Origin of the sequence: Streptomyces sp. UG1 (assembly GCF_049974585.1) — a bacterium.
GTDB lineage: Bacteria > Actinomycetota > Actinomycetes > Streptomycetales > Streptomycetaceae > Streptomyces.
In genome coordinates, this window is record NZ_JBNGGG010000066.1 from 1 (window position 1) to 40,661 (window position 40,661).

Below are 40,661 nucleotides of genomic sequence, written 5' to 3' on the forward strand. Positions count from 1 at the left end.
TACCGAGCCATCGCCAGCCTCGTCTCCGAGCACGGCCGCCTGAAAACAAGCCACGAGCAGGCCAAAGACGCCTCACCGGCAATCACGCACCAACTCGTAAAACAGTGAGGGAGGGGAACCATGACTTGCGCTGTTCATGCTGCAACTCGCCGCCGGCGAGGGTGCCGTGACCGGGCCCGCGCCGTCGGGCGTATGGCCGACGGCGAGATCATGGTGGAACGCTCCGGCCAGGACGGAGTGGAGTCAGCCTGACGGGGATCTTCCTGCTGCGGATGACCGATGGCTCCGGGATGATCCTCACCGCGGCCCGTGCGACCGACGGTGTGCCCCTCGAGACGCTCGCTGGTCGCCTGGGCGGACCGGCCGAAAACCGCTCGACGCGGCCGCAGAACGGTGTCTACGATCCCCGGCGCGGCATCGCGTGTCGGTCACCGGCCGGGTGAGGCATGGAGGCGTCGCGGAGATGCCCACGGAGGCATTGACCCGTGCCAGTCGAGTTCAACCACACCATCGTGCTCACCCGTGACCGGGAGAAGTCCGCTCATTTCCTCGCCCACGTCCTGGACCTTGAGGTCGGGAAGCCGGCCGGGATGTTCCTGCCGGTGACGACCGCCAACGGCGTCACGCTGGACTTCGCAACCGTCGACATCGACATCCCCATGCAGCACTACGCGTTCCTCGTGTCCGAGGACGAGTTCGACCACGCCCTCGCCCGCCTCGTGGCGGCCGAGGTCCCCATCCAGGCCGACCCGCACGGCAAGCACCCGGGCCGGATCAACCGCAACGACGGCGGGCGGGGCGTGTACTTTCTCGATCCGGCCGGTCACGGCCTGGAAGTCATCACCCGACCGTACGGCAGCGACCCGGACTCGCCGCTGAACGGCGTCACCGAAGAGGTGCCCGGAGCCGTAGGCGGCTGACCGTCACACGGGCCGGATGGCATCGAGGGGTGCGGACCGCGATGGACCGCGCCCCTCCTCTCGTCCCGTCGTCTCGTCCTGTCGTCCTGCGACCGCCGGTGTGGCTCAGGCGCCGGTGCGGGCGTCGGCCTGCAGGCGGCGGCGGAGCGTGGCGGCGAAGTCCTCGGCCATCTCCAGCCGGGCCCGCAGGGTCTCGCAGCGGGCGTCGGCCACCTTCCGGTAGGAGTCGAGCCGCTCCCGCAACCGCTCGCGCTCCGCACCGGCGGGCGGGTCGTCGGTGGCGGCGAGGCGGTCGGTGACATCCAGCAGGTCGCGCATCTCCTCCAGGGAGAAGTCCAGCGGCTTCATCCGGCGGATCACCATCAGGCGCTCGACGTCGGAGTCCGTGTACAGCCGGAAGCCGCCCTTGCTGCGGGCCGAGGGGATCACCAGGCCCACTTCCTCGTAGTGCCGGATGGTGCGCAGAGACAAACCGGTCCGCTCGGCCACCTCGCCGATCTGCATCTGCCGCTGATCCGTCATCGCCCCATGATCCCCTTCGTTGTTTCCTTCGATTTTCGAATCTGTAAAGCAACCCAGCTTACGTGAGATGAATCACAGGATCTTGGCGGGTGCTTACCTGCGTTTCACAAGCGGCAAGTCGCACTCTGCCCTCACGTCAGGGTAGAGTCTCTACGTGTTCACCGCCGCCGTCGAGGCTGACGGCACAGTGAACGCCATGGCGCGGGCCCCGACCGGGCCCCGATGGCATCCGAAGACTTCCGGGCCATGATGCCCGACCGGCAGCCGGACGGCTGTCACACAGATCGGCTGGGCCCCGCTGATGTGGCCGGGCCGCCGAGGGATTCCGCCTCCTGCGTGCGCGGAGTCGTGTACGACGCGCGTGTGTGTCCCCGCCGGTGACACGTGCGCCTGAACAGAAACGGTTGCATGTCCTCACTGCTGCCCGCAGCCCCGAAGTTCCGGCTGTCCAAGCCGGACTGGCTGGACTCCCCGAAGGTCTTCCGCACCGAGGTGCTGGCCGGGCTGGTCGTCGCCCTGGCCCTGATCCCCGAGGCGATCTCCTTCTCGATCATCGCCGGGGTCGACCCGGCGGTCGGCCTGTTCGCCTCGTTCACCATGGCCGTCGTCATCTCGGTCGTGGGCGGCCGCAAGGCCATGATCTCCGCCGCGACCGGCGCGGTTGCCCTGGTCATCGCCCCGCTCAACCGGGAACACGGCCTCGGCTACCTCGTCGCGGCCGTCATCCTCGCCGGCGTCTTCCAGGTGATCCTGGGCGCCCTCGGCGTGGCCAAGCTGATGCGGTTCGTGCCGCGCAGCGTCATGGTCGGCTTCGTCAACGCGCTCGCCATCCTCATCTTCATGGCGCAGGTGCCGGAGCTGATGGATGTGCCGTGGATGGTCTACCCGCTGGTCGTGGGCGGGCTGGCCCTGATGGTCTTCTTCCCGAAGGTCACCACCGTGATCCCGGCGCCGCTGGTCTCCATCATCATCCTGACCGTCATCACCGTCGCGGCCGGGATCGCGGTGCCGACCGTCGGCGACAAGGGCGAACTGCCGTCCTCGCTGCCGGTGCCGGGCCTGCCGGACGTGCCGTTCACGCTGGACACCCTGACGACGATCGCGCCCTACGCGTTCGCCATGGCGCTGGTCGGCCTGATGGAGTCGCTGATGACGGCCAAGCTGGTCGACGACATCACCGACACCCACTCGGGCAAGACCCGCGAGTCCATCGGCCAGGGCATCGCCAACATCGTCACCGGCTTCTTCGGCGGCATGGGCGGCTGCGCCATGATCGGTCAGACGATGATCAACGTACGGGTCTCCGGCGCCCGTACCCGCCTGTCGACGTTCCTGGCCGGTTCCTTCCTGATGGTGCTGTGCATCGCCTTCGGCCCGGTCGTCTCCGACATCCCCATGGCCGCGCTGGTCGCCGTCATGGTCATGGTGTCCTTCGCGACCTTCGACTGGCACTCCATCGCCCCGAGGACGATCAAGCGGATGCCGCTCGGTGAGATGTCCGTCATGGTCGTCACGGTCGCCTGCGTCGTCGCCACCCACAACCTGGCCATCGGCGTCGTCGTCGGCTGCATCACCGCGATGGTGGTCTTCGCCAAGCGCGTCGCGCACATGGTCAACGTCTCCGGCGTCGTCGACCCCGACGGCAACCAGGTCGTCTACGCGGTCACCGGCGAGCTGTTCTTCGCCTCCTCCAACGACCTCGTCTACCAGTTCAACTACAAGGACGATCCGGACGACGTCGTCATCGACCTGTCCGACGCCCACATCTGGGACGCCTCCTCCGTCGCCGCGCTCGACGCGGTCGAGACCAAGTACGCCCAGCGCGGCAAGAAGGTCACCATCATCGGCCTGAACAAGCCGAGCGCCGACATGCACGAGCGCCTCGCCGGCCAGTTGACCGGCAGCCACTGACCGGACCGGCCGCCCTTCCCGACCACGGACGTAGGCGGGGGAGGGCGGCTGTCGGACCACAGGGTGGGTAGCCGCCGATGGGGCCGGTGCCCCGATGGCTGACCGACTCGCTCTTGTGTCGCAACGCGCAGCCCGCCGCTCCCGCCCAGCGGGCCCTGCGCTCGTTCGTTCACGCCGCGTGAGCGGGAGGTCCTCTTCCTGGTGGCGGCAGGGGTGTCGGACGCCGCGTGCAGGAAGCGGCGTCGGAGGCCGGCTCGGCCCCCGGGGGCACGCTCTGACCACCCGCGCTGCTCTTCTGACGTCCCGACACGCGGCGATGGAGATCGGATGCGGCTGACCGGGTGTTCTTTGTGAGGGGCCGGGGTGCGGTGCGTGGCAGGGCGGGAGCCTGTCGGGAGGTGATGGTCGAAGGCAGCGGCGGATGGGAGCACGTATGTCAGCACCGGCTCAGTCCGATCCGCTGCCGAAGGCGCTGACCGTCGTAACCGCCGTCACCGGGATCGTCGACGCGGTGGCCTTCCTGGGGCTCGGGCAGGTCTTCACCGCCTTCATGACGGGCAACATCCTCTTCCTCGGTTTCGCGGTCGCCGGCGGCGAAGGGCTGACACCCATGGGTTCCCTCACGGCACTCGCCGGGTTCGTAGGGGGCGTGGTCGCCGGCAGCCGCCTCGGCGCCGCCACGGCCGCTCGCCTCCGGCGATGGCTGCTGACCTCCGCCGTGATCGCGTCCGCCCTCCTGGTGGCCGCCGCGCTGGCGGCGATCGGCCTGCGGTCCGTCACGGGCCACCTGGTAGCGAGGCATTACGTCGTGATCGCGCTGACCGCGCTGGCGATAGGCGTGCGCAGCGCGACGATGTGGCGGCTGGGGGCGGTTCTGAACACCACCCTCGTCACCGGCACCCTCGTCACGTGGATCAGGCACTCGGCGGTGGGCGGCGGTACGCCCGATGCCGCCCAGCCCTATCGCGTCGCCGGCCTGGTGGCGGTGTTCACCGGGGCGGTCCTCGGCACGCTGCTGCTGAAGGTGAGCCTGACCGCGGCGCTGCTGGTCGCAGCGGCGGGAGTACTGGCCGCCATAGGGGCCTACGTGGCCCATCCGGCGTCCCGACGCGCGCCGGGCGCGTGAACCAGGGGGCACGGGACGCCGCACGCGTTTGCGCAACCGCAGCGAATCCCTGCGCCGCCCTGGCTGACGGAATGTGGCCGAAATGCGGCGGTCGGGTCCCGCGGCCATGAACTGTCGGCCACAGGTGTCACCGTGGCTTCTGGCGGCGTCGACGTCGTACACGATGAGTCGGTGACCCTGCGGCCGGGCGAGGTATCCGTGCTGGTCGGGCCGAACGGCAGTGGGAAGTCGAGACTGCTGCGGACGCCCGCGCGCCTGCAACGGCCCAAGACCGCGACGCTCGCCATCAGCGGCAGCGACGGCCCGGCCCTGACCTCTCGCGGGTTCTCGCTCCGGGAGCCCTGCTGGCACAGGGCCGCCCCACGTCGAGCTGTGATCAGCCCGACGCCCGACGCCCGACGCTCGCGCGCGGGGTCACTGATGTGGAGCGTGCTCGCCGTCCAGGCGTACGCACGCGGCCTGGCGGTGGATAACTGCGGCTGCTGCTTCGGCGTGTACCTCACCCAGCGGCTCGGCTGGTTCGTCCTGGTGCAGGACGCGCGGGCCCTGCTCTACGCCGCCGTACTGCTGCGCGGCGCCCTGCGGCGGACCACCACCCGCCGATCGCTCGCGGCCCATGACGGTCACGCCGAACAAGCGGGACTGGGAGGAGGGGTTCGGTTCGCCGGGTTCACCGAGGTGCGGGACGGCTGCCCGAGCGGCTGTGGGCTCTGCCCCCGGAGTACAAGCAGTAAGCCTGTCTGGGCATCATCGAGGTCAACACGGGCTGCAACCTGGACTGCCCGATCTGCTTCGCCGTCTCGGGCCACCAGCCCGACGGCTTCGATGAGCGTACCCATCGCGAGATCCGCGGCCCGGACCTGCGCACCCTCAAGCAGCGGGCACTGGACTGCGCCGCGGCCGGACTGACGGTGCCGCCGCCTACCGGCGGGTGGCACCAGACTCACCGTTGAGTAGACAACCGCGACGCCCGCTGGACATGTACCAAGCGGGGTACGCGAAGTTCGCCGACTCGGTCCGTCAGAGCGAGTGCTTCAGCGAACCAGAACAGTTGCGATTCGACTGGGAACGGTCCCACACGCGCGACCAGTGGCTGGAACTGCTTCCCACCACCGGCGGCCTCACCCAGCTCTCCCTCGACAAGACGGCCGACATCCTTGACGCGGTCGGAGCCGCCATCGACTCGATGGGCGGTCGCTTCACGATGCTCTACACCACCCCGGCGACGACCGCCGTACGCGCCGGCACCTCCTGACTCATCCGAAATGGGCGTAGCTCCGCAAGATCTCGACCCAACCGCACCGACTCAGAACATGTCGGTGAACTCGGTGTGGGTCCTGGTCAGGGGCTGTGCTTTTCACCAGGGCCAGGTTAGGGCTTGCCGGGAAACAAGTGGTGGCTTCCAGCTGTGGGACTCGTTGTTCTGGTGTGGGGAGACCGGAGGGGATCAGGCCGTCCTGGCTGCGAAGCTCCAGGTGTTGTTGCCGCATCTGGATGAGCGTCAGCGTCGGCTGGCCATAGGGGCGGAAGCGCTGTCGCGGGGGGCATGGTGGGATCAGGCTCGTCGCAGCCGCGGTCGGGGGTCGGGAGGGCACGGTGTCGCGCGGAGCGGCTGAGCTGGCCTCTGGTCAGGCTCTGTTGGGGCGGGTCTGTCGTCCTGGTGGTGGCCGGAAAAAGGCTGTGGACCTTGATCCTGGGCTGCGGCCGGCGCTACTTGCGTTGGTCGAGCCCGACGAGCGGGGCGACCCGATGTCGCCGCTGCGGTGGACGACGAAGCCGACCCGGAAGCTGGCAGCGGAGCTGACCCGGCAGGGCCGCCGGGTCTCCGCCGACACGGTCGCCGGCCTGCTGCGGGAGGAAGGCGTCAGCCTGCAGGCCAACGCCAAGACCATCGAGGGTACTCAGCACCCCGACAGGGACGCCCAGTTCCGCTACCTCAATGAGCAGGAGCGAGACCACAGGGACGCGGGCGACCCGGTGATCAGCGTGGACAGCAAGAAGAAGGAGTTGATCGGCGACTACAAGAACGCCGGGCACGAATGGCGGCCCGCAGGGCAGCCGTGCCTGCCAACTTGCTCATTACAAGGCGATGCGCTCATGGCCGACGGACGCCCACTTCCTGACCGGCCCGGATCTCTTCGGGAGCAGCGCAAAGTGGTGGGGGCCAGGCGCATCGTCTGTGTCTGCTTCTGGATGCGTATGGGCGTGGGTTTGACGGCCGCTTTCCCCGGTTCAACGAGGTGTGGTGACGTGCGGGATGGTCGGGGAGGGCGGGTGAGGCGTCGGACCATGGGGGTGATGCCGAGGAAGGAGCGGACCAGTCGACGAGGGTTCCACCGTGGGTGGAGTCCACCCAGGCGGCGGTGAGTACGGGATGCGTCAGGCGGCGGCGGAACAACTGGTCGCGGGCGGGGACACGGTCATGCGGCGAGGCCTTGGTGACCATGACGGCCGGTGGCACGCCACGCATGTCCACGGCCGTGAGCCGCTTCCTCCCATTGATCGACTTCCCGCCGCCGAAGCCCGGGAGTCCTGGCTCACCGTCTCGGCTTCCTTGACGGACTGGGAGTCCAGGATCACCGCGAGCGGGCAGACAGCAGGCCGGGGCGGGCAGCAGCGGTTTGAGGACGGCCCATTCGGCGTCGGTCATGTCGGTGGGGTAGCGCCCGCTCGCGGACGGTCGGCGGCCGTTTGTCGTTCGCGCAGGTCATCAGCGTTCCACGCGGGTGAGGACTTCGAGCGTGGCTTTGACCCCGCCGAGCTGCTCCAGGAGCAGGCGGGCTCACTCGTCCTTCGGAGTGCATTTGGTGTGCGGGGCGACGATCCCGGTGATGCAGTTCGTGATCCGGTGCAACTCGGCTTCGAAGATCGCGCGTTCGTAGGCGATTTCCTTGACCGCGATGCTCCGCAGGACTCAAGTCCCGTCCATATCTGCGCAGGAGTGCCCTTGATGCCCCGCCGCCGTTTCATGACTACTGGGGGAGGGGCGTCATGGGTATGCCACGGACCCAGGCGAAACGGCGCGGTCGCCGTCGCGTTCGGGCCCGCGGCACAGGGAGGGGTGCGGCAGGATCAGTCCGCGGAATCCTCTGGACGTCCGCAGAAGTCGCAGGACGGCGCTGCGGGCTTCGGCTCAAGCTCGTACACGGGAGGCCTCGGAGGGACCACTCAAGCCGGTCCTCGTATACGGCAACACCGCACTGCAACCAGCTCGTCATGGAACCTAACAGATCGCTGGTTCTGACACACTTCTGAGTGCGCTGTGGGTGCCGTGCTCGCTCCTACACCGGGCCGACTGGGAGGTACGCAGGATATGGCAGGGCAACGTGACCGCTGGGCGGAGCTGACGGGTGGACGGGCCGGAGAGGAGTACGCCCGCAGGTTCGCGCGACTCGCTGAATCAGGTCACGATGTCCACGGCGAGGCCGCCTTCTGTGCCGCGCTGTTGAAGCCCGCCGCCCGGATACTCGATGCCGGCTGCGGCACCGGGAGAGTCGCGATCCGGCTCGCCGAGCTGGGGCACCACTGCGCGGGCGTGGATGTCGACCGCTCCATGCTCGCCGTCGCCCGCCGTGACGCCCCCGCACTGGCATGGCTCCACGGTGACCTGGCCCGCCTGGACAGCCTCGCTCTGGAACCCGGCTTCGACCTGGCGCTCGCCGCCGGAAATGTCATCCCCCTGCTGGCTTCCGGCACCGAACCGGCCGTTGTCCGACAACTCGCCGCTGTTCTGCGCCCCGGCGGTCTGCTGGTCACCGGCATGGGACTGGACGCGGAACACTTGCCGCTGCCGGAACCGACGGTGACGCTGGAGGATTTCGACCACTGGTGCACGCAGGCCGGACTGACCCTGCGGCAACGCTTCGCCACGTGGGGCGGTGACCCGTACCACCAAGGCGGCGGCTATGCCGTCAGTGTGCACTCTCGCCCCATCACCTGAATCCGAGCCCCACCCGGGGGGACCTTCCGCCGACTGCTCCCCAGCCTCCGCCCACGGACATTCGCCACCCGGCCCGCTCGCAGTCATCCACATCGAGGGGGACTGGGAGGAACTGTCGAATGGTCTGCGCCCGTGCTGACATACAAGCCCGCTAGGTGGTGGGGCAGCCGTCGGAGAGCGAGCGGGGCAGTGGCGGCTCTCTGACCACAGGCATCTCACGGACGCGCTGCCCGCAGCAGGCAGCCACCTCGTCCTCTCGCACACCATCACGCGGCCGGGTTGCCGGACATGCCGGATGTCGACGCCGTGGTGGCCTTCTGGAACGAGCACGGCACACGCCGAAACCGACCCAGCGCACCCCGTCCGCCATCGCCCGTTTCTTCGACGGCCTGGAGCTCCTCGAGCCGGGCGTGGACTCCTGCAATCGCTGGCGTCCGGACGACGACGCCGCCGATCTGCCCGCCGAGGTAGCCATGTTCGGCAGCGTGGGACACAAGGCCTGATCACCGCCGAGCGCGACTCGATCGCGGCCGTGATCATGGCGGCGCACCCGCACAACGTGGACACGGTCCTCGTGGCGGGGAAGGCCATGAAGGTCACGGGCCGCCGGCTGGTCCACGCCGATCTCCGCCGTACCGTCCGGGCCCTGCGCGCCATCGCGGCCGCGATCAGTGACTGAGTGACGGTGACGATGGGCGAGGGTCCGGTGCTGCTGTCGCTCACCGTCCTTGATGGAGGCCGTTGTCCCTGTGTATCCCGCTCCGACTGGATCGAGACTTCCCTGTGTATTACGTGACAAGGTCGGGTTGACCGGGGCCAAGAAGGGGCTGCGACCACGGTGCTTGTGTGGCCTGCACGGTGCTGGTGGAACCGGCTGCATCCAGTACAACAGGCCTTCGCCGACCACGACGGTTTCCAGTCGGCTTCTGAACAACGGCCACCTGTCCCGATGCCATCGCGGGAGGCACCGATCCGAGCACCCTGGCCCGCGACGGCATCACCAGCCCGTCACGGCTGATGGACCTCGGCGGGCTCGGGTTCGACCGGGTGCAGTGGGCGCCCGACCTTCGGCGGCAGTCTGCTGCAACGGGTGCGCTGCCCCTGCTTCCGGCAACCGGAGTTCCCCTACGCCGCACTCCTCGTCGCCGAGCACGCGGCCGGACTGGTGCGCATCGACTACGAATCCCGCCGCCCGGTTCCCGACCTCGACCCTCAAGTCGCCTTGTGCCACCGCATTCGGCAACCCGACATCGCCTGCTCTGCCGTCAGCCCCGCCCCGGGGCGCCCGCGCGCAGGCCGTCCATGATCAGGTCCAGGAGCCGGGCGGTCTGGGCGTGCCAGTCGCCGTGGACGTCGATCTGCCAGATACCGGCGATGGCCAGGATGAAGTCGTCGGCGGTCACGCCGGGGCGGATGGTGCCTGCCTCGTGGTTGGCCTCGAGCAGCGCTTCGATCGCCCCGACCACCAGCGCGTACCCCGGCTGCGCGGAGGCGGTCGACGTGCCGATGGTCTGGCGCATCGCCTCGGCGAGTCCCACCTTGGCGACGGCGAAGCGGGCCAGCCTGTCCATCCACTCGCGCAGGGCCTGGTCGGGTGCCTTGGTCTCGAGCAGCTCGGTCGCACCCTCGGTGAGGTGCTGCACCTCACGCCGGTGCGCCTCCAGGACGAGCGACTCACGGTTGGGGAAGTTGCGGTAGAACGTGCCCTGCCCCACCCCCGCCTTCTTCGCGATCACACTCAGCGGTACGTCCGCCGAACGCGACAGCTCGACCAGCGCCACCTCCAGAATGCGCTCCCGGTTGCGCTGCGCGTCCGAGCGCTGAGGCCCGCCGTTCCTCAAGACTCCACTCCCTCTCCTCCTGGGTTCACACACCCTGAGCCCTCTAGCCTCTTGCTAATCGGACTGTTGTCCGGTACTCCCATACTAGCCGCCTGCGGTCCGCTCGGGAGAGCTGCAGCGCCGGATGCAACCCAGACCAATGGCCGCTGCCAGCGGTCGCACCCAGCTGCGTACGGGTGGAGCATCCGGGTGCACACATGTCTCCGGCATGCGGCAGTCGTATACCGCCACCTGCATGTCCGGCACCATCTCGTTCTGTCAGCGGAGATGCTGTGCTGGCGGGTTCCCAGCTTGTCGCAGGCCTCGCGAATGCTGTTGGCCACGCTGGCGGTCTGCGCGGATCAGGGTGCGTCGGGCGGAGGCGGACGGCAGTCCGGTCGGCGATGGGGCGTGTTGGGTGGCGCCGCAGGCGGCAGGTGCTGACAGCTCGTTAGCAAGTCGAGGCTGGTCACGCCGGTCGGCGCTGCCCGTCTGACTCCACCACCATCCGTATGAAGGAGCACGACATCATGCCTCACATGCCCGGCCGACCGGACCTCGGCCACGACCGTGTGGACACCATTGACTCGCTCGACGGCGGCAGCGCTCCAGGAACGTGGAACGGTTCTCGGTCTTCTTGATGCGCCCGTAGAGCTGGTCCTTGGTGAGGTCATAGGCAGCGAACAGGTGGCGGACTTCGTGGGGTGGGGGGGCTGGTGTAGGTCGCCCGGCGCCTCGGCCTGGGCTCGGGGTGGGGGTTGGGAGCCTTGCGTCCGCCACCGCGTCCGGCCCACTGCCGGTCGGGGTGGACTGGAGGTTGAGTGGCCCGAACTGGCCCAGGCAGAAGACGACTTCGGGTTCGCCGTCCTCGGGTATTACCTCGCCATCGGCGATCGCGTAGAGATGCTCGACGCGGGCCTTCTTGGCCGCGCGGTCCGGGGCGCGGGAGATCTTGCAGGTCTTCACGAGTTGCTTCCCGGACGCGGTCCGCGCTGGTGAACGTCACCTCGGAGATCTTCGCCACCGGCATGCTGTGTGCGGACAGCAGTACCATCTGGGCCCGCCGCCAGGCCACCGCCGACCCCGCGACCCCGCGGATTTCCGCAGGCAGCCGCTGTACGCGTCGTCATCGAGCTCACGAACCCGCACTCGCTCTGCCCCCCGCACACTTGGACCGACGCGCGCCACCGAGTGATCCGAACGACGTGCCGCAGGGCTGCTGATGTGGCAGTAGGCCTTGCGCCCGCTCGGGCGCCGTGACGCGGCGGGCCTCCGTTCAGCCGCTCGACTCGCCCACTCGCGGGCGACGCGCGCGCCGCGTCTGATGTGCACGGGTGGCGGGAGCGGCAGCATTCCGAGCGCAGGGTGGGAAGACCTGCGCCGAGCGAAGGGAAGGCCATGCCGTCGATTGCCGTCAACGGAACGGACATCTACTACGATTTGTGCGGCACCGGCCCGTCGGTACTGTTCATCGCCGGTGCAGGCGGCGATGCCGGCTGCTTCGACCGGGTCGCGGGCTTGCTCGCAATGAATTCACCGTGCTCAGCTACGACCGGCGGGGCAACTCGCGCAGCCCGCGTCCCACCGGGTGGCAAACGACCTCGGTGGCCGAGCAGGCGGACGACGCGGCCGCCCTGCTCACCGCACTGCGGCTCGCTCCCGCCGCCGTGTACGGCAACAGCTACGGGGCCATCGTCGCCCTGGACCTGCTCGTACGCCACCCCGCCGTCGTCCGTAGCGCGGTACTGCACGAACCCCCACTGCCATCCGTGGTGAAGAACCCGGGGGAGGCGCAGGCCGTCGTGCAGGCGGTCGTCGAAGCAGGGATGGCCGCCGGAGGCCCTGAGGCAGCCGTCGAACACTTCATGCGGTTTGCCGCCGGTGACGTGAACTGGGAGCAGATGGAGCCGCGGCTACGCCAGAGGATGCTCGCGAACGGCGAGACGCTCTTCGGCGTCGAGATGGGGAAGTTCGAGGCGTACCGCCCAGACGACGTGGAACTCGCCGGCATCACCGCGCCCGCCCGAGCCCTGATCAGCCAGGACTCACCGGACTTCTTTCACGAGGTCGCCACCTGGCTCGCCGCCCAGCTCGGGACTGAGGTGCTGCGGACCCCGGGCACGCACCTACCGCAGCTCGATCATCCTGAGGAACTCGTTCGCACCATCAAGCCGTTCCTGGGCGGCGCCTGAGCTACCGCCCAACGCACCCGCACACGTTCAGACATGATCATTGTGGCCGTCCGGCACCCCTGGGGCAGCAAGCGAACGGAACACCACAGGGCGAACATTGCCTGATGCGACACTAGAAACCCTCACCGCCTACGCCCTCCCCCTGGGGGATGCCTTGCCACTGCGGGACGACCTGCGTGACGGCAAGCAGACCGCACTCATCGCCGTCGCCCTGGACCGTGCCGATCCCGCCCAGCGCCGCATCCTGCGGTCTTCCCCGGGCGATCCGAACTTGGACAACGCGGGGGCAGAACGGATCCGCGCCGTCCTCGCCGACACCAGAGCCCGCGACGCCGTGGAGGAGCTGATTGAAGACCGTTGTAGCCAGGCTCTGGCCACCCTCGAGCACGCCGCCCCGTTCCCACCCGCAGCTATCGCCGTCCTACGGCAGTTGGCTGCTGCCACCTCACGGCGGACCACATGACGAACACCATCGGTCCGACGCCCGCAGTGCTCTCACCGCCGTCCGGGCCGTCCTCATGGCCGAGCATGCTGTTCACAGCGGCGGCCTGTGCCCATCGAGACATCCGCGGTCTCACCCTGGTGACGACCATGGTGACCAGCGCCGCATACTTCGCCCTCTACCAGTACGTCTTCGACACCTCCAACCAGGCGACCGGTGCCGACGAAGACTTGGTCAACAAACGCCACCGTCCCGTCCCCTGCGGACTGATCACATCCCGGGGGCTACTGGGCCGCTTCTGGTGCGCCATGCCGGCGTACACACTGCTCGGATGGCTCACCGGCACCCTCGCCTGGACACTCCTGTGGCAGACCACGGTGATCGGCTTCAACCTGCTGGCACGCCCCCGCGACTACCTGTGGGCCAAACCGGTCGCCATGGTGCTGGGCACCATCGCCATGCTCGCCGGCGCCTGGGAACTCGCCGCCCCGCTCGATGCCGTTGCATGGTCCTGGATCCTCGTCATCACAGTCGGATTCAATCTCTCCCTGCGATTCGAGGACGTACGCGACATGGCGGGGATGCCCGGCTCGGCCGCCACACCCTCCCGCTGATCATCGGTCACTGGCCTGTTCGGATCTGGTTCGCGGCCGTCATGGCCGGGTTTCCCATCGCTACGTATGTCCTGCTCTTCGCCCCCAGCCATGCCGGCCCAATCGCCACTATCTCCTGCACACTCGCCATCACCGCGATGAGCTGGACTGCGGCCACGCGTAGCCTGCTGCTGCGAAATGTGAGCGCCGACCGCGTCACCTACCAGATGTACTGCCTGATCTTCGGCGCGACATTTGCGTGCGGTACCGTGCTGCTGTAGGAGGCAACCGCAACCACCTCGGGGCCCTGGCCTACTGCTACGCCACCCGCGCTGCGGGAAGGCCACCGAACTCCCCGGATGGAAGCAGCAGTCTCGCCCAGGTCGTCGGCACACTCACAGCAGCCGCAGGACTCGATCACACCTCGCGACACCTCACCTCCGCAGTCGCCCCGCCCAGCGGTCGGTTGAGCCACGCTCCGGTGAGCACGGCGGCCCGTCCAGCCGGGGGGCGATTGGGCCGAGGGCGTCCTCATGGCCTGGGCGTCCGTCTTCAGCCGATGGCAGGCGGCCACGGCGTCCAGCCCGCCCCTTCACCGCGCTCGCCGTCATCGACGAACTCGCCGCCATCACTCTCGCGATCGGCGAGCTGATGCTCGAAGTCGCCCCGGCCCACTACGGTGCGGCGGAGGGCTGACGTGTCCAGCAGCAACGGTGAACTGCGCCGCATCGGATACGGAATTGGCTGAACGGCTGATCGGGCAACGCCCCACGCTTGAGGACGTAGCGCGGCGGGCGGGAGTGTCGAAGTCCACCGTGTCGCGAGTGATCAACGGCGAGCCGAGGGTGCGGGCGGCAGTCGCTGAACGCATTCGGGAAGCGGTGGCGGAACTCGGCTATGTACCGAACCAGGCTGCCAGAAGGCTGGTCACCCGCCGCAACAATGCCGTTGCCGTGGTGGTCACCGAGCCGCAGAACCAGCTGTTCGTGGACCCGTACTACGACTGCCATCTCCGCGGCATCCGGCAAGAGCTCGTTCAGCACGGCGTCCAGCCCGTACTCCTCTTCATCGAGGAGCAGGACGACTATCCGCGCGTGTGCAACTTCCTCGGCGGCGGTCACGTCGATGGCGCCTTGCTGTTCTCGCTGCGCGCCGACGACCCATTGTCGGACAGAGTCGAGCAGATGGGGCTGCCTGCTGTCTTCGGTGGACGCCCAGTCCCTGGCTCCGGACATCGCAGCCCCGTCTACACGTACGTCGATGCCGACAACCGTGGCGGTGGACGGGAAGCCGTTCGGCATCTCGTATCGCTGGGACGCCAGCGCATCGCAACCATCACCGGGCCGCCCAACCAGGCTTCCGCGATTGACCGCCTGGACGGCTATCGCGACGTCCTCCTGGACACCGCGCCCCAACTGCTCGCCGAGGGTGAACTGCTTCTCGATCAAGTCCCGGACCTGGACGCGGTGTTCGTAGGCCGGGGGATGTGGCGGTCGTCGATTTCGACAACCTCACGCCGATCGCCGGGGCCACGGATCCCCCGCTGACGACGGTGCACCAGGACATCGAGGCGATGGGACGGTTGATGGCACGGCTGCTATACAACCGGATGTCGCGTAGCGTTCTACGAAACGGTGGGCGTGGCGGCGCCCCTCGGGACACCGCCCTGTTCTTCAGCTCCGCCTCAGAGTTCTGTCGCAACCGGGCCGACGAAGCAGCTGTTGCGCCGGAACGGCCACTCCAGAAGCAGAGGCTCAATCGTTGTTCGCGTTCGGGCGCTGATGCCGAACAAGCAACGTTCGGAAAATGCGCCACAGGGCAGCCGCCCGGTCAGGTGAGACTGCTCTCGCAGGGAGCGCTGCCCTCGCGGTCGGCGGGGGAGAGATCTCGGCCGAGCGCGGTGGAGCCGTACGGGATGGCGTCACCGTCGGCGTCGCGCGGGCGACGAGGTGCCGGGCATGGCACACGGGTGTCGAGAAGGTGCTGTCGGCAGGACGGAATCCCGGACGTGAGTAGATGCGAGCGACGACGTCCTCTGCATAGGCGAGGAAACCGGCATTCACTCCGGTGTCACGCGCGTGGCATCCGTGATCAATGCCTTGATGGGCCCTGCTTGGGCGCGCATGGACTGGCAGATCCTGCACCCGGCCGCAACGGTGATTCTGGCCGAACGCGCCGGTGTAACCGCCACACTCCTCTCGCATGCTCTCCGGGCGTTCACGTGCCAGGGTGTCGTATCGGCGAAGACCACCCATGTCCGCGCAGGTCAGACCTCAGAGATGCTGCCGCACCGATTCACCCTGCGCCTGGCCGACGAGCCCGCCGCCCGAGTGTCCGTGAGCGGCAGTCGACTGGGACCTCGGATGCTGCGCAGTAACTGGGTAAGTGTCCTACCGGGGATCGATCCTGAGGGAACAACACCAACCGGCACTGCTCCCATGGCCTGATAGAAGGGTTCGGCGTTCGGGTCCGCGTCGATGGTGAACTGGGTGAACCCGAGGTTCTGAGCGGTGGTGACGGTGTGGTCGAAGAGTAGGCGCCCGATGCCCTTCCCGATGACGCCGGGATCGACGAACATCATGCCCAGCACGCCCTGCGGTGGATCGCCTTCCAAGGTCGCGAAGCCGACAATGCCGCCGTCCTGTTCAGCCACAGTGGCACGACGGACGGAGAGTTCACCCTCCTTGAGGGTGAGTTCTTCACGGCATGACTCAAGAAACTGAGCGTCGTATCCCCAATATGCCTTCGAGCGAAGCGCCAGATCAGTCAGGATGCTTGCTTCCTGCAGTTGTGCAGGCCGGATCGAAATGCTCACCGAGTACCCCCAGGGTTGCCAATCGTTGAACCTCAATGATCCGCATGAGCGGTGGCGAGCGACAGCTCGCCCAAAGTATGACCTCGCAGATCTCAAGTGTTCACTGAACAACCGGCACTTCGGCGACGATCCTCGCCGCGCCCGCCACGTCGCTGGCGGCCGGATCACGCCGGCGTCGGCGGAAAACAGTTGTACGGCCAGGGAGATCTTTAAGGCAGTCCGGATCGCCCATACATCAGCACGGAACACCCGTACGCACCGGGCCGGCTTGGCCTGGATTCCCGGACGGCGGCGATGCCGGGGGAATGATGCAACGGGGCCAGTGCCGCTGCCACAGTGCCGTCAATGCCTGGGCGAGCAGCGCGGTGACCTGCTGGGCAAGGTCCGTGGGCGGGCTGTCGCCGTCGGCGACGACGAACGGCGGTTCGTACAGGGCCAGGCGGTCGATGTTCAATCCGGCGGCGGCCGCGCGCAGGGCGGGACCGCGCCGGAGGACGACCGAACACCGCTGCCGAGCCGCCGCCGTATGTGATCAGGGCGGGGATGTCCTCGATCTAGCGCTCGACGGCGTAGGCGTCGGCGCCACCGCTGGCGCCCCGGCCGCGCCGGTCGTAGTTGATCACGGTGAAGTGCTCGGCGAGGAGGCCGGCGAGCTTGGTGGTGTCGGAGCGGTCGGCCAGGGCGTAGGGCCACCAGGATGACGGCCGGCCCACTGCCCGACCGCTCGAACACGATCTCGGTGCCGTCGGCGGAGACGACGCGTGCGTCGGCCTTGGCTGTCTGCTGCTGGGGTGCGTGTGCGGCTGGTCGGGCTTGTGGTGGTGCTGCAGACGCTGACATGAGGACGCCTGGCGGGCACGAAACTCATCGGTGCTCCACTGATGGCTCGCTCTGCCTCAGTCGCTGCGACCGCCCATTCGACCCGCTGCGCGGTGTCCTGCTGGAGGCCGACCGACCCGATCGTTGCGCATGGTGAGGACCCCTTACGGGTCGAACAGCTCGGCTGCGGTTGTGAGGAAGGTGGTGCGGGTCTGTTCGGCGTGCAACTGGCTCCCCATCGGCCGGAGCCCCTGAGGCAAAAAGAGCGGGCCGTGCGCAGCCGTGTTGGTCTGTGGCCCATCGTGGGTGTTGGTGTGGTGGGGGCGCGGTCTGGCCTTTGCGGGGTGGCGGGTCTTGTCACCCCCAAGCCCTCCCCCCGGTGCCTGAAGCCTGACGGGAGTGTGCCATACTCGGCCGCTGATCTTGGCAGGAAACGACCGGGGGGCCGTGTGGACGCCGTTTGTCTGGATGTGCCCTTTCTGGATACGGATGCGGATCACCTTTGTTTTTCGCTGGATTTGACGGAGCGTCCGGCGCTGGCGGAGCGTGTCGTGTTGCTGGGCGGGCTGGTGGTGCGGCTGCGGCTGCTGGGGGCTTCGCATCAGGTGTTCGCGGGTCCTGTGGGGGAGACGGTGGCGTGTCTGCGCGGTGCGGTGCGGGGGCTTCCCGAGACCTGTACGCGTCATCTGCCGGGCTGGATCTATGAGTTCGGCGCCACTACTCGTCGGCTGGTTTCCGGGGAGTTCAGTGCAGAGGTGGCGCGGGTGCTCGACCGGGCCGCTGATGCCGAGCACAGCCTGTGCGGGGTGTTTCCCGGTTCGCCGGAGGCGGTCACTGCGGTGGTCGTGGAGGAGGCGGTCGAGGGCTCGCCCGGTGTCGGGCTGGTGTGGCGTTCCTGGCATACGTATCCGCAGAACGGCCAGATCGTATCGACGTACAGCCGGCTGGAGGCCCGATGAACAGTGCCCGATTCGTCCGCACGGCGGTGGCGGTGGTGCTGGCCGCGACTGTGCTCTCCGCCTGTTCCGGCGACGGGGATGGTGATGCGGTCCCGCGTGAGTGGATCAGGAAGACGTACGCCGCTTCCGGGTCGGGCTGGGTCGATGCGGACAGTGCGCCGGGTGAGGTCGCCCGGGCGATCCGCGCCGAGCGGGCGGAGCTGGACCGTGCGTCCGGTGGCGGGATGGAGTTCTTGCGATATGGCGATGACATGGTCACGGTCTCGCCGTACCGGGGCGGCAGTCTGATCGAGATTGAGGATTACCGCAACGGCTACCGCCGCCATCAGCGGCATCTGACGTACTGGCCGGACCCGGACAGCGCGAGTTTTCGCGGCGGCGGTCCCGGCGAGGGCAAGTAGCGCCCGGTGACGGGCCCGTTCACGGGCCGGCGCGTCCCGCGTTCTTCCCGCACGGCACCTGATCACATCCCGCCCCGACCCCGACCCGCTCCCGACCCCGACCCGTCTCCGACCCCGTCCCCGTCTCCAGGAAAGGCACGCAGTGAGCGAGATCTTCGAGTCGACCGGCCAGGCTCTGCTTTACGGACTTGTGGGACTGGTGGTGATGGCTGTCGGCTTTATCGCCCTTGACCTTGTCACGCCGGGCAAGCTGTATCACGTGGTGTGGACCGACCGGAACCGTGGCGCGGCGGTGCTGCTGGGCAGCCAGTCCGTCGCCGTGGGTCTGGTCATCATGAAGGCCATCGAGGCGAGCGAGTCCGAGCAGGGCCTCGGCTACGGGCTGATCAGTACGCTGCTGTACGGCCTGGCCGGCGTGCTGGTGATGACCGTCGTCGGCATCGTGATCGGCGTGTTCACGCCGGGTCAGATGGGCGCGGTCGTCCTCGACGACCAGGATAGCCGTCCGCACCCCGCCGCCTGGGTCCAGGCCGGCATGTACCTGGGCACCGGGTTCATGGTCGGCGCCGCGATCTCGTAACGGCGCCCCTCGATGAGCGCCGCCCTGCAAGGCCGCGACACCACCGCGGCACCCTCCCGCCCCCCGGCTTTCCAGCACACCCGGGGGGCGCGTTTCCTGCTGCTGTTCGCCGTGTTCCTCTGCGCCGCCTGCGGCCTCGTGTACGAGCTGGCCCTGACCGCGCTGGGCAGCTATCTCATCGGCAACTCGGTGCTCCAGACCTCCGTGGTGATCTCCGTGATGGTGTGCGCCATGGGGCTGGGCTCGCTGGCCGCCAAACCGCTGCGCCGCCGCGCGGTCGGCGCGTTCGCGCTGGTGGAGGGCGTACTGGCGCTGGTCGGCGGGCTGTCGGTGTTGGTGCTGTACTCGGCGTTCGCCTGGCTGAGGGTGTACACCCCGGCGATGATCGTGGTCGCGGTGGCCGTCGGTGTGCTGATCGGGGCCGAGATCCCGCTGCTGATGACGTTGCTGCAGCGGATCCGGCGGCAGGAGGCGGACAGTGCGGTCGCCGACATGTTCGCCGTCGACTACATCGGGGCGCTGGTCGGCGGCCTGGGTTTCCCGCTGTGGCTCCTGCCGACGTTCGGTCAGCTCAAGGGTGCGCTGGTGGTCGGCGCGGTGAACGCGGTGGCCGGTGTCATCGTGGTGGTGTTCCTCTTTCGTCGGCAGATCCGGCGCTGGGTGCGAGGCGCCCTGCTGGCGGGGGTCGCTGCGGTGTTGGCCGTGCTCGGTTCGGCGTACGTGTTCGCGGACGATCTGGAGGTGACAGCGCGTCAGCGGATGTACCGGGACCCGATCGTCCACGCGGAGACGACGCCGTACCAGGAAATCGTCGTCACCCGTTCCACGGCCTTCACCGGCGCACCGGACATCCGGCTGTTCCTCAACGGTGATCTGCAGTTCAGCTCGGTCGACGAGTACCGCTACCACGAGTCCCTCGTCCACCCCGCGCTCGCGGGCTCCCGCGCCCGTGTGCTGATCATGGGCGGCGGTGACGGGCTCGCGCTGCGCGAGGTGATGCGCTACGACGACGTGCGGGCCGTCACGCTCGTAGAGCTGGATCCGGCGATGACCCGCCTGGCGCGCGACTTCGGGCCCTTGCGGGACCTCAGTCGCCGGGCGCTGGACGACCCGAGGGTCACGGTGGTCAACGCTGATGCCTTCAACTGGCTGCGCGGCGCCCGCCAGCGTTATGACGCGGTCGTCATCGACTTCCCCGACCCGGACACTGCGGCGCTGGCCAAGCTGTACTCGGTGGAGTTCTACCACCTGCTCGGGCAGGTGATGACGCCGCACAGCAGGGTGATGGTGCAGAGCGGGTCGCCGTTCTTCGCGCCGAAGACGTACTGGTCGATCGCGAAGACGATCGAGACGGCGGGCTACTCGACCGCCGAGTTCCAGGTCGACGTGCCGAGCTTCGGTAACTGGGGCTTCGTCCTGGCCACCCCCGGCCGGGGTACGTCCCCGCCGCTGAAGCTGGCATCGGATGCCCCGCCACTGCGCTACCTGGACGACGCGGTCCTGAAGGCCGCCGCGGTGTTCCCCGTGGACCGCCGCCGCCAGGACGTACGGCCCAGCACGCTGATGGACCCGGCCGTGCTGGAGTACGTGCTGGATGAGTGGCGGAACTACTGACCGCGTGCGACCGGAGCCGGTTGCATTGTGGGCAGACGTGGGCGGGGTGCGTGGCGGCGGCTTGTGCGGCCTGCCGGTGGTCGGTGGCGAGCGGCTCCGGGAGGGCCGACGCGGGCGGGGAGGGCGGCGAGTGGCCGGCGGGCGGGCCTGAGGGCAGGGCCGGGGGCGTTGCGGTGCCGGGTGAGGTGCCGCAGGGCCCTGTGCGCGGGTGGTTGACTTCGTGTCAGGCCGGTCGGCAGGGCCGACGCCGTGCCTCCTCGCCGTCAGGAGTTGCCGGTCCGCGGGACCTGTCGCGAGGTTCGGGCTGCTGGAGGCTGTCGTCTTCAGCAGGGTGCGCCGCTGGTGCGGCCTTCGCCGGGCTCGGTGCCGCGTTCGCCGGGTACGCCGGATCGACGAGGCCTTGCATCTGCTTGTGCTGGCCGATCCGGTCGATGTCGCCTGCCGGTGGTGTGGGCGTGTTGGTGGGGGCCGACGCCCGGCAGGACGGGGGCGGATCGGTAGGAGTGTGGGGCCTGTTCGGTGAGGGTGGTGTTCGCTGCCGGGCGTACCCCTCACGGGCCGGTGCGCGGTGGTCAGCGGATGTTGGGCTGCGACAGGGGGCGCGGTGGCGTGGGTCGCCGCCGTGATGATGTGGTCTTTCCTGCTGGGTGGACCATGAGCCGGGACGGGGCTCTTCCCCGCTGCCTCGGGGGCGCTGGGAAGCTGCGGGCCGGGCGGCAAGGGTCCGTATCTGCGCTCGGTGGTGATCCGCGGTTCGGGCATGGGTCTGGTGGCGGCGCCGGTCACCTTCGCCTGGGTTGCCCGGCCCGGCGTGGCGGTATCGCGGTCAGTGTGTTCAGTACCGTCCTGTAGCAGGTCGGCGGGTTGCTCGGCACCGTGCTGGTTTCGTAGACGGGAGTCGGCTCGGGCTCTCGTCGTGTGGAGCGTGACGCTGTGTGCCCGAAGTCGCGGGCGGGCGGTGTAGGGCGGTTGATGTCGGCCAGCGCGTACGCAGGCGTGTCCCTTCGCGGCGAGTGCACCCAATGCGCCGCCTCCGCCTCTGCGCGGCCTGTGGTCGAGGTGCTGCCCCACACCGTCAGACATATGGAGAGAGCGATGATTGCCCAGGCGGGATGCTGTTCTTCGACGTGCCCGGCGTGGTGAGCACAGCGGTGGCGACGGCCGGCAGCTTGCTTCGCATGCCCAACGGATCGGCAAGAACACGAGAAGCTGGAGTCATGAACCCGGGAATGGACGAGGTGCCACTGTCCGGAGGGCGGATCACTCACTGCGTCGTCCGTGTCGGCGACACCGTCCGGCGACCCGTCACAGCAAGGTCTGCGTTCGTCGCCGAATTACTGAACCACCTTCAACAACGCGGGTTCAACGGCGCACCGCGATACCTCGGGCTCGACGACACCGGCCGTGACACGTTCACCTACCTGCCCGGCCGAGTGCCGCCCGGATTCCAGCTCTGGAGCGACGATCAGGTGGTGGCTGCCGGTACCCTTCTGCGCTCGCTGTATGAGGCCACCCGCGGCAGCCGCCTTGCCGCGAGGCATCCGGTCGTCTGCCACCACGATCCCGGCCCGAACAACGCTGTCTTCCAGCAGGACCGGCCGATGGCCTTCATCGACTTCGATACAGCCGCCCCCGGCGACCCTCTCGAAGACCTCGGATACATGGCCTGGACCTGGTGCATCTCCTCCAAGCCACAAGCCTCACCCGCCCAAGAACAGGCAGCTCAGGTACGGATCCTCGCCGACGGCTACGGGCTCGACATCCCAGCGCGAAGCAGCCTCGTCGACGCCATCCTCGACCGCCAAATCCGCAACGCCCTCTGGTGGCGTCAGCACCTCAACACTGCACATCCACGCGTGGCCGACAACGAACAGATCCTTGCCCGGATCGCGTGGTCCAGGCGTGAGCACGACTACACAACCGCCAACCGCGACGTCTTCGCGAGTGCTTTACGCTGACTGCCCCCGCCTTCGCCGAAGAGGGCTCGAACACGCGACGTCACGCTCCACGCAACGAGAGCCAGAGCCCGGGGGCGGTCAGCGTCTGTTCGATGGTTTTCGGGCGGCACGTTGCGATCAGACGGCCCGGAGATGTCGATGAGAGATGACAACGCCTCTCGCTGTCGGGTTGCTCATGGGCCGGCGGCTGACGGCTCGGGGTGTGAGCCCGGTTCCTCGTTCGCTGCGCGGGGCCGGCGGCATCTGATATGCGGTTAGCTTGACGGGATGAAGATCCTGCATCTGTCCGACACACACCTCGACCGCGCCGGCGGCCCGGACGCCGACGGGGCCGACGGCACGGCGGCGCTTCGCCGGATGCTCGCCGACCTGGTCCACCTACGCGACCTCGATGCACTCATCGTCACGGGAGACGTGGCGGACGATGGATCGCGCGAGGGTTACGCGCGAGCCCGTGAGCTCGTGGGCGGCTACGCCCGACAGCGGGGCGCGTCGGTGTTCTATGCGACCGGGAACCACGATGAGCGGGCGGCGTTCGGCGAGGTGCTCGGCTGTGGCCATGCACATCCCGACGCGGTGTACGACGGGCCCGAGGGCGAGCGTGCCGCCGCGAGCACGGTCGATGGCTGGCGGGTGGTCACGTTGGACTCCCTCGTGCCGGGCAAGAGCTACGGGAGGATCGGCCGGGCCCAGATGGACTGGCTGCGCGAGGTCTTGGCCACCCCCGCGATGCGTGGCACGCTCCTGGCCTTCCACCACCCGCCGGTCGCGCTGGAGGTCGAGGTGCAGCGGGCACTCGGGCTGCAGAATGCCGACGAACTGGGTGCGGTGATCCGCGGAACCGACGTGCAGCTGATCCTCTGCGGTCACTTCCACCTTCAGATCCTGGGACGCCTGGAACAGGCGACGGTCTGGGTGACGCCCGACATCGTCAGCCGCATCGACCTGACCGCCCGGCCCGGCACCGAGCGCGCCGTGCACGGCCCTTCGGCCTCCCTGGTCCGGCTCGGCACGCCCCACGGACCGCTCATCCACACCCTCCATGCCCGTGATCCCCGCGTGGGCGAGATGGGCTACGAAGCCGATGAGGAGGAGATGCGTGAGGTGATCGAGAAACTCGGCCCGCCCAGGATGAGCCCGAGCTGAGAAGCGTCATGCAGTTGCGGCGTGCCGTCCGGCTGCGGGACCGGACGATGACCACCGGCCAGCTGGACTCGTGGCTGAACGGGTGCGGGTGGCGAGTGCGGGACATCGGCGACGAGGAAGAGCCGCGCCTGCTGCGGCTCCCTCGCCCGTACCGAGCCAGCCGGTGACCTGACGGCGAGCTCGGATGGTGCTGTGGAAGCCATCGCCGCTGCTGCCCTGGTCGCTGGTCAGGTTCCTGGCAGCGGGATTGTGATCGACCCTGACGACGTACCGAAAAAAAGCCGCTGCCTCAACTCCCAGTATCTCTACGCGCACTGGCTTGCAGGACCCTCCGCCCGTGTCACCGAAGACGGAGCCAAGCTGACGCAGGACTGGGTGGACGACCTGGACGCTGCCCTGGCCGAGACCGGGGCGCGGCTGGCGGAGTTCGCCATGCCCTGGAAGGTCATCGCGGAACTCGACCCGACCGGGACCGAACTCGAATCGCCCGAGTTGACCACCGTCAACCAGGTCATCCTGAACGCCTTCAACAGCCACCCCGATCAGGCGTTCCGAGTCCGTGATCTGCACGAACTCCTCGGGATGCCCACCGATGACCCGGCAATGAACATCACCCCGCAGTCGCCTTGGACGCCTCACTCGTCAAGGCTTCCTTCCTCAACCTGGATGCGGCCTCTACCAGAAACGGACTCAATGCCGCTCTTGGCCCGCTGGAATCGGCACGGTCGACGGCCGCCACTCTCGCCTGAGCAATCCGAACACCCACGAGTCGGATACCTCGCCGTTCACGACGCAGTCTTCCCGCAACGTCCCTTCACGCACGAATCCGATCTTCTCCAGGACCCGGGCAGATGCCGCGTTGCGAGTATCGGTCTCGGCCTGAACTCGATTCAGGTCCAGTGTGTCGAATGCCCACTTCAGCAAGGCGTGCGCAGCCTCCGTCGCGTAGCCGTGGCCCCACATCGCTTCGCCGAGGACGTAGCCCAACGACGCGCTGCGGTAGTCCGGATTCCATCCAGTCAGACCGCACCAGCCGACGAAGGCACCGTCAGAAGCACGGTCGATGGCCACCCGCGCCCCGGTGCCTTCGACCCCCATCTTCCGGCACATCGCGATGAACCGCTCGGCGCGGCCCCGTTCGGTCCACGGCGGCGAGTCCCAGTAGCGCAGCACGTAGGCGCTGCTGTGCAGCGCGAAGAGGGGGTCCGCGTCGGCGTCGGTGAAGGGGCGTAGTCGCAGGCGAGCGGTGTGCAGTACGGGGGTGGCCAGAGTCATGCGCACCATCTTGCCCTTATGCGGGTGATCAGAGCACCGAATATCCGACCGGTCCGGCCCCCGGCCCCCACGGCCAAGGCACCGCCTACCAGCAGATCGTGCACGCCTTCAACCAGCGCTCCGACCAGGCATTCAGGGTCCACGAACGGCACAACTACTCGGCCTGCCCGCCGACGCCCCGGACATGAGTGTCGCCCGCAGCCGCCTCGGGTGCCTCGCCCGCCAAGGCTTCCTCACCCAACCCGGACAAAGCCACTGGCCGAAACGGACTCAACGTCCTCTGAGATACACCTGTTGATCGACCGGAACGGACTCCCGATTTCCCTGGGATTCCTCCGGTGCCGACACGCACGACAGCCGAGCTGTGGAACCGCTGGTGCACGGTATCCCGCCCTTGCGGTTGCCGCGGATCCTGACGGCGGCGCCCGGCGAAACTGCATGCGGACAGGGATACGACTACGACCACCTCCGTTGCCGGCTCCGCGAGCGCGGCGTTCGCCATCGCATCCCCGCAACGGTGTTGAGTCTTCACCGCGACTCGTCGCCACCGGTGGTCGAGGGGACGGTGTCCTGGCTGGCTGCCGTCGGTTCCACCGCCGTCCGGTTCACCTGCAGCGTTCTCCCATGCCGGCACGGTGCGAACCTCGCTGGACCGCACGGCGCGGACCTCCGGGACCTGCGAGTTCAGCCTCCAATACCACAACAGTGCGCTCCAGAACCGGAACCGACGTGCACCGGAGAGATCGACGCGGGCCTGCTGGCCACCGGCAAGCTGGACGGCATGTTCTTCTGAAGGCCCTCACCTGGTGGCATTGCGATAAGCAGCCAGGCGCGCTCTCTCCAGTGGCGCAGCTATCTGCTTGTAGTCGGACCACTCGCCCCCGTGCTTGACACGGCCCCTGTGCATATCGGTGTACTCCTTCCTGAGAGCGTTGTGGTCGTCATTGCCGGGCAGATTCGAGTACTGAATCTTGTGCTCCGCATATGGGTAAGCACCGGAAGTTTCGCTGACGGTGCCATCGTTGAACGACGACATCACGGTCCAGTCGGTGCCCATATCTGAATCGTAGGTAACTGGCCCGAGGTTTTCGAGGAAACTGCTCCCCCGTGTCATCTGCTGGCACTGGACCTTGTCGCGGCAGAGCCAGACGTAATTCGAGTTCGCGCCATTGTGGGGGGTGCCGAGCGTCACGACATCCTCGACATAGAGGTGCGGCGGCCAGCCGGTCATATTCAGTGCAACGTGGCGGAGCATGGTGCGGACAATCAGGCCGCCCATGGAGTGGGCGATGATGTCGACCTTCTTGTTGTCCTTTGAGTACTTGTAGTAGATGTGCCACGCGAACCGCTTCGCAATTGTATTGAGCGAGGTGTTGCGATCGGTGATCTTCCCATCATGGTACGAGACGTTCCATGAGCAGTTCGTGTTGCCATGGTAGTACCCGTACGTGTACAGCTTTCCGTCCCAGTTCTTGTCCTTGAAGTAGCTCCGAGCGTTCCTCCAGTAGTTGGCGCAGTCGACCTCCGCTTCACCGAACGGATCATATCCGTGGATGAAGATGACGGTTCCCTCGGTGTCGCCGCGGCTCGGTTCGGCGTTCGCGGGGGCAGCGGCAAGCAGCGAAATCGCCATGGCCACCAGGGCGCTGATGAACAGCCTGGCAAGTCTTCGGGTTCGTCGCATGGACGGGTCCTTTCAAGGAGGCGAGGTGATCGGCGTTGCAAGCGAGGCAATGCGCGGCCGATGCCAGTCCCGAACTGCGGACACGCTAGCCAGACTCGGTCGCTGAGTGTGCCGGTCGTTTGCCCCACAGCCCCGGCAGCCGGCAACGTCCTCGCCCAGTGGGGCGACATCCTCGTCGCGTCCGCGCCCGAACTCGCCGGTCACGTCCAGGCCGTGGCGTTCGACCCGGACACCGGCCGCCTGGACGTCGTCCCCGCGGCTCCTGCGTACGGCACGAAGCTGCGCTGGAGCACGCCGAAGCGACCTCGACGAGGATGTTCTCTTGGATGACGACCCCTACGAGTACGTCGGGGGAGAACCGCCAGTGGACGAGGACATCTACAGAGGCCGATGAAGCGCCCGGCTCCACCCCGAACCGCATGGTTTCCGCAACCTTGCCTGCTCGCCAGTGCTGAAAGGGACATGGCCGCTGCCGGGCCAGAGAGGCGGGCGGAGGGATCGCTACGGCCGATGGGTGATGGGCCCTGCCGCCGGGGCCATACTGGAGCCGTGACCGTGTAGCGTGCCGCCGCTTCCCGCTGGGCCCATGTGGCCGAGTGTCTGCCCGCGCATCTCGACGAGCTGTCCGGCCCCGCGACCGGGACGGTGGAGCTGCCTCTGCATCTGGCGTGGTTGGGGCTGAGGCGATTCGATCTCAACGACGAGAAGCTGCTGCTGGGCCTGTATCGCATCGTGCCTGTGCTGGGTTGTTGGCGTGTGTGGTCATGCGGCGAGGGCGTGGTTGTGCATGCGGGTGACGGCCTGGACGGCGTGGTGGAGGCCGTCGCCGCGTTGCCGGCAGTCACGCAGGATCTTGTAGTTCTTCATCCGTCCGATCACGTGCTCCACGCGGGCGCGGACCTTTCGGTGCTGGGCGTTGTCCTCCTCTTCGCCCTTGAGCAGTGGGCGTCCGGGGCGTTTGCGGTGCGGGACGATCAGGCCGGTGTTGAGGTAGGCGCCGTCGCCGAGCACCGTCACCCCTTCGCAGTGCCCGGCCAGGCCGGAGCGACGCCAGGCGTGCGCGTCCGCGGTGGTGCCCGGCAGCGGACGGGCCGCGGCCACCACGGGCCGGGTGCCCGCGTCCACGATGACCTGCACGTTCGCCGAGAACCGGTAGTTGCAGCTGGAGGCGCCCACGCTCCGGTCGCGGACCGGGACCAGGGTGCCGTCCACGATCCACAGACGGTCTGCGGCATCGGCCGGGCGGGAGACGGGTTCGAGCGCGAGCAGCGGGCCCAGTCGCTGGATGACCCGGCACACCGTGGAGGAGGAGACGCCGAACAGTGGGCCCGACTGCCGCATGGTGAGGTTCGTGCGGTAGTACACCGCGACCACCAGCACTCGCTCGGCCAGCGGCAGCGACCACGGCCGACCCCGAAGGGTGCCGTCACCGCCGCGCTCCCGCACCGCCTTCAACAGACGCTGAAACTGCGTCACTCGCAGCCCGGTGAACGTCTCCACCCACAGCCGCTCAGCCCTTAACACCCCGGCCATACATGGGAGATGCCCAGCTCAGGGCCTTGTGCAACGCTTTAAAGGCTGTCCCGCAATTGATCTCTGGCTTGGCGACGGGCAGGTTTCGGCCGCAGGCGTCGAGTGCCACCTATCCGGCGAGGGTGAGGTTGTGTAGGCGGGTGATGCCGAGCATGGCGTGGTGGATGCGGTCGCCTTTGAGGCGACAGTCGCGCAGGATCTTCCATGTGTTCATGTGGGCGAAGGTGTGCTCGATGCGGGCGCGAACCTGTTTGTGGGACCGGTTGTGTTCCTCCTTCCAGGCCGGGAGTTCGGCTTGCCCGGCCGGTCGCCGGTGCGGGATCACCAGTCCGGTGCCCTGGTAGCCGCCATCGGTGAACGTAGTGGTGGTGCCTACGGCGGCCTTGGTCGGCCGACCACGACGACCAAGCGGGTGACGGCGTCGATCACGACCTGATGGGCAGTCGGGTAGCGGTAGTTTTTGGACTGTTCGGTGATCGAATGGTCGCGAGTGGGCACCAGGGTGCCGTCCGCGATGAGCATGGTGTCCTTGCGGAAGCGCCGGCGAGGCTGGAGCGTGAGCCGGGGGCCGAGGTGATCGATGAGGCGGTCGGCCGCGGACTTCGAGATGCCGAAGAGCGGGGCAAGCCGGCGCATCGTCAAGTTTGTGCGCCAGTACGTTGTCACGAGCAGTACGCGGTCTTCCAGCGGCAGGCTCCACGGCCGCCCCCGCCGCACCGTATCCGCGCCCTCCCGTCGCAACGCGGCCACCAACCTGCCGTAGCAGCGCGGGCTCAGCCCGGTGAATGGAGCTGTCCAGGGCGGCTCGGACGCCGATGACCGCAACTGCCACAGCCGTCATCATCGCAAGGCAAGATCGCTTCACCTTGGACAAGACAAGATGGGCGACCGCGCCTGCCCGCTCCGTACTGCAATACCGGCTCAAGCTGCGATGTCGGCTTCGGGTTGGAGTGCGGGGCCGAGCAGCAGGCCCCCGTCCAGGACGAATTCCGAGCCCGTAGCGAAAGATGCGTCCTGGGAGGTGATGAAGAGCAACAGGCGGGTGATGTCAGAAGGTTCGGCGAGGCGGGGGATGGCGAAGGGATCGGGCGAGTAGAAGTCGGCGATGGCCGGCTGGCCTGCGACGGTGGGTTCGTTGATCAGCGGTGTGGAGACGACGCCGGGGTGGACGGAGTTGACCCGGATGTTGTCCCGCCCCAGCTCCAGCGCGGCCGTCTTGGTCAGCCCGCGCACGGCCCACTTGCTGGCGGCGTAGGGGGCGTACAAGGCCGTGCCGACGTGGGCCATGGTCGAGGCGATGTTGACGATGGTTCCGCCACCGCCCCTGCGCATCGACGGAGCCACGGCCCTGATGCCGAGGAACTGGCCGGTGACGTTGACGCTGAAGGTGTGCTCCCAGGTGCGGAGTTCGGTGTGCTCGATAGGAGCCGCCGGGTTCTGGACGCCCGCGTTGTTCACCAGGATGGTGACCGGCCCGAAGTGGCCTTCGACTTCTTGCACCAGTGCCGCCCAGTCGTCCTCGCAGGCAACATCCAGGCGAACGGACAGAGCCCGATGACCGAGCCGAGCAGCGAGATCGCGGCCGGCGTCGTCGTCGCGGCCGGCGATGACGACGTTCGCCCCCTCGGCGTGGTAGCCCCGCACATGACTGCTGCCCATACCCCCGCTGCCGCCCGTGACGATGACGGTCTGGCCCTCAAAGCGTTTCATGATGCGTCCTTCCAGGCTTACATAGTGGTGAGCCGAGTGACTCACCTCCTCTCTCAAGGTAGGAGCAGACCAAAGGTGAGTCAAGTGACTCACCTCGTAGTGAGGGGCATACTGGAGGGCATGACGGCACAGCCTTCGGAATACCACCGGCGCGTGGCAGCGCAGAAGCGGACGTCCATCATCGAGGCAGCGACGAAGCTGTTCCTCGACTCCGGCTACGACGGCACCTCGCTGGCCCGCATCGCCGAGGCGGCCGGAGTGTCGAGGGCGACTCTGTTCAAGCAGTTCACCACCAAGGCGGCCCTGTTCGAGGCGATCGTCACCGAATACTGGAGGGTCGACGACGAGGAGGCGCCCCTCCCCGAGCCAGGAAACCTCCGCGCAGGGCTTGAGGCCATCGGACGCCGATACGTGGACCTTCTCACCCAGCCCGGCATGGCCGCCCTCTTCCGCATCGTCATCGCCGAGGTGCCGCGCTTCCCCGAGCTCGGCGAGACCCAGTTCAAGCTCGGCAAGATGCCCTACTTCGAATCGGTCCGCCGCTACCTGGCAGCGGAGAACGCCGCCGGTACAGCCCGGCTCGACGATGCGGAGATGGCGGCGACCCAATTCCTCGGAATGATCTCCCACTACGTCTTCTGGCCGCGGATGCTGCTCGCACGCTGGGAGCCCGACGACACCGCCATCACCAACGCGGTCGACCAAGCGGTGCTGACCATGCTCGCCCGATACGGCACGCCGGGGACCCACGGCGCCTGACACACCAGGCCCCACCGCTCTGCGTAACCACCTCATACCTCCCGCACAGGCAGACCCTCGACCCCGTCGAGTACGTCGATCGAAGCCAAGGGCCGATTGCGGGACAGGACCTTAGATGATCATTCCAAGGGGTGCCTGCGGAGCGTGGGGGTGGGCGGTCAGGCGTCGGGGTCGACTTCGGGGTGTGTGAACCGCACGGGCTTGCCCAGTGACCGGGCGTAGGCGATTTCGGCTCGGGTGCTGTCTCCGATGTAGTCGCCGACTACGAGCACCTCATCAGCGAGCCGGATCTTCGCCCGGTGCAGATCGTCGAGCCGAACCTTCAGCGCCTCGGCCTCGACAGGATCGGACCAAAGTTCGTGCGGCGACTTCATGTCACAGCCCGGTTTGACGACAATCTTGCCGGCTTTGGTCTCCCGTAGATCGGCCTCGTTCATCTCGGTCATGAAGCGGGTGGAGCCGCAGATCACGACGATACGCGGGAGGCTCAGCTGCTTCTTCGCGTCGGCGAGTTTCTCCTCGGGGGTGAGTGGTTGCGGGTATGGCACTGGTTCCTCCTGGTGGTGTGCCCCAGCGGTGATGGCTTTGTCCCCGCTCTCCCGCCTGGGCCGGAAGCTTCCCGAACGAGGCGAAGAGCAGCCCTGGTTCCCTCCAGGGCAGGATGGTGGAAATTCCGTGTCGGTGTTCTGCTGAGTCATGCCGCCTCCTTGATCGAAGTCGGATCAAGTGTGCTTCGAATATCGAAGCGCTGTCGTAGGCCGGACACTACCGTTTCGGAATCCGAGGCGGCAGGACTGGCGGAGGTTTCGCGCCTGTCCCCGGCGCTCGGCCGAGCCACGGCAACCTCGTGACTTGGTGGTCCCGCCCCGCCTCCGATGCGAGTCGGGGCGTCAGTCCACGGAGTCCCTCTCCGGCGTCCCGTCGCCCACGGTGCCCAGATGTGAGACGCGGCCGGCGGACTGGTCGTCGGTGTGGTCCGCCCCTTGCGGATCGATCGTGGCGGCCCAGCGTTCCGCCCAGCGGGCGAGGGGGTTCAGGGCGTGGCGCGCCTCCTGTCCCAGTGGGGTGAGCTCGTAGCGGCTGTCCGGTAGTTGGTGAATCACCTGGGCATCCAGCAGTTCGGTCAGGCGCTGCCGCATCACGCTGGAGGACATGTCGTCGCACCGCTTCTGCAAGGGGCGGAATCCGAGCGGGCCCGCGCGAAGTTCCCACAGGATGCGCAGACTCCACCGCCGTCCGAACAGATCGAGTGCGGCCATGAGGGGGCGGCCGGTGGTCGAGCCGCGAACAGGACTGCCAGGTCTGGGTGTTGCCATGTCGGGATGTCCAGCTCTCCAGGGTTGATGCTTCGAATTCCGACACGCTAGCATCGGTGACCGCTTCGGAAATCGAAACGGAGGAGGCTGTTGTGGCACCTGCCCTGACGGCCTGGGTGAGAGGCGTTCCTGAAAGCCCGGGTCGACGGAGGCGAGACCGGCCGGGGGACTGGTACCCGGAACCCGTTCGTGGCGGGGGACGGGTGACCGGTACGCGGGAGATCGAGTGCAGGATCCACCAGGTCCTGTGAACCGGCCCAGCGGAACTTCAGTGCTGTCTCGTCAGCGGTTGCCGCCACCAAGCCAACGTCCACTCAGAGCTGGAGACCAGATGACCACGACCGAGTTTCCCTCGGCGGCAGCTCGGGCCGCCGTCGCTGCCGCCCTGGCCGAGGACGCGTCAGGGAAGGACATCACCACCGAGTGGAGCGTTCCCGAGGACCTGGCGGCCACGGCCGAGATCCGCACCCGGCACGGCGGCATCGCCGCCGGCCTCCCCGTGGTCGCCGAGGTCTTCGCGCAGGTCGACCCCGAGGTCAAGGTCGAGTCGGCCGTCGCGGACGGCGCCCGACTGGCCGACGGCCAGGTCCTGGTGCACCTGTCCGGTTCGGCGCGCAGCCTGATCACCGGGGAGCGTACGGCGCTGAATTTCCTGCAGCGCATGTGCGGCATCGCGACGCTGACCGACCGCTACGTCCAAGCTGTGGCAGGGACCAGGGCGCGCATCCTGGACACGCGCAAGACGGCGCCGGGCCTGCGCGCCCTGGACAAGTACGCGGTCACCGCCGGCGGCGGCCACAACCACCGCCTGGATCTCGGGGCGATGGTCCTGCTCAAGGAGAACCACATCGCCGCGGCGGGCGGGGTGACTGCCGCGATCGAGGCGGTCAGGCGCGGGATGGCGCGCACCGGGCCGACCGTGGAGGGCGATGTCGAGGTGCAGACCGTCACCCAGGCCGTGGAGGCCCTCGACGCCGGAGCCCGCTGGATCATGCTCGACAACATGCCGGTGGCCGACATCGAGCAGGTCGTGAAGGTGCGGGCCGGGCGGGCCGACGCTTCCCGGATCCTGCTGGAGGCCTCGGGCACCATCCGCCTGGACACAGTTGTCGCCATCGCCGGGACGGGCGTCGACCTCATCTCGGTCGGGGCGTTGACGCACAGCGTGCCCGCACTGGACCTGACCATGCTGCTGACCACCGGCCCGGTGCCATGTCCGAGGTAGTGGTCGTCGACGCGTGTCAGCGAGACGGCGCGGGTGGCAGCCCGACCGCCGTTGTGGATGATGGGCCGTTCACCGACGAGGAGCGATGCCGCATTTCCACGGAGCGGGGAACATCGCATGCCGTCTTCCTCCGCGCGAGCGGAATCGAGCGTCGTCAGCCCGCGTACACACTGCGGTTCTTCACCGCCCAGGACGAACTGCCCGCCTGCGGACACGGCACCGTCGCCGCCCTCGCCGTGCTCGCCGAACGGGAAGGCGGCGACCACGACTACCGCGCCGTCCTGCGTACGCCCCACCGCAGCTTCGACGGTCGGGCAAGCCGAAACGGTGACGGCCTGACGGCGTCGTTCGACCCGGGCCCGGTCAGCCTGCGTAGCGCCGGTGGACCCGAACTGAGGGCAGTCGCAGGCGGCCTCGGACTGACGGAGGACGCGGTCGCCGGCGACGCCTGCGTGGCGTCGAACGGGCGGCCGAGGCTTCTCCTGCCCATCCGATCCCGCGCCGCACTGGCCGAACTCACGCCGGACTCAACCCTGTTACGCGCAGCCTGTGACCGCTACGGTCTGCTGGGCTGCTACGCCTACTCGCCCCCGGACCGATACGGCCGAGCAGCAGCCCGGATGTTCGCCCCGTCGATCGGCGTCCCCGAGGACATCGCCAACGCCAACAGCACGGCCTGCCTGGCAGCGCATGCTGCCGGGTTCGGCGCACACGGCCTCGCTGTCGACATGGGTGACCACCTCGGCAGCCCGTCCACCATCACAGCGACCGTCCACCGCGACCGCACGGGACACCGGATCCGAGTCGGCGGCCAGGCAGCGATCGTGCGCAGGGTCATGCGATGAGGCCCGCGCGCTCAAGGCGAGGGTGCCGGTGCGCAGCAGGTCCAACTGCTGCGGTGAGAGCCCGGCCAGTTCTGGCGGCATCTGTGGCAGGGGTCCAGGGTTGATGGCCGATCACGCCGTACTGGTGCGACTCCTCCCTGCTTGTCGGCTCCTCTTCGTTCCAGTTCAGGCCGCCGCCCTTCCGGCGAGGCCGGTCATCGACTCGACCGGATTCGGCCGCAGCCTCAGCCGGTTGATCGAAGCCGTCCGACTTCGACGCCGTCTCCGTCGGCTCGCTGACCCACAGCGCGCCGGCCATGCATCTGAGCAAGCTTCTGAGCATCAATTCCGAACACAGGAGGCAACTGTGGCCAAGGGCTACTGGGTCAGCGTCTACCCCACCATGACAGACCCTGAGAGGCTTGCTGTCTACAACGAACTGGCCGGTCTGGCCGTCAAGGCCGCAGGCGGGCGGGTGCTCGCCGGCATCGGCAGCCGGGTCGTCGCACACGAAGCCGGAATCGCCGAGCGCGTTGTCCTGATCGAGTTCGGCAGCTTCGAAAAGGCGGTCGCCGCATACGAGAGTGCGGCCTACCAGAAGGCGCTGGCCGAACTCCCCGACGGCTTCGAGCGCGACTTCCGCATCATCGAAGGCCTCGACTGACGATCGAGGCTGCGTCGGCGACGAACACCAAGCCGACTGCCGGGATCACCCCGGCTCGTCCGCGCGCCGCACCGTCGCGCAAAGCGTCAGGCCGGTGGCATATCAGCGGTGATGTACCAGTCCGGCGACGGTTCCCGGCGGCGCGGCGGCTCGAACGTCGGCCTCGATGCCGGCGGGGTGGGTTCGACGAGGTTCCAGCGGCCGATGTGGGTCATCAGGGCGGCGTATGGGTTCGGGGTCGCGATGTTGGAGAAGTGGAACGTGCTCCGGGGCGGCACAGGCGGGACAGGGTGGTGCGGATCAGGGCTCGGGCGAAGCGTTCGAGGTAGTCGAAGAGGCCTCCGGCCCGGGCATGGGGCTCGAGTGTGGTCGGTTTGTAGTGTGCGTGTCTCGAGGGGGCTGGCGATCGGGATCTGCTGCGTCACGGGTGGTCCGCGGTGTGAGGCGGTCGTGGTCTGGAGTGTGCGGGAGTCGGTTTCGGCCTCGGCGGGCGGTTTCGGCCTCGGCGCGGGCCCGCAGTTGTTGAGGGGGCTCTTTGTGTGGGGCGTTGTCGGCCGGTGTGCGGGTGGCTGTCGAAGTCGCGTACATCGAGTATGTGCACGAGGGTGCGGCTGCCGGTCTCGTGTCGAGGTGATGTCTTGACTTGGGCTTTGGTCTGCATGGTGTGGTGCGGTGGTGTCCGTGCGGGTACCGTTCCGGCGGCGTCTGAGCGTGGTGTTCCGTGTGTGTCCTGGCAGTCATGCGGGGGCTGACCGGTGGGCCAGTTCGTAGGCGGAGTCGACGGTTTCGATGAGGTGGTCGTTGGCCGTATGGCGGCATAGTTCGGCCATGAGGCCGGCGTCGGACTCGCAGGCGTGATCGGCGAGCCTGAGGGCGGTAGGAACGAGGTGGATTGGATGTGGCCGGCGAGTTCGGGAATCGTCCGGTGGTGCTCGACCGGGAACTCGTGGCGTCCGGCGGTGTCGAAGCCGGCTCGGGGCAGTACTTCGTGGTCGGGGTCCTGCTGGCGTGCTTGGTCCCAGCCGGGCGGGACGCGATCGGAGGTGCCGAGGGTGTCTTGCCATGAGCGCAGCAGCCTGTCGAGTGTCTGCTGCCAGTGCCGGGGCCGGCCCATGGCGAGGCCGACCAGCACAGCGCGAGGCAGCCGCCGGGCTTGAGCCAGGTGTAGGTGCGCTGGGCCACCAGGGGGGGGCGGTTCATCCGGTGGTAGGCATTGCCGATGACGATCAGTTCGAAGCTGCCCGGCTCGGCGTCCAGATCTTCGGCACGGGCGGTGACCGTCCGGAGGTGGTCTGCACCGACGGCGTCTGCCTTGGCGCGGACCATCTCGGTCATGCCCGGTTCGGCGTCTGCGGCCCACACGTCTGTGAACCGCTCGCGCAGGGGGAAGGCGAGTTGGCCGGTGCCGCATGCCAGGTCCAGCAGGCGTCCGCGCCCTGAGGGGGCGGCTCGGCGTGCGAGGTCGGCGATCAGCGGGTTGGGGTAGGGGAGTCGGAACTGCTCGTAGTACCGGGCCGGTCCCTTGGTAGAGGTCGGGGCCGAATTTCACCTGACTGTCCACGCGGCCACCAGGTCATGGGCAGCGGGGCTGAGGAACGTGGCCGGACAGGAGCACTTGGCTGCGTAGGCCGATCGTGGTGCTTCGGTTGTCCTCCGTCACGCCGGCAGGTTGCGTTTTGCGCAGGAACTCGAATTTTGTGTGTCTGGGTGTCTGGCGCCTGCGCTTCTTGATGCGGTTGACGTGGTCTTGGGCGGCGTCGGAGTTCCGGGGCGTGGAGGCCGGTGATGGCGGCGTCGTGGTCGCGTTCGGGGCGCTGGGCGGTGTGCCGGTGGGCGGTGTGCTGGGGGGCTGGGTGGTTCGGTGGTGGAGGTGGCGGCTTCGATCCGGGTCGGTAACTGGTCGCCGCGGTGGAGGTGAGTGAGCATGGGCCGATGGAACGCATGTGCTTGCAGAGTGCCGTTGGTTCGGGGCAGTTGGCCAGGGAGGGTCTTGAGCTGGAGCCGGTCGGCTTCGGGGAGGGTGTCCGGGGTGGGGGAGGGGCCGGCGTGTGATGGCGCGGGCCGATGGCCCGGGCAGGCTGTCTGCTTGGCGGTCGTCCGGGTCTCGACCTGGACGATGGTGTGGGGTCACTTTGACGGGCTTGACAGACACGCCCTCCACCGAGGGGAACAGCGATTCATCCGGATGCGGCTGTGCTTCGTTCACGGCGGGGCACTGTTGACTACACCGCATGTGTGGGCCGGGTGATTTCGGGTGGTTTCAGCCGCTCTCCCGCAGCAGCGTGGACCGGCCGGGGCTGGGCGGGCCGGATGTCGGATCTGCCGCATGCGATGGGCGGTTATGGCCGATGACGCGCTCGACTGTTGGCAGCCCGGGCCGTTCACGAGCCTGGACGCGGCGCAGCTCCCGGCTCGTCGAGAGCCTGCCGGAGGATCCCGGGGAAGATCCGGCTGGCCGGCGTCCTGGTCGCCGTCGATCTGTCTCCGCTGCGGCAGGTTCGCCCCCTGAGGCACCAGTGATCGGAATCTGTCGGTATTTCGCCGTCCTTGCCTGTGTGTTCCTGCGGGCGGGGGGCCTAGCCGTCGCGGGCCCGGGTGCGGCTTGGGGAGTTGCTTCCTGGAGGGCGGCGGCGTCGGTCACTGGATCACCGAGTACGGGGACGCCGACCGGCGGGCCTGGGTGGGCGTCGACACTGAGTATGTCGGAAAGACGTATGTCGAGCGTCCCGAGGATTTTGCTGTGGGCGAGTTCCTGGCCGGCGGCGAGGGGTGGGTTGAGTATCGCCTAGGGGTGGTCGGCGGTCCCAGGTTCGGGGTGGCCGGGGTCGATTTCGCCTGGGGACCGGCCGAGGGCAGTGGCAACGCTGTTTGCGGCCTCGCGGTGCTGTGCAAGCAGGAAATGCTGAACTGGGATGAACGGGGCCGCATGAGTGATTGTGTCGGTGAGAAGCAGCAGCACCTGAAGGTCAGTTCTGGGAACGCTGGACGGCACTTGCGTGCAGGATGTCGGCGAGTTTCTGCAACACTCGAAGTCGGAGTCTGCAGGGGGACGGGGGGCCTGTTAGTGAGCTGTTCGGATTGTTGTCGGTTGGTGGGTGAGGGTAAGGCCGGTGCCGGTCAGGCAGCCGTCGATGAGGTCGGGGCGGAGCTGGATATGACGCAGGCCCCGGCGCAGGGTGCGTTCGATGTATTCGTCGTCGGTGAAGGCGGTGTTGGCCAGCGGGCCGCGCCGTAACCGCGACCAGACGTCCTCCGCCGGATTCAAATCCGATGCGTAGGAGGGCAGTTGCACGATGGTCAGCCAGTCGTGTCCGGCTGCGTACTCCCGCATCCCGGCGGCCCGGTGGGTGTTGAGATTGTCCCGGATCAGGACGATGGGGGCCTTGAGCTGGATGTGAGCGCGCACGATCAGGTCGCGGTAGTCACGCCAGGAGAAGGTGTCACGTCCCTTGCCCTTGTGCTTGCGATGGCGGCGCGGCCGGTAGATCAGCCGGGACGCCTCACCCTCCAGGTGCGGGCCCGCGGCGGCGTCGTCGAAAACCCCGCCTCGTCCTCGAAGACGGTGAACGCCCCCAGTGCCGCCGCAGTCATTCCACCTGCGGCCACACGTCCTTCTTCCACAGCTCCACCGCGTGCTCGTCACGCTCCAGTGCCCGCCGGGCGGGAGACTGGCATGACCAGCCGTGCCGGTGCATCAGGCGCCACACCCCGGCCGACGAGCAGTCGACCCCCAAACCTCCAGGAGATCACCACTCTGATCCTGGCCTGGGTCCACCGCTGGTCTTCCCAGCCGTGTTCGGCGGGTCCCCGGGCCAGCTCCTTCATGCTCGGTGAACTGGCCGTCGGAGAGCTTCGGTTGTTTCGGCGGGCCTGTGGAGGCAAGGCCGGCCATGCCGCCCTCTCGCCGGGCACGCCGCGAGCGCTCCACCGGCCGTTCACTCACCCGTAGATCCTCGCGATCGCCGTGTTCTTCTCACCGCACGCAGACCGTTCGCCGGCCTCGTACCGGATCCGCTCGCGAAGCCGCCGCCGCTCCGGGGTCAGCCCACCACCCTGCGCGTACCGCATACCTCCGGCCTACCGCAGGGATCACCACGCGTCAGCCCCCCGACAACAATCCGAAGAGATCAGTAACCAGCCGGTGACATCCACGCAGACGGACAACTGACGACCCACAAACACCGTCAGAGCCATCCTTGCGGAAACCATTGGTGCCCGGCTTGCTCCGCTGATGGACTGACGTCCTACCGTGAGTCTGCCGTGTGACGGAGGTAGTGGTTGTGACGGGTTATGACGTGCTTGCCGAGGTGTACGAATGGCTCATCTCGGATGCAAAGTTGCCTCCGGCCGAGTTCGCTGCGTCGTTCGACGACGTCCTCGATCTCCTGCCGTCGAACGCTCACGTCCTCGACTGTTCGTGCGGAACCGGACAGTTGGCGGTTGGCCTCGCCGGTCGTGGCATGCAGGTTGTCGCAACTGACGCCAGCGAGGCGATGGTTCGTCGGACTGCAGAGTTGTCTGGGGAGTTCGGGGTATCCGTCCGGGCCGTACGGGCGAGCTGGGAGGAGTTGCCCGACCATTTCCAGGACAACATGTTCGACATGGTGTTCTGCGTTGGCAACTCGCTTCACCATGCCGCGGGGGCGACGGGCAGGGGTGCTGCTCTGGAGTCGATGTCACGGCTTTTGCGCCCCGGCGGGCGCTTGGTACTCACATCCCGCACTTGGGAACTCGTGAGGGCCAGAGGTTCCCGGCTGGAGATCAGTGACCGACTCGTCCGCCGGAACGGTCGTGATGCCGTCGTGGTCTACCGCTGGGAGATTGCGCCGCATTGGGAGGGGGAGCACCACATCGAGATTGCGATCGCGCAAGTTGATGCGGCCGGGTTGGTTCTTGTCCGCTCGGAACTGCTGTCCTGCTGGCCCTACCGGTACGAGGAACTCGAAGTCGAGCTGCACCGGGTCGGACTCCGGACGGAACTGAGCACGTTCGATCTTGAGGCCGAGAACTACATGGTGGTCGCGAGCAAGGTATGAACACCGGACTCTCAGTCCCTGGCCGGACCGCGCGGTTGCTCGCGGGACGCTTGCGCCTTCTCATCGGTGCGGGTTCAGGTGGTCAATGCAACGCCTCGGACGAGGAGTGCTCGTCGATCAGACGGCGGTAGGTCCTCCGGTGACGGTGTGGCGCTGTTTTCTGGTCGCGTCGAGATCAATGAGCAGGATCTCGCCGATCAGCGGCGTGAACGCAGTCGCTGCCGGACAGGTCACGCTCGCCGATTGTCTGGTGGTCGGTCTGCCACTGCCGGGTGAGGCGGGTGAGCGTCGCCGGCGACAGTCCGGCCGTCGAGCCGGGGAACTGCTCCGGCGCAGGTACGGAGTCGCCGCAGGGCAGGCCGTGCAGTCAGAGCAGCGGCAACACCATGCTGGTCTTCGGGGCTTGCGGCACCGCGGCGGCTGGGGGCACCTCCCGGCCGCAGGCTGGGGGAGATCGCCGGGGGAAACCTCTTGTGCTCGCCCGTGGCCTCGTCGACGTGCTGGTCGTTGGCCCGCGGTGCTTTCACCTCGACCGCCCCGGCCGCCGTGGTGACCTTCCGCGCCTGGTGGCCATTGCGGACCACCGGGCGCCGGCGGGTGTTGTCTCGCTGTTCTGCGAACTCGGCTGTGCAGGCGTTGATCTCGGCCTCCGGTGCGGCGGCCGGCATCCTCCGGGCGCCCTGCCGGACGATCTCGTCGATCGGCGACGACCCGCCGCTGGGGGTGCCGTCGGCGGTGACTACGGTGAGCACGCACGTGCCTTCCGGTCGACGCGGCAACGTCGGCCCTGCTCGGTGACCCATCGATCAATCCTCCGGGGAGGCATGTCCTGCCGGGTCTGATCCACAGGTCTTGAGCATTGCTCCGCGGGGTGGGG

Annotated in this window: 36 protein-coding genes and 11 pseudogenes; 27 read left to right on the top strand and 20 right to left on the bottom strand. The window is 68.0% G+C overall.

What is annotated here, in order from left to right; genetic code table 11:
- Positions 1-485 precede the first annotated feature (485 nt).
- A complete protein-coding gene (locus ACP4J3_RS46675; protein ID WP_426543633.1) occupies positions 486-920 on the top strand; it encodes a VOC family protein in 435 nt (144 codons plus the stop codon).
- 105 nt (positions 921-1,025) lie between these two features.
- Here ACP4J3_RS46675 and ACP4J3_RS46680 read toward each other — a convergent pair whose 3' ends face one another.
- Positions 1,026-1,442 carry a MerR family transcriptional regulator gene (locus ACP4J3_RS46680; protein ID WP_426543635.1) on the bottom strand — a complete coding sequence of 139 codons (417 nt, stop codon included), beginning with the start codon at positions 1,440-1,442 and terminating at the stop codon, positions 1,026-1,028.
- A gap of 408 nt (positions 1,443-1,850) precedes the next feature.
- Between ACP4J3_RS46680 and ACP4J3_RS46685 the strand changes: the two genes are divergently transcribed.
- From ACP4J3_RS46685 to ACP4J3_RS46695, 3 genes and pseudogenes are all read left to right on the top strand, one after another.
- Positions 1,851-3,353, top strand: coding sequence for a SulP family inorganic anion transporter (locus ACP4J3_RS46685; protein ID WP_426543637.1), 1,503 nt, complete (start codon positions 1,851-1,853; stop codon positions 3,351-3,353).
- Positions 3,354-3,786: 433 nt separating this feature from the next.
- Positions 3,787-4,479: a YoaK family protein gene (locus ACP4J3_RS46690; protein ID WP_426543639.1), complete on the top strand. Its 693-nt coding sequence runs from the start codon at positions 3,787-3,789 to the stop codon at positions 4,477-4,479.
- 63 nt (positions 4,480-4,542) lie between these two features.
- Positions 4,543-4,850, top strand: a pseudogene (locus tag ACP4J3_RS46695) (ATP-binding cassette domain-containing protein); the annotation flags it as partial.
- A gap of 43 nt (positions 4,851-4,893) precedes the next feature.
- On the opposite strand, the gene ACP4J3_RS46700 reads toward ACP4J3_RS46695, so the two are convergent.
- Entirely contained in the window at positions 4,894-5,097 is a 204-nt protein-coding gene (locus tag ACP4J3_RS46700; RefSeq protein WP_426543641.1) for a hypothetical protein, read from the bottom strand.
- Between the two features lie 295 nt (positions 5,098-5,392).
- Here ACP4J3_RS46700 and ACP4J3_RS46705 point away from each other — a divergent pair.
- Together ACP4J3_RS46705 and ACP4J3_RS46710 are read left to right on the top strand one after the other, a co-directional pair.
- Positions 5,393-5,734 (top strand): annotated as a pseudogene (locus ACP4J3_RS46705) (SAM-dependent methyltransferase); the annotation flags it as partial.
- Positions 5,735-5,936: 202 nt separating this feature from the next.
- Positions 5,937-6,540 (top strand): annotated as a pseudogene (locus ACP4J3_RS46710) (ISAzo13 family transposase); the annotation flags it as partial.
- A 34-nt stretch (positions 6,541-6,574) separates the two neighbouring features.
- Here the strand turns inward: ACP4J3_RS46710 and ACP4J3_RS46715 are convergent.
- On the bottom strand, positions 6,575-7,096 hold the full coding sequence (locus ACP4J3_RS46715) for a transposase (RefSeq protein ID WP_426543698.1): 522 nt from the start codon (positions 7,094-7,096) through the stop codon (positions 6,575-6,577).
- Positions 7,073-7,159: pseudogene (locus ACP4J3_RS46720) on the bottom strand (transposase); the annotation flags it as partial. The gene ACP4J3_RS46715 and the pseudogene ACP4J3_RS46720, both read right to left, overlap by 24 nt.
- A 633-nt stretch (positions 7,160-7,792) precedes the next feature.
- Between ACP4J3_RS46720 and ACP4J3_RS46725 the strand changes: the two are divergent.
- From ACP4J3_RS46725 to ACP4J3_RS46735, 3 genes and pseudogenes are all read left to right on the top strand, one after another.
- Positions 7,793-8,419, top strand: coding sequence for a class I SAM-dependent methyltransferase (locus tag ACP4J3_RS46725; RefSeq protein ID WP_426543643.1), 627 nt, complete (start codon positions 7,793-7,795; stop codon positions 8,417-8,419).
- A gap of 208 nt (positions 8,420-8,627) precedes the next feature.
- Positions 8,628-8,922 (top strand): annotated as a pseudogene (locus tag ACP4J3_RS46730) (SAM-dependent methyltransferase); the annotation flags it as partial.
- 29 nt (positions 8,923-8,951) lie between these two features.
- On the top strand, positions 8,952-9,098 hold the full coding sequence (locus ACP4J3_RS46735; protein ID WP_426543645.1) for a hypothetical protein: 147 nt from the start codon (positions 8,952-8,954) through the stop codon (positions 9,096-9,098).
- A gap of 586 nt (positions 9,099-9,684) precedes the next feature.
- On the opposite strand, the gene ACP4J3_RS46740 is transcribed toward ACP4J3_RS46735, so the two are convergent.
- Positions 9,685-10,260 carry a TetR/AcrR family transcriptional regulator gene (locus tag ACP4J3_RS46740; protein ID WP_426543647.1) on the bottom strand — a complete coding sequence of 192 codons (576 nt, stop codon included), beginning with the start codon at positions 10,258-10,260 and terminating at the stop codon, positions 9,685-9,687.
- A 543-nt stretch (positions 10,261-10,803) separates the two neighbouring features.
- Positions 10,804-11,406: pseudogene (locus tag ACP4J3_RS46745) on the bottom strand (IS630 family transposase); the annotation flags it as partial.
- 275 nt (positions 11,407-11,681) lie between these two features.
- Between ACP4J3_RS46745 and ACP4J3_RS46750 the strand changes: the two are divergent.
- The 4 genes from ACP4J3_RS46750 to ACP4J3_RS46765 all read left to right on the top strand — a co-directional run bounded on the left by ACP4J3_RS46750 (position 11,682) and on the right by ACP4J3_RS46765 (position 13,747).
- Positions 11,682-12,431: an alpha/beta fold hydrolase gene (locus ACP4J3_RS46750; RefSeq protein ID WP_426543649.1), complete on the top strand. Its 750-nt coding sequence runs from the start codon at positions 11,682-11,684 to the stop codon at positions 12,429-12,431.
- Positions 12,432-12,585: 154 nt separating this feature from the next.
- Positions 12,586-12,894, top strand: coding sequence for a hypothetical protein (locus ACP4J3_RS46755; RefSeq protein ID WP_426543651.1), 309 nt, complete (start codon positions 12,586-12,588; stop codon positions 12,892-12,894).
- Positions 12,891-13,487: a hypothetical protein gene (locus ACP4J3_RS46760; protein ID WP_426543653.1), complete on the top strand. Its 597-nt coding sequence runs from the start codon at positions 12,891-12,893 to the stop codon at positions 13,485-13,487. The genes ACP4J3_RS46755 and ACP4J3_RS46760 overlap by 4 nt, the downstream gene beginning before the upstream one ends.
- A 137-nt stretch (positions 13,488-13,624) precedes the next feature.
- Positions 13,625-13,747: a hypothetical protein gene (locus ACP4J3_RS46765; protein WP_426543655.1), complete on the top strand. Its 123-nt coding sequence runs from the start codon at positions 13,625-13,627 to the stop codon at positions 13,745-13,747.
- Between the two features lie 271 nt (positions 13,748-14,018).
- On the opposite strand, the gene ACP4J3_RS46770 is transcribed toward ACP4J3_RS46765, so the two are convergent.
- Entirely contained in the window at positions 14,019-14,177 is a 159-nt protein-coding gene (locus ACP4J3_RS46770) for a hypothetical protein (RefSeq protein WP_426543657.1), read from the bottom strand.
- A gap of 29 nt (positions 14,178-14,206) precedes the next feature.
- Between ACP4J3_RS46770 and ACP4J3_RS46775 the strand changes: the two are divergent.
- A pseudogene (locus ACP4J3_RS46775) lies at positions 14,207-15,087 on the top strand (LacI family DNA-binding transcriptional regulator); the annotation flags it as partial.
- Between the two features lie 645 nt (positions 15,088-15,732).
- Here ACP4J3_RS46775 and ACP4J3_RS46780 read toward each other — a convergent pair.
- Both ACP4J3_RS46780 and ACP4J3_RS46785 read right to left on the bottom strand, forming a co-directional pair.
- On the bottom strand, positions 15,733-16,281 hold the full coding sequence (locus tag ACP4J3_RS46780; RefSeq protein WP_426543659.1) for a GNAT family N-acetyltransferase: 549 nt from the start codon (positions 16,279-16,281) through the stop codon (positions 15,733-15,735).
- 349 nt (positions 16,282-16,630) lie between these two features.
- Positions 16,631-17,016 (bottom strand): annotated as a pseudogene (locus ACP4J3_RS46785) (alpha/beta fold hydrolase); the annotation flags it as partial.
- A gap of 533 nt (positions 17,017-17,549) precedes the next feature.
- On the opposite strand from ACP4J3_RS46785, the gene ACP4J3_RS46790 reads away from it, so the two are divergent.
- From ACP4J3_RS46790 to ACP4J3_RS46820, 7 genes are all read left to right on the top strand, one after another.
- Positions 17,550-18,059, top strand: coding sequence for a DUF2617 family protein (locus ACP4J3_RS46790; RefSeq protein ID WP_426543661.1), 510 nt, complete (start codon positions 17,550-17,552; stop codon positions 18,057-18,059).
- The gene (locus tag ACP4J3_RS46795) at positions 18,056-18,460 is read left to right on the top strand and encodes a DUF4247 domain-containing protein (protein WP_426543663.1); all 405 of its coding nucleotides are present in this window, start codon (positions 18,056-18,058) and stop codon (positions 18,458-18,460) included. Before ACP4J3_RS46790 ends, ACP4J3_RS46795 begins: the two co-directional genes overlap by 4 nt.
- Before the next feature lie 142 nt (positions 18,461-18,602).
- Entirely contained in the window at positions 18,603-19,040 is a 438-nt protein-coding gene (locus ACP4J3_RS46800; RefSeq protein ID WP_426543665.1) for a DUF350 domain-containing protein, read from the top strand.
- Positions 19,041-19,052: 12 nt separating this feature from the next.
- A complete protein-coding gene (locus ACP4J3_RS46805) occupies positions 19,053-20,654 on the top strand; it encodes a polyamine aminopropyltransferase (RefSeq protein WP_426543667.1) in 1,602 nt (533 codons plus the stop codon).
- 1,112 nt (positions 20,655-21,766) lie between these two features.
- Positions 21,767-22,612, top strand: coding sequence for a phosphotransferase (locus ACP4J3_RS46810; protein WP_426543669.1), 846 nt, complete (start codon positions 21,767-21,769; stop codon positions 22,610-22,612).
- Between the two features lie 267 nt (positions 22,613-22,879).
- Complete coding sequence (locus ACP4J3_RS46815) at positions 22,880-23,758, top strand: metallophosphoesterase family protein (protein WP_426543671.1); 879 nt, start codon at positions 22,880-22,882, stop codon at positions 23,756-23,758.
- An 8-nt stretch (positions 23,759-23,766) separates the two neighbouring features.
- Positions 23,767-23,925: a hypothetical protein gene (locus ACP4J3_RS46820; RefSeq protein WP_426543673.1), complete on the top strand. Its 159-nt coding sequence runs from the start codon at positions 23,767-23,769 to the stop codon at positions 23,923-23,925.
- A gap of 523 nt (positions 23,926-24,448) precedes the next feature.
- On the opposite strand, the gene ACP4J3_RS46825 is transcribed toward ACP4J3_RS46820, so the two are convergent.
- Together ACP4J3_RS46825 and ACP4J3_RS46830 are read right to left on the bottom strand one after the other, a co-directional pair.
- A complete protein-coding gene (locus ACP4J3_RS46825) occupies positions 24,449-25,033 on the bottom strand; it encodes a GNAT family N-acetyltransferase (RefSeq protein ID WP_426543675.1) in 585 nt (194 codons plus the stop codon).
- Positions 25,034-25,832: 799 nt separating this feature from the next.
- The gene (locus ACP4J3_RS46830) at positions 25,833-26,717 is read right to left on the bottom strand and encodes an esterase/lipase family protein (RefSeq protein ID WP_426543678.1); all 885 of its coding nucleotides are present in this window, start codon (positions 26,715-26,717) and stop codon (positions 25,833-25,835) included.
- Positions 26,718-26,825: 108 nt separating this feature from the next.
- Between ACP4J3_RS46830 and ACP4J3_RS46835 the strand changes: the two genes are divergently transcribed.
- The gene (locus tag ACP4J3_RS46835) at positions 26,826-27,047 is read left to right on the top strand and encodes a hypothetical protein (protein ID WP_426543680.1); all 222 of its coding nucleotides are present in this window, start codon (positions 26,826-26,828) and stop codon (positions 27,045-27,047) included.
- Between the two features lie 432 nt (positions 27,048-27,479).
- On the opposite strand, the gene ACP4J3_RS46840 is transcribed toward ACP4J3_RS46835, so the two are convergent.
- From ACP4J3_RS46840 to ACP4J3_RS46850, 3 genes and pseudogenes are all read right to left on the bottom strand, one after another.
- On the bottom strand, positions 27,480-28,250 hold the full coding sequence (locus ACP4J3_RS46840) for a transposase family protein (protein WP_426543682.1): 771 nt from the start codon (positions 28,248-28,250) through the stop codon (positions 27,480-27,482).
- A 109-nt stretch (positions 28,251-28,359) separates the two neighbouring features.
- A pseudogene (locus ACP4J3_RS46845) lies at positions 28,360-29,075 on the bottom strand (transposase family protein).
- A gap of 96 nt (positions 29,076-29,171) precedes the next feature.
- Positions 29,172-29,960, bottom strand: a complete 789-nt coding sequence (locus ACP4J3_RS46850) for an SDR family NAD(P)-dependent oxidoreductase (protein ID WP_426543684.1) — start codon at positions 29,958-29,960, stop codon at positions 29,172-29,174.
- A 120-nt stretch (positions 29,961-30,080) separates the two neighbouring features.
- Between ACP4J3_RS46850 and ACP4J3_RS46855 the strand changes: the two genes are divergently transcribed.
- Positions 30,081-30,719, top strand: a complete 639-nt coding sequence (locus ACP4J3_RS46855; RefSeq protein ID WP_426543686.1) for a TetR/AcrR family transcriptional regulator — start codon at positions 30,081-30,083, stop codon at positions 30,717-30,719.
- Between the two features lie 158 nt (positions 30,720-30,877).
- Here the strand turns inward: ACP4J3_RS46855 and ACP4J3_RS46860 are convergent, their stop codons facing one another.
- Entirely contained in the window at positions 30,878-31,267 is a 390-nt protein-coding gene (locus ACP4J3_RS46860) for a hypothetical protein (protein ID WP_426543700.1), read from the bottom strand.
- 342 nt (positions 31,268-31,609) lie between these two features.
- On the bottom strand, positions 31,610-31,978 hold the full coding sequence (locus tag ACP4J3_RS46865; RefSeq protein ID WP_426543688.1) for a winged helix-turn-helix transcriptional regulator: 369 nt from the start codon (positions 31,976-31,978) through the stop codon (positions 31,610-31,612).
- 388 nt (positions 31,979-32,366) lie between these two features.
- Here ACP4J3_RS46865 and nadC point away from each other — a divergent pair, with 388 nt between their 5' ends.
- The 3 genes from nadC (at position 32,367) to ACP4J3_RS46880 (ending at position 34,748) form a co-directional block, all read left to right on the top strand.
- Complete coding sequence (gene nadC / locus ACP4J3_RS46870) at positions 32,367-33,260, top strand: carboxylating nicotinate-nucleotide diphosphorylase (RefSeq protein ID WP_426543690.1); 894 nt, start codon at positions 32,367-32,369, stop codon at positions 33,258-33,260.
- Positions 33,248-34,105 carry a PhzF family phenazine biosynthesis protein gene (locus ACP4J3_RS46875; protein ID WP_426543692.1) on the top strand — a complete coding sequence of 286 codons (858 nt, stop codon included), beginning with the start codon at positions 33,248-33,250 and terminating at the stop codon, positions 34,103-34,105. Before nadC ends, ACP4J3_RS46875 begins: the two co-directional genes overlap by 13 nt.
- Before the next feature lie 346 nt (positions 34,106-34,451).
- Positions 34,452-34,748, top strand: coding sequence for a DUF1330 domain-containing protein (locus ACP4J3_RS46880; protein WP_426543694.1), 297 nt, complete (start codon positions 34,452-34,454; stop codon positions 34,746-34,748).
- 86 nt (positions 34,749-34,834) lie between these two features.
- Here the strand turns inward: ACP4J3_RS46880 and ACP4J3_RS46885 are convergent, their stop codons facing one another.
- The 3 genes and pseudogenes from ACP4J3_RS46885 to ACP4J3_RS46895 all read right to left on the bottom strand — a co-directional run bounded on the left by ACP4J3_RS46885 (position 34,835) and on the right by ACP4J3_RS46895 (position 38,816).
- Positions 34,835-35,026: a hypothetical protein gene (locus tag ACP4J3_RS46885; RefSeq protein WP_426543696.1), complete on the bottom strand. Its 192-nt coding sequence runs from the start codon at positions 35,024-35,026 to the stop codon at positions 34,835-34,837.
- A gap of 22 nt (positions 35,027-35,048) precedes the next feature.
- A complete protein-coding gene (locus tag ACP4J3_RS46890) occupies positions 35,049-36,221 on the bottom strand; it encodes a methyltransferase domain-containing protein (protein ID WP_426543702.1) in 1,173 nt (390 codons plus the stop codon).
- Positions 36,222-37,809: 1,588 nt separating this feature from the next.
- Positions 37,810-38,816, bottom strand: a pseudogene (locus ACP4J3_RS46895) (IS630 family transposase).
- Between the two features lie 212 nt (positions 38,817-39,028).
- Here ACP4J3_RS46895 and ACP4J3_RS46900 point away from each other — a divergent pair.
- On the top strand, positions 39,029-39,784 hold the full coding sequence (locus ACP4J3_RS46900; RefSeq protein WP_426543704.1) for a class I SAM-dependent methyltransferase: 756 nt from the start codon (positions 39,029-39,031) through the stop codon (positions 39,782-39,784).
- A 205-nt stretch (positions 39,785-39,989) separates the two neighbouring features.
- Here the strand turns inward: ACP4J3_RS46900 and ACP4J3_RS46905 are convergent.
- Positions 39,990-40,536: pseudogene (locus tag ACP4J3_RS46905) on the bottom strand (transposase); the annotation flags it as partial.
- Between the last annotated feature and the right edge of the window lie 125 nt (positions 40,537-40,661).

What these genes read in the sequence shown, in the direction of transcription:
- ACP4J3_RS46680 (WP_426543635.1), bottom strand. Translation starts at nt 1,442, where the DNA reads ATGACGGATCAGCGGCAGATGCAGATCGGCGAGGTGGCCGAGCGGACC.
- ACP4J3_RS46685 (WP_426543637.1), top strand. Translation starts at nt 1,851, where the DNA reads ATGTCCTCACTGCTGCCCGCAGCCCCGAAGTTCCGGCTGTCCAAGCCG.
- ACP4J3_RS46690 (WP_426543639.1), top strand. Translation starts at nt 3,787, where the DNA reads ATGTCAGCACCGGCTCAGTCCGATCCGCTGCCGAAGGCGCTGACCGTC.
- ACP4J3_RS46700 (WP_426543641.1), bottom strand. Translation starts at nt 5,097, where the DNA reads ATGGGCCGCGAGCGATCGGCGGGTGGTGGTCCGCCGCAGGGCGCCGCG.
- ACP4J3_RS46725 (WP_426543643.1), top strand. Translation starts at nt 7,793, where the DNA reads ATGGCAGGGCAACGTGACCGCTGGGCGGAGCTGACGGGTGGACGGGCC.
- ACP4J3_RS46760 (WP_426543653.1), top strand. Translation starts at nt 12,891, where the DNA reads ATGACGAACACCATCGGTCCGACGCCCGCAGTGCTCTCACCGCCGTCC.
- ACP4J3_RS46765 (WP_426543655.1), top strand. Translation starts at nt 13,625, where the DNA reads ATGAGCTGGACTGCGGCCACGCGTAGCCTGCTGCTGCGAAATGTGAGC.
- ACP4J3_RS46795 (WP_426543663.1), top strand. Translation starts at nt 18,056, where the DNA reads ATGAACAGTGCCCGATTCGTCCGCACGGCGGTGGCGGTGGTGCTGGCC.
- ACP4J3_RS46805 (WP_426543667.1), top strand. Translation starts at nt 19,053, where the DNA reads ATGAGCGCCGCCCTGCAAGGCCGCGACACCACCGCGGCACCCTCCCGC.
- ACP4J3_RS46810 (WP_426543669.1), top strand. Translation starts at nt 21,767, where the DNA reads ATGCTGTTCTTCGACGTGCCCGGCGTGGTGAGCACAGCGGTGGCGACG.
- ACP4J3_RS46815 (WP_426543671.1), top strand. Translation starts at nt 22,880, where the DNA reads ATGAAGATCCTGCATCTGTCCGACACACACCTCGACCGCGCCGGCGGC.
- ACP4J3_RS46820 (WP_426543673.1), top strand. Translation starts at nt 23,767, where the DNA reads ATGCAGTTGCGGCGTGCCGTCCGGCTGCGGGACCGGACGATGACCACC.
- ACP4J3_RS46825 (WP_426543675.1), bottom strand. Translation starts at nt 25,033, where the DNA reads ATGACTCTGGCCACCCCCGTACTGCACACCGCTCGCCTGCGACTACGC.
- ACP4J3_RS46830 (WP_426543678.1), bottom strand. Translation starts at nt 26,717, where the DNA reads ATGCGACGAACCCGAAGACTTGCCAGGCTGTTCATCAGCGCCCTGGTG.
- ACP4J3_RS46840 (WP_426543682.1), bottom strand. Translation starts at nt 28,250, where the DNA reads ATGGCCGGGGTGTTAAGGGCTGAGCGGCTGTGGGTGGAGACGTTCACC.
- ACP4J3_RS46850 (WP_426543684.1), bottom strand. Translation starts at nt 29,960, where the DNA reads ATGAAACGCTTTGAGGGCCAGACCGTCATCGTCACGGGCGGCAGCGGG.
- ACP4J3_RS46855 (WP_426543686.1), top strand. Translation starts at nt 30,081, where the DNA reads ATGACGGCACAGCCTTCGGAATACCACCGGCGCGTGGCAGCGCAGAAG.
- ACP4J3_RS46865 (WP_426543688.1), bottom strand. Translation starts at nt 31,978, where the DNA reads ATGGCCGCACTCGATCTGTTCGGACGGCGGTGGAGTCTGCGCATCCTG.
- nadC (WP_426543690.1), top strand. Translation starts at nt 32,367, where the DNA reads ATGACCACGACCGAGTTTCCCTCGGCGGCAGCTCGGGCCGCCGTCGCT.
- ACP4J3_RS46875 (WP_426543692.1), top strand. Translation starts at nt 33,248, where the DNA reads ATGTCCGAGGTAGTGGTCGTCGACGCGTGTCAGCGAGACGGCGCGGGT.